At 73.2% G+C, this 56,780-nt stretch carries 51 protein-coding genes and 1 other RNA gene (2 of these 52 only partly in view); 27 read left to right on the forward strand and 25 right to left on the reverse strand.

Features of this window, described 5'->3' with window-relative positions; translation table 11 throughout:
* Both BLU82_RS17275 and BLU82_RS17280 read right to left on the reverse strand, forming a co-directional pair.
* Window positions 1-651, reverse strand: partial view of a sugar ABC transporter substrate-binding protein gene (locus BLU82_RS17275; RefSeq protein ID WP_092622390.1) — the 5' portion only. 711 nt of this gene lie to the left of the window's left edge; only the first 651 of its 1,362 coding nucleotides appear in the window; the start codon lies at window positions 649-651; its stop codon lies off the left edge, out of view.
* 177 nt (window positions 652-828) lie between these two features.
* Window positions 829-1,992 carry a LacI family DNA-binding transcriptional regulator gene (locus BLU82_RS17280; protein ID WP_197682278.1) on the reverse strand — a complete coding sequence of 388 codons (1,164 nt, stop codon included), beginning with the start codon at window positions 1,990-1,992 and terminating at the stop codon, window positions 829-831.
* On the opposite strand from BLU82_RS17280, the gene BLU82_RS17285 reads away from it, so the two are divergent.
* A complete protein-coding gene (locus BLU82_RS17285) occupies window positions 1,991-5,299 on the forward strand; it encodes a LamG-like jellyroll fold domain-containing protein (protein ID WP_092622392.1) in 3,309 nt (1,102 codons plus the stop codon). The genes BLU82_RS17280 and BLU82_RS17285 overlap by 2 nt on opposite strands.
* Before the next feature lie 63 nt (window positions 5,300-5,362).
* On the opposite strand, the gene BLU82_RS17290 is transcribed toward BLU82_RS17285, so the two are convergent.
* The 8 genes from BLU82_RS17290 to glnA all read right to left on the reverse strand — a co-directional run bounded on the left by BLU82_RS17290 (window position 5,363) and on the right by glnA (window position 12,269).
* Window positions 5,363-5,839 carry a nucleoside deaminase gene (locus BLU82_RS17290; RefSeq protein ID WP_092622393.1) on the reverse strand — a complete coding sequence of 159 codons (477 nt, stop codon included), beginning with the start codon at window positions 5,837-5,839 and terminating at the stop codon, window positions 5,363-5,365.
* The gene (locus BLU82_RS34755; protein WP_171906707.1) at window positions 5,826-5,987 is read right to left on the reverse strand and encodes a hypothetical protein; all 162 of its coding nucleotides are present in this window, start codon (window positions 5,985-5,987) and stop codon (window positions 5,826-5,828) included. The genes BLU82_RS17290 and BLU82_RS34755 overlap by 14 nt, the downstream gene beginning before the upstream one ends.
* Window positions 5,988-6,014: 27 nt before the next feature.
* Window positions 6,015-9,023, reverse strand: coding sequence for a bifunctional [glutamine synthetase] adenylyltransferase/[glutamine synthetase]-adenylyl-L-tyrosine phosphorylase (locus BLU82_RS17300; RefSeq protein WP_092622395.1), 3,009 nt, complete (start codon window positions 9,021-9,023; stop codon window positions 6,015-6,017).
* Between the two features lie 100 nt (window positions 9,024-9,123).
* The gene (gene crcB, locus BLU82_RS17305; RefSeq protein ID WP_092622396.1) at window positions 9,124-9,477 is read right to left on the reverse strand and encodes a fluoride efflux transporter CrcB; all 354 of its coding nucleotides are present in this window, start codon (window positions 9,475-9,477) and stop codon (window positions 9,124-9,126) included.
* Complete coding sequence (locus BLU82_RS17310) at window positions 9,474-9,812, reverse strand: DUF190 domain-containing protein (RefSeq protein WP_092622397.1); 339 nt, start codon at window positions 9,810-9,812, stop codon at window positions 9,474-9,476. The genes crcB (BLU82_RS17305) and BLU82_RS17310 overlap by 4 nt, the downstream gene beginning before the upstream one ends.
* Entirely contained in the window at window positions 9,809-10,219 is a 411-nt protein-coding gene (crcB, locus tag BLU82_RS17315) for a fluoride efflux transporter CrcB (protein WP_197682279.1), read from the reverse strand. The genes BLU82_RS17310 and crcB (BLU82_RS17315) overlap by 4 nt, the downstream gene beginning before the upstream one ends.
* 9 nt (window positions 10,220-10,228) lie before the next feature.
* Entirely contained in the window at window positions 10,229-10,927 is a 699-nt protein-coding gene (locus BLU82_RS17320) for a type 1 glutamine amidotransferase (RefSeq protein WP_197682280.1), read from the reverse strand.
* Between the two features lie 4 nt (window positions 10,928-10,931).
* Window positions 10,932-12,269 (reverse strand): type I glutamate--ammonia ligase, encoded by a 1,338-nt coding sequence (gene glnA / locus BLU82_RS17325; RefSeq protein ID WP_069110783.1) that lies wholly within the window; start codon window positions 12,267-12,269, stop codon window positions 10,932-10,934.
* Window positions 12,270-12,341: 72 nt separating this feature from the next.
* On the opposite strand from glnA, the gene BLU82_RS17330 reads away from it, so the two are divergent.
* Both BLU82_RS17330 and panB read left to right on the forward strand, forming a co-directional pair.
* Window positions 12,342-14,363, forward strand: coding sequence for an NAD+ synthase (locus tag BLU82_RS17330; RefSeq protein ID WP_092622398.1), 2,022 nt, complete (start codon window positions 12,342-12,344; stop codon window positions 14,361-14,363).
* 76 nt (window positions 14,364-14,439) lie between these two features.
* Window positions 14,440-15,276, forward strand: a complete 837-nt coding sequence (gene panB / locus BLU82_RS17335) for a 3-methyl-2-oxobutanoate hydroxymethyltransferase (protein WP_092622399.1) — start codon at window positions 14,440-14,442, stop codon at window positions 15,274-15,276.
* Between the two features lie 15 nt (window positions 15,277-15,291).
* On the opposite strand, the gene BLU82_RS17340 is transcribed toward panB, so the two are convergent.
* The gene (locus tag BLU82_RS17340; RefSeq protein WP_092622400.1) at window positions 15,292-16,218 is read right to left on the reverse strand and encodes an SDR family NAD(P)-dependent oxidoreductase; all 927 of its coding nucleotides are present in this window, start codon (window positions 16,216-16,218) and stop codon (window positions 15,292-15,294) included.
* A gap of 108 nt (window positions 16,219-16,326) precedes the next feature.
* On the opposite strand from BLU82_RS17340, the gene BLU82_RS17345 reads away from it, so the two are divergent.
* A complete protein-coding gene (locus BLU82_RS17345; protein ID WP_092622401.1) occupies window positions 16,327-16,869 on the forward strand; it encodes a PadR family transcriptional regulator in 543 nt (180 codons plus the stop codon).
* Window positions 16,870-17,146: 277 nt separating this feature from the next.
* Here BLU82_RS17345 and BLU82_RS17350 read toward each other — a convergent pair whose 3' ends face one another.
* Entirely contained in the window at window positions 17,147-17,332 is a 186-nt protein-coding gene (locus BLU82_RS17350; protein WP_069110785.1) for a hypothetical protein, read from the reverse strand.
* 49 nt (window positions 17,333-17,381) lie between these two features.
* On the opposite strand from BLU82_RS17350, the gene map reads away from it, so the two are divergent.
* Complete coding sequence (gene map / locus BLU82_RS17355) at window positions 17,382-18,230, forward strand: type I methionyl aminopeptidase (protein WP_092622402.1); 849 nt, start codon at window positions 17,382-17,384, stop codon at window positions 18,228-18,230.
* A 24-nt stretch (window positions 18,231-18,254) separates the two neighbouring features.
* Here the strand turns inward: map and BLU82_RS17360 are convergent, their stop codons facing one another.
* On the reverse strand, window positions 18,255-21,965 hold the full coding sequence (locus tag BLU82_RS17360; protein ID WP_092622403.1) for a S8 family serine peptidase: 3,711 nt from the start codon (window positions 21,963-21,965) through the stop codon (window positions 18,255-18,257).
* A gap of 135 nt (window positions 21,966-22,100) precedes the next feature.
* Here BLU82_RS17360 and ppgK point away from each other — a divergent pair, with 135 nt between their 5' ends.
* The 3 genes from ppgK (at window position 22,101) to BLU82_RS17375 (ending at window position 23,602) form a co-directional block, all read left to right on the forward strand.
* Window positions 22,101-22,856 carry a polyphosphate--glucose phosphotransferase gene (ppgK, locus tag BLU82_RS17365; protein WP_092622404.1) on the forward strand — a complete coding sequence of 252 codons (756 nt, stop codon included), beginning with the start codon at window positions 22,101-22,103 and terminating at the stop codon, window positions 22,854-22,856.
* 22 nt (window positions 22,857-22,878) lie between these two features.
* An RNA gene (rnpB, locus tag BLU82_RS17370) (RNase P RNA component class A) lies at window positions 22,879-23,252 on the forward strand.
* Between the two features lie 68 nt (window positions 23,253-23,320).
* A complete protein-coding gene (locus BLU82_RS17375; RefSeq protein ID WP_092622405.1) occupies window positions 23,321-23,602 on the forward strand; it encodes a hypothetical protein in 282 nt (93 codons plus the stop codon).
* Between the two features lie 49 nt (window positions 23,603-23,651).
* Here BLU82_RS17375 and BLU82_RS17380 read toward each other — a convergent pair whose 3' ends face one another.
* A complete protein-coding gene (locus BLU82_RS17380; RefSeq protein ID WP_092622406.1) occupies window positions 23,652-24,296 on the reverse strand; it encodes a hypothetical protein in 645 nt (214 codons plus the stop codon).
* Window positions 24,297-24,466: 170 nt separating this feature from the next.
* On the opposite strand from BLU82_RS17380, the gene BLU82_RS17385 reads away from it, so the two are divergent.
* A complete protein-coding gene (locus BLU82_RS17385) occupies window positions 24,467-25,099 on the forward strand; it encodes a bifunctional 2-polyprenyl-6-hydroxyphenol methylase/3-demethylubiquinol 3-O-methyltransferase UbiG (protein WP_092622407.1) in 633 nt (210 codons plus the stop codon).
* Window positions 25,100-25,229: 130 nt separating this feature from the next.
* Here the strand turns inward: BLU82_RS17385 and BLU82_RS17390 are convergent, their stop codons facing one another.
* Entirely contained in the window at window positions 25,230-26,291 is a 1,062-nt protein-coding gene (locus tag BLU82_RS17390; protein ID WP_092622408.1) for an iron-siderophore ABC transporter substrate-binding protein, read from the reverse strand.
* A 131-nt stretch (window positions 26,292-26,422) separates the two neighbouring features.
* Between BLU82_RS17390 and BLU82_RS17395 the strand changes: the two genes are divergently transcribed.
* Window positions 26,423-27,202, forward strand: coding sequence for an MBL fold metallo-hydrolase (locus tag BLU82_RS17395; protein ID WP_157741076.1), 780 nt, complete (start codon window positions 26,423-26,425; stop codon window positions 27,200-27,202).
* Window positions 27,203-27,640: 438 nt separating this feature from the next.
* The gene (locus BLU82_RS17400) at window positions 27,641-28,870 is read left to right on the forward strand and encodes an IS256 family transposase (RefSeq protein ID WP_092616377.1); all 1,230 of its coding nucleotides are present in this window, start codon (window positions 27,641-27,643) and stop codon (window positions 28,868-28,870) included.
* Between the two features lie 289 nt (window positions 28,871-29,159).
* Here the strand turns inward: BLU82_RS17400 and BLU82_RS17405 are convergent, their stop codons facing one another.
* From BLU82_RS17405 to BLU82_RS17415, 3 genes are all read right to left on the reverse strand, one after another.
* Complete coding sequence (locus BLU82_RS17405) at window positions 29,160-32,162, reverse strand: glycine--tRNA ligase (RefSeq protein ID WP_092625947.1); 3,003 nt, start codon at window positions 32,160-32,162, stop codon at window positions 29,160-29,162.
* 18 nt (window positions 32,163-32,180) lie between these two features.
* Window positions 32,181-33,005 carry a methyltransferase domain-containing protein gene (locus tag BLU82_RS17410; protein WP_092622410.1) on the reverse strand — a complete coding sequence of 275 codons (825 nt, stop codon included), beginning with the start codon at window positions 33,003-33,005 and terminating at the stop codon, window positions 32,181-32,183.
* 583 nt (window positions 33,006-33,588) lie between these two features.
* Window positions 33,589-35,550 carry a M64 family metallopeptidase gene (locus BLU82_RS17415; protein ID WP_092622411.1) on the reverse strand — a complete coding sequence of 654 codons (1,962 nt, stop codon included), beginning with the start codon at window positions 35,548-35,550 and terminating at the stop codon, window positions 33,589-33,591.
* A gap of 134 nt (window positions 35,551-35,684) precedes the next feature.
* Between BLU82_RS17415 and yaaA the strand changes: the two genes are divergently transcribed.
* From yaaA to BLU82_RS17430, 3 genes are all read left to right on the forward strand, one after another.
* Complete coding sequence (gene yaaA / locus BLU82_RS17420) at window positions 35,685-36,482, forward strand: peroxide stress protein YaaA (protein WP_092622412.1); 798 nt, start codon at window positions 35,685-35,687, stop codon at window positions 36,480-36,482.
* 97 nt (window positions 36,483-36,579) lie between these two features.
* Window positions 36,580-37,326 carry a hypothetical protein gene (locus BLU82_RS17425; RefSeq protein ID WP_092622413.1) on the forward strand — a complete coding sequence of 249 codons (747 nt, stop codon included), beginning with the start codon at window positions 36,580-36,582 and terminating at the stop codon, window positions 37,324-37,326.
* Window positions 37,323-38,456 carry an ImmA/IrrE family metallo-endopeptidase gene (locus BLU82_RS17430; protein WP_092622414.1) on the forward strand — a complete coding sequence of 378 codons (1,134 nt, stop codon included), beginning with the start codon at window positions 37,323-37,325 and terminating at the stop codon, window positions 38,454-38,456. Before BLU82_RS17425 ends, BLU82_RS17430 begins: the two co-directional genes overlap by 4 nt.
* Here BLU82_RS17430 and BLU82_RS17435 read toward each other — a convergent pair whose 3' ends face one another.
* From BLU82_RS17435 to BLU82_RS17445, 3 genes are read right to left on the reverse strand one after another with little or no spacing between them, the layout of a single operon-like run.
* Window positions 38,457-39,524, reverse strand: a complete 1,068-nt coding sequence (locus tag BLU82_RS17435) for a histidine phosphatase family protein (RefSeq protein WP_092622415.1) — start codon at window positions 39,522-39,524, stop codon at window positions 38,457-38,459. It lies immediately after the preceding gene.
* On the reverse strand, window positions 39,521-40,240 hold the full coding sequence (locus tag BLU82_RS17440; protein WP_231947526.1) for a zinc ribbon domain-containing protein: 720 nt from the start codon (window positions 40,238-40,240) through the stop codon (window positions 39,521-39,523). The genes BLU82_RS17435 and BLU82_RS17440 overlap by 4 nt, the downstream gene beginning before the upstream one ends.
* 13 nt (window positions 40,241-40,253) lie before the next feature.
* Window positions 40,254-41,114, reverse strand: coding sequence for a Nif3-like dinuclear metal center hexameric protein (locus BLU82_RS17445; protein ID WP_197682282.1), 861 nt, complete (start codon window positions 41,112-41,114; stop codon window positions 40,254-40,256).
* A gap of 187 nt (window positions 41,115-41,301) precedes the next feature.
* Here BLU82_RS17445 and BLU82_RS34225 point away from each other — a divergent pair, with 187 nt between their 5' ends.
* The 3 genes from BLU82_RS34225 to BLU82_RS17460 all read left to right on the forward strand — a co-directional run bounded on the left by BLU82_RS34225 (window position 41,302) and on the right by BLU82_RS17460 (window position 42,698).
* Window positions 41,302-41,583: a hypothetical protein gene (locus tag BLU82_RS34225; protein WP_157741078.1), complete on the forward strand. Its 282-nt coding sequence runs from the start codon at window positions 41,302-41,304 to the stop codon at window positions 41,581-41,583.
* A 288-nt stretch (window positions 41,584-41,871) separates the two neighbouring features.
* A complete protein-coding gene (locus tag BLU82_RS17455) occupies window positions 41,872-42,426 on the forward strand; it encodes a hypothetical protein (protein WP_092622417.1) in 555 nt (184 codons plus the stop codon).
* Entirely contained in the window at window positions 42,423-42,698 is a 276-nt protein-coding gene (locus tag BLU82_RS17460; RefSeq protein ID WP_092622418.1) for a hypothetical protein, read from the forward strand. Before BLU82_RS17455 ends, BLU82_RS17460 begins: the two co-directional genes overlap by 4 nt.
* 574 nt (window positions 42,699-43,272) lie before the next feature.
* Here the strand turns inward: BLU82_RS17460 and BLU82_RS17465 are convergent.
* Complete coding sequence (locus BLU82_RS17465; protein ID WP_092622419.1) at window positions 43,273-43,578, reverse strand: hypothetical protein; 306 nt, start codon at window positions 43,576-43,578, stop codon at window positions 43,273-43,275.
* A gap of 150 nt (window positions 43,579-43,728) precedes the next feature.
* On the opposite strand from BLU82_RS17465, the gene BLU82_RS17470 reads away from it, so the two are divergent.
* From BLU82_RS17470 to sigJ, 3 genes are all read left to right on the forward strand, one after another.
* A complete protein-coding gene (locus tag BLU82_RS17470; protein WP_092622420.1) occupies window positions 43,729-44,079 on the forward strand; it encodes an MmcQ/YjbR family DNA-binding protein in 351 nt (116 codons plus the stop codon).
* A gap of 83 nt (window positions 44,080-44,162) precedes the next feature.
* On the forward strand, window positions 44,163-44,915 hold the full coding sequence (locus BLU82_RS17475; RefSeq protein WP_092622421.1) for an SDR family oxidoreductase: 753 nt from the start codon (window positions 44,163-44,165) through the stop codon (window positions 44,913-44,915).
* Window positions 44,916-44,934: 19 nt separating this feature from the next.
* Window positions 44,935-45,801: an RNA polymerase sigma factor SigJ gene (gene sigJ, locus BLU82_RS17480; RefSeq protein ID WP_092622422.1), complete on the forward strand. Its 867-nt coding sequence runs from the start codon at window positions 44,935-44,937 to the stop codon at window positions 45,799-45,801.
* Here sigJ and BLU82_RS17485 read toward each other — a convergent pair whose 3' ends face one another.
* Window positions 45,802-46,233 carry a RidA family protein gene (locus tag BLU82_RS17485; protein WP_092622423.1) on the reverse strand — a complete coding sequence of 144 codons (432 nt, stop codon included), beginning with the start codon at window positions 46,231-46,233 and terminating at the stop codon, window positions 45,802-45,804.
* A gap of 83 nt (window positions 46,234-46,316) precedes the next feature.
* Between BLU82_RS17485 and BLU82_RS17490 the strand changes: the two genes are divergently transcribed.
* From BLU82_RS17490 to BLU82_RS17510, 5 genes are read left to right on the forward strand one after another with little or no spacing between them, the layout of a single operon-like run.
* Complete coding sequence (locus tag BLU82_RS17490) at window positions 46,317-46,802, forward strand: cupin domain-containing protein (RefSeq protein WP_092622424.1); 486 nt, start codon at window positions 46,317-46,319, stop codon at window positions 46,800-46,802.
* Window positions 46,799-47,758, forward strand: coding sequence for an acyl-CoA thioesterase II (locus BLU82_RS17495; protein ID WP_092622425.1), 960 nt, complete (start codon window positions 46,799-46,801; stop codon window positions 47,756-47,758). The genes BLU82_RS17490 and BLU82_RS17495 overlap by 4 nt, the downstream gene beginning before the upstream one ends.
* Window positions 47,755-49,392: an AMP-binding protein gene (locus tag BLU82_RS17500; protein ID WP_092622426.1), complete on the forward strand. Its 1,638-nt coding sequence runs from the start codon at window positions 47,755-47,757 to the stop codon at window positions 49,390-49,392. The genes BLU82_RS17495 and BLU82_RS17500 overlap by 4 nt, the downstream gene beginning before the upstream one ends.
* Window positions 49,389-51,773, forward strand: a complete 2,385-nt coding sequence (locus BLU82_RS17505) for a bifunctional salicylyl-CoA 5-hydroxylase/oxidoreductase (protein ID WP_092622427.1) — start codon at window positions 49,389-49,391, stop codon at window positions 51,771-51,773. Before BLU82_RS17500 ends, BLU82_RS17505 begins: the two co-directional genes overlap by 4 nt.
* Window positions 51,770-52,624: a PaaX family transcriptional regulator C-terminal domain-containing protein gene (locus BLU82_RS17510; RefSeq protein ID WP_197682283.1), complete on the forward strand. Its 855-nt coding sequence runs from the start codon at window positions 51,770-51,772 to the stop codon at window positions 52,622-52,624. The genes BLU82_RS17505 and BLU82_RS17510 overlap by 4 nt, the downstream gene beginning before the upstream one ends.
* Here the strand turns inward: BLU82_RS17510 and BLU82_RS17515 are convergent.
* A complete protein-coding gene (locus BLU82_RS17515; protein WP_092622428.1) occupies window positions 52,621-53,556 on the reverse strand; it encodes a DUF4432 family protein in 936 nt (311 codons plus the stop codon). The genes BLU82_RS17510 and BLU82_RS17515 overlap by 4 nt on opposite strands.
* 165 nt (window positions 53,557-53,721) lie before the next feature.
* Between BLU82_RS17515 and BLU82_RS17520 the strand changes: the two genes are divergently transcribed.
* Both BLU82_RS17520 and BLU82_RS17525 read left to right on the forward strand, forming a co-directional pair.
* Window positions 53,722-55,197: a choice-of-anchor M domain-containing protein gene (locus BLU82_RS17520; protein ID WP_092622429.1), complete on the forward strand. Its 1,476-nt coding sequence runs from the start codon at window positions 53,722-53,724 to the stop codon at window positions 55,195-55,197.
* Window positions 55,198-55,283: 86 nt separating this feature from the next.
* Window positions 55,284-56,288: a WxL protein peptidoglycan domain-containing protein gene (locus BLU82_RS17525; protein WP_092622430.1), complete on the forward strand. Its 1,005-nt coding sequence runs from the start codon at window positions 55,284-55,286 to the stop codon at window positions 56,286-56,288.
* On the opposite strand, the gene BLU82_RS17530 is transcribed toward BLU82_RS17525, so the two are convergent.
* Window positions 56,179-56,780: the 3' portion of an anchored repeat-type ABC transporter permease subunit gene (locus BLU82_RS17530; RefSeq protein ID WP_092622431.1), read on the reverse strand. It continues 286 nt past the right edge of the window; 602 of the gene's 888 nt are visible here — the last part of the coding sequence; the start codon falls outside the window, past its right edge — the gene reads right to left on this strand; its stop codon occupies window positions 56,179-56,181. The two genes, BLU82_RS17525 and BLU82_RS17530, sit on opposite strands and share 110 nt — an antisense overlap.

Below are 56,780 nucleotides of genomic sequence, written 5' to 3' on the forward strand. Positions count from 1 at the left end.
GTTGAAGTAGCCGTACTGCTGGATGTCGTCGGGGTCGAAGTCCGGGTCCGTGGCGTTGCGCCCGGCGCCGTCCAGCGTCAGCAGGGCCGCCCATTCCCGAAGGTCGTCGTAGGTGTACGACCCGTCGGCCGGCGGCTCCTCGAGGCCAGCCGCCTGGAACATGTCCTTGTTGAAGAACAGCGACTGGATGTTGTAGCCCATCGGCAGGGCGTACACCTTGTCGTCCGACGGGGACGTGAGCGCGTCGAGCACCGCGGGCGTGAAGTCGTCCCGCGCGACCTCGCCGTCCTCGAAGTACGGCGTGAGGTCGGCCAGGACACCGTCGTGAGCGGCCTCGAAGTAGTTCCAGCTGCCGGTGACGAAGACGTCGGCCATGTTGCCGCCGGCGATCAGGGTCTTGCAGGCGGCGTAGTCGACCGCGCAGTCGCCGGTCTCCCACGCGATCTCGATGTCGGGGTTGGCCTCGATGAAGCCGGCGGCCGCCTCCTGGATGGAGCTGATATCGGCGTCATTGCCCCAGAGCATGACCCGCACGGTCTGCTTGCCCGACGACTGGTCGCCGTCGTCGTTGCTGGTGTTGCTGCATGCCGCCGTCAGGGCGAGCACGCCGGCCGCTGCCGCGGCGAGGGACGGTCTGGTGCGGTGTGCCACGCGATCTCTCCTTCGAGTCCGAACGCCGGCCTGCGTCTGCCACGTGGCAGAACAGGTGTGCCCTGATGTAACACCCCACCTCTGCCACGTGGCAAATGGTGTTATCGGATTGTGACGACGACAAGGGTGTGGCCCCCGGGTCTCGGTCGCGCAGTAGGCGGGCGCGGGAGGCAGACCTTAGGTGGACTCGCGCACGACCAGCCGGTGCGGGATGACCATCTCGGCCGGGTCGACCGCGCCGTCGTCGATCCGCTTCACGACGAGCTCCACGGCAAGCTCCGCGATGCGCCGCTTGTCCGGTGAGATCGTGGTCAGGCTCGGGATCGAGTACCGCCCCTCCTCCAGGTCGTCGAATCCGACCACCGCGAGGTCACCGGGTACGCCGACACCGATGTCGAATGCCTCGCGGAGCGCGCCGAGGGCCAGCAGATCGGTGGCGCAGAAGATGGCGTCCGGGTGTTCGGGGGCGCGCCACAGGCGGCGCAGCGCGTCGCGCCCGTCGTCGCGGTGGTAGGCGGACACCGGCAGCACGAGCGCGTCGTCGACGTCCGCACCGGCCTCGGCGACGGCCCGGCGGTAGCCGGCCTCACGCTCGCGGGCCATCGTCAGCAGGTCGTCGGGATCTGAGCCGATGAAGGCGATCCGGCGCCGACCGCGCGCGATCAGGTGCCGCGTGGCGTCGTAGGCCGCCGCCTCGTCGTCGATGCCGACATGGTCGTAGACGCCGGCTCTGCCGCTCTCGCCGATCAGCACCACCGGTGCGTCCCGCGGGCTCTCGTCGAGCCAGTCGGTCCCGCCTCCGACCGGGCTGAGGATCGTTCCCTCGGCGTACTGAGCGGCGGGGCCGAGGAGGGCGTCCTGCTCGACGGCGTGGTCGCCGAGGGTCTGCCGGACCAGCACGATGTAACCGCGATCCTCGGCGGCCTTCACCACCCTGCGGGCGAGCTCGGCGAAGTACGCCACGTCCAGCTCCGGCACGACCAGCTGAATCACGCCGGTGCGACCGAGACGGAGACTCCGGGCCACCTGGCTGGGCAGGTAGCCGAGCTCGGCGATCGCCTGGTTGACCCGCCGCAGCACGTCGGCGCTGATGTGGGGATAGCCGTTGACGACGTTCGAGACCGTTCGCCGGGAAACCCCGGCCCGCGCTGCAACATCGGCTTGGGTCGCCATCGAACTCCTTCCACGTGGCAAAGACGTTAGCGCACCGACGCGTCCGGCCTCACCCGAGTTGCTCGAGGCACGCCGCCCGACCCGTCGCCCGACCCTGGACGCGGCGTCTGCCACGTGGTAAAAATCCGTCGTCTGCCACGTGGCAGACCCAGCCCAGGAGGACGCCATGGCCAGACTCCCCGACCGCACCTCGCGCCCGCGGCGGGCCCGCTCGGCCCTGCTCGCGACCGCCCTCGCCCTCGCCGCGGCGGGCGCCCCGCTCCCGGTCACCCCGGCCCACGCCGGCACCGCCACCGTGACGGCCGACTTCGGAACGTACGTCGACTACCCCTTGGTGAATTCGAAGTTCGGTGTCTACAACTCCTGCTTGGTGCCCACCGGTCGCTACGACCGCGACATCAACATCATCAACGAATTGGACACCGACTCGCTGCGGATCGACGGCGGCTTCGGCGGGGATCCGAACTGCGGCTACGTCACCGATCCGGTCTCGGGGACGGCCGGCAACCTGATCTACGACTGGACCGATCCCGACCAGTTCGTGCGGAACCTGAACGACCGCGACGTCGCGCCGTACTTCTCCTACGGCTATCAGCCCACTCCCCTGCAGATCGGCGGCGACTGGCGAAGCAAGCCGTCGAGCTATCCGGCCTGGCAGAACCTGTCGCGCGACACCGCTGCCCACTTCGAGCAGACCGGCAACCCGCTCGGCTATCACGAGATCTGGAACGAGCCCGACTTCGGGACGACGTTCTTCACCGGCACCCGCGACGAGTACTTCCAGCTGTACGGCACGGGCGTCACCGGAATCCGCCAGGGCGACCCGGACGCCGTCGTGGGCGGCCTCTCGTCTGCGTTCCGCACCGAGTGGATCAGCCCGTTCCTCGACTACGTCGAGACCAACGACCTGCCGCTGGACTTCATCTCGTTCCACCAGTACCCCGGGAGCGCCGCACAGGAGCCGGCGTTGATGAACAGCTACCTGAACGAGTTCAAGACGAGGCTCGCCACGCGCGCGTTGCACACCGCCGAACTGCACCTCAACGAGTACAACTCCTACCCCATCAACTACCCCCAGGGCGGGACGCAGGACAAGTTCGGTCTGGCCTCCTCCCTGCTGCGCGACTACAAGAACGTCCTGTCGCAGCCGTCGTTCGACAAGATCAGCTGGGCCCAGTTCATGGACAGCGGCCTCGGCAACTTCTCCGGCATGGTGACGATCGACGGCTACCGCAAGGCGGTGTTCAACGCCGCCAAGATCTATGCGATGCTGCCGACCGAGCGCCGGCAGCTCACGATCGCCGGCGGCACCGGCATCGACGGGCTGGCCGCGGCCGACGACCACCGGGCCGGGATGGTCCTGTGGAACAAGACCGGCAGCAGCCACACGATCAACGCCGTCCTCAACGGCATCGCCTTCCCGACCGGCACCCTGCGCGTGTACCGGATCGACGCGAACAACGCCAGCTACGGCGACAACCCCGCGACCGAGGACCTCGCCCCGGTCGAGACCTACGCCAACGTCGCCACCGCCGGGCGAACCTGGTCGGGCAGCATCCCGAGCGACGGGGTCGTCTACCTGGAGTTCACCGACGGGACCGACCTCGCCGCCAACCCCAAGGCCGACAACGGCGAGATCGTTCGCACCCACAGCTACCGGCCGGACCGGTTCAAGACCTCCTACGCCGACTTCGAGCCGAACACCTGGACGGCGCACCTCGGCATGGCCACGGAGACCTGGGCCGACGAGGAGGTCGGCGTCACGGTCGACCAGACACCCGCCCTGCTCAACTTCCGCAACCGCGTCGACGGAACCCTGCAGAACCTCGACGCCAACAGCTGCGCCTGCGTCCGCATCGACTACCAGGTCGGGTCCGGCTACACCAAGAGCGTCTTGTTCCACGGCCCGTACAACGGCAGCGCCGACCTCTACAGCAGCACCAGATCGGCCCCGTTCCCGTGGGGAACCCAGGCGCAGGCGACCCAGATCGTCGCCGTGCCGAACCTGGCCCGGTTCGCCGTCGACACCGCCGCCTACGCACCCGCGAATTGGACCGGCCGCACCCAGATCACCTGGCTCCTCCAGAACGCCGGACCCGGAACGCGGCTCACCTCAGCGGTCGGCAACGGCATCGTCGGCGCCTGGGGATTCGACGAGGCATCCGGAACCACCGCTATCGACGGCTCCGGCGTCGGCAACACAGGCACCATCGCCAACGGAACGCGCGGCGCCGGCGTGACCCGATCGGCACTGACCTTCAACGGCACCTCGTCGTCGGTGAGCGCCGGCACGTCGGGCAGCACCAGCTTCGGCGCCGGGGACTTCACCATCGCCACCTGGTTCAAGTCCTCCGCCGCTGGCTTCACGCGACTGGTCAGCAAGGGCGACTTCGGCAACACCGACGGCTACCTGCTCGCGCTCAACAACGGCACCATCACGCTCGCGGTCGGAGCCGGCGGCAACCAGAGCCAGTCCTTGGGCCTGAACACGCCGAGCGGGTTCAACGACGGAGCCTGGCACCAGGTCACCGCCATCGTCGACCGCGCGAACGGCACCGTCCGGATCCTGATCGACGGGGTTCCGCAAGCCCTGACCGTCGGAGCGGGCTACTGCGGGACCGCGAACGGCTCGACGGTGGACGTCTCGGCCTGCACCGCCGCGACGGCCTCCTCGTCGCAGGCGCTGACACTCGGCAGCTACAACGGCACCGCCGAGTTCTTCACCGGAGCCCTCGACGACGTGCGGCTCTACAACCGGGCGATCGACGACGTGGACGTCCGCGCCCTGGCCGGCCTCGGCAAGCTGCCCGTGGCGCGGTGGACTCTGGACGATGCCGGCGGCACCCGCGCGCTGGACGGATCCGGCGGGCGCAACCACGGTTTCGTCACGGCTCCGACGTGGACGACCGGGTCCCTCGGCGGCGCCCTCGGCCTGAACGGGACCGCCACCACCGTGGGGCTCGGCAATCCGGGCCGGGTCAACTTCGGCACCGGGAGCTTCACCCTGGCCACCCACCTCAGGACCACGGGAACCTCGTTCCAGCGCGTCATCAGCAAGGGGAACTTCGGCAATACCAACGGCTACCTACTCGCGACCAACGGCGGCGGCATCACCTTCGCCATGGGCTCCGGCGGAAACCAGGCCCAGTCGTTGGGGATGAACACGCCCGCAGGCTTCAACGACGGGAACTGGCACCACGTCGCGGTGGTCGTGAACGGCACGGCCAAGACGGTGCAGATCTACGTCGACGGTGTGGCACGACCACTGGCCGTGGGCACCGGCTACTGCGGCACGGCGAGCGGCACCACCGTCACCTACACCGGCTGCAGCCCGAAGGCGACCAGCAAGGATCGGCTCCAGCTGGGCAGCTACAACGGCACGACCGAGTTCTTCGCCGGAGCCCTCGACGACGTCCGGCTCTACAACCGGGCGATCGCCTCCAGCGAGCTCACGGGAATCCGAGCCGGCAACTGACCCTGCCGCTGGACGGGAGCCGCCGGCCGCCTGCCTCGAGGCGCGGCCGGCGGTTCTCCCGTTCTACCCCCGCACCGCCCGCTCGTGGATGGCCCGCATCTGCTCGTCGAACGGCGGCACGGGCCCGATGACCTCGACGCCGGGCGCGACCTCGGCGATAGGGAGGGCTCTGACGGGCGCGGCCGGGAGCCCCCATTCGGCCCGCCAGGCGACTAGCTGGGCGCTCGACGCGGCGTAGACGATGCGGCCGAGGCCGACCCACCCGTGCGCGGCGGCGCACATCGGGCAGTGCTCGCCGGACGTGTAGACGGTGGCGGCGGCCCGCTCCGGCGCCGTCAGGTTCCGGCCGGCCCACTGCGCCAGCGCCAGCTCCGGATGCGCGGTCTCGTCGCCCCGCGACGTCTCGTGGTTGTGGTCCTCCGCCAGCACCGCGCCGTCGGCGCTCACCAGCACCGACCCGAACGGCCCGTCGCCGGCGGCCAGCGCGGCCTCGGCCAGCTCGACGCACCGTTCGAGGTACGCGGAGTCAGCGAGCGTCATCGCTGTTCCGTTTGATCCAACCCCATGCCGACGTGGCCAGGAACAGGACCACGCCGATGAAGAAGAGCCAGAGCAGGCCCTTGATGACCAGGCCCAGGACCGAGATGACGAGCCAGGCCACGAGCAGGAGCAGAATGATTCCCCACATGACGCCATTATCGCGGCCGGGCACCCCTCAGCGGGCGTCGTCGTAGAAGAGGCGTTCGACGACGGAGCGGGCCTTGCGGGCGCAGCGGTGGTAGTCGTCGACGAAGAGGGTGGACTCGCCGGCGCCGTAGCCGAGGACCTGCGAGACCGCGGCCAGCGTCTTGGGGTCCTTGGGCAGCATGTCCGACGGGCGGCCGGTGACGAGGACGGTGGCGTTGCGGATGCGGGCCGCCAGCCGCCAGGAGTCCTCCAGGACCGAGCGGTCGTCCGCCGCCAGCAACCCGGCCGAGACGGCGGCGGCCAGCGCACCGGGCGTCGAGGTCGTGCGCAGGGCGGGCACGGACGACGCGTGGCGCAGCTGCAGGAGCTGGGCCGTCCACTCGACATCCGCCAGGCCGCCGGGCCCCAGCTTGAGGTGCATGGACGGGTCGGCGCCGCGGGGCAGCCGCTCGGACTCGACGCGCGCCTTGATGCGGCGCACGTCGCGGATCTGCCCGTCGGTGAGACCGGCGGTCGGCCAGCGCAGGGGGTCGATCAGGGCGGAGAACCGGCGCAGCAGCTCGGGATCGCCGCAGCACGGGGCCGCCCGCAGCAGCGCCTGCCGCTCCCACACCTCGCCCCACCGGTCGTAGTACGCGGCGTACGACGCGAGCGTCCGCACCAGCGGCCCCTGTTTCCCCTCGGGCCGCAGCGCCGCGTCGACGGTGAGGGACGGCTCGGGCGAGGGCAGCGACAGCAGCCGGGTCAGCTCGTTGGCGACGGCGAGCGCTGCCGTCGCCGCCTCGGTCTCGTCCTCGTCGGGATACGGCGTGTGGACGAACAGGACGTCGGCGTCGGACGCGTACCCCATCTCGCGACCGCCGAGCCGGCCCATCGCGACGACGGCCAGCCGGGTCGGCAGCGGCCCGCCGCGCGACGCCTCGACGGCGCGGGTGGCGGCGGCCAGCGCGCCGGACAGCGTGGCCTCCGCGATGGCCGTCAACGCCTCCCCGACGGCCTCGACGGGGGCCGCGGCGGCGAGGTCGGCGACGGTGACGCGGAACAGCTCGCGCCGCCGCATGGCTCGCACGACGCCGATGGCGGCGACGGGGTCGTCATGGCGCTGGACTCCGGCCAGCACCTCCTTCTCCAGCGGCCCGCGCTCGCGCAGGCGCAGGGCGTCGTCGTCGCCGAGCATGGCGACCGACTCGGGCGCGCGCAGCAGCAGCTCGGTGGCGTACCGGCCGGACGCCAGCACCCGCGCCATGCGCTCGGCCGCCGCGCCGTCGTCGCGCAGCAGCCGCAGGTACCAGGGCGTCGTGCCCAGCGCCTCGCTGACCTTGCGGAACCCGGCCAGCCCGGTGTCGGGCTCGGGCGCGTCGGCGAACCAGCCGAGCAGCACCGGCAGCAGCGTCCGCTGGATCGCCGCCCGCCGCGAGACCCCCGTCGTCAGCGCCTCGAGATGCCGCAGCGCGCCCGCGGGGTCGGCGTAGCCGAGCGCCCGCAGCCGGGCCAGCGCCGCCTCGGGGCTGAGCCGGACGCCGTCGCCGGGCAGCCGCGCGACGGCGGACAGCAGCGGCCGGTAGAACAGCTTCTCGTGCAGCCGTCGCACCTCGCGCGCCTGCTGGTGCCAGACGTCGTCCAGCTCCGCGGGCTGGCGCAGCGCCAGCGACCGCGCGAGGACCCGCAGCAGCTCGTCGGAGTCGGGGACGACGTGCGTGCGGCGCAGCCCGCGCAGCTGGATGCGGTGCTCGAACGTGCGCAGGAACCGGTACGCGGCGTCGAGCACGGCGCCGTCGTCGCGCCCGACGTACCCGCCGGCGGTCAGCGCCGCGAGCGCGCCCAGCGTGTTGCCGTCGTGCAGGCTGACGTCGGCCCGGCCGTGCACGAGCTGCAGCAGCTGGACGGCGAACTCGACGTCGCGCAGGCCGCCGGGGCCGAGCTTGAGCTGACGGTCGGCCTCGGCCGGGCGGATGTGGTCCTCGACCCGCCGCCGCATGGCGTGCACGTCGTCGACGAAGTGGTCGCGGCCGGCCGCGGTCCACACCATCGGCATGACGGCGTCGACGTACTGCTGGCCGAGCTCGTGGTCGCCGGCCACCGGACGGGCCTTGAGCAGCGCCTGGAACTCCCACGTCTTCGCCCAGTCGCGGTAGTAGGCGGCGTGGCTGGCGACGGTGCGCACCAGCGGCCCCTGCTTGCCCTCGGGCCGCAGCGCCGCGTCGACCGGCCAGATGGTGCCCTCACCGGTGTAGACCGAGCAGGCCCGCATGAGCGCCGTGGCCAGCGTCGTCGCGGTGGTCAGCCAGCCGGTCGCGTCGTCGGGCGCGTCGGCGGGCGGCTCGGCGACGAACACGACGTCGACGTCGGAGGCGTAGTTCAGCTCGCGGCCGCCGGCCTTGCCCATGGCGATGACGGCGAGCCGGCAGCCGGGCGCGCCCGGCGGCAGCCCGGCCCGGGCGACGGCGAGCGCGGCCTCCAGCGTGGCGCCGGCGAGGTCGGCCAGGTCGGCGGCGACGGCGGCGACGTCGAGGCGGTCGGCGAGGTCGAGCGCCGCCAGCGCCGTGACGTGCCGCCGGTACGCCACCCGCAACGCGTCGAGCAACTCGGGCTGCTCCCCCGAGGCGACGGGCACGGCGGCGGCGGGGTCGGCCCCGACGGCGGTCAGCAGCGCGGCCCGGACGGCGTCGGCGCCGGGCCGGTCGTCGGGGTCCAGCGCGCCGAGGTCGCGCCAGTGGTCCGGATGCCGGCAGAGGTGGTCGGCCAGCGCCGAGCTGAACCCGAGGACGGCCAGCAGCCGGCGCCGGTGCGGCGAGTCGTCGGCCAGCAGCGCCCGCAGCTCCGCGCGTCGCGGCTCGGTCTCGAGCGCCGCCATCAGCCGGCCCACGCCGCGCAGCCCGAGATCGGGGTCGGCGACGGCGGCCAGCGCGGCCACGAGGTCGGTGCCGTCGAGGCCGTCGAGCAGCGGGTCGTCGAGTTCGCGCTGCGCCGCGGCGGTGTCGGCGAACCCGGCCTTGGCCAGCGACGCGACGCGGCCCTCCGTCCGGTTCACAGACATGCGACCAACCTACCGCCGCCGGCTCCGCCGCCCTGCCCGCCCCGGCGCCGACCGCGCGGCGGCGGCATCGCCGCAGGCCCGGGCGTTCGAACGTCAGCCGTCACGCCACGAGGGTCCAGCCGAGGGCCGCGGCGCCCAGCCCGGCGCCCATGCTGACCAGCACGTTCGCCACACCGCGGGACCACGCGCCGTCCTCCAGCAGCCGCAGCGTCTCGTAGCCGAACGTGCTGTACGTCGTCAGCGCGCCGCAGAAGCCGGTCGCGAGCAGCGCCCGCAGCTCGGGCCCGGCCGACGGCGACCCCAGCACGAGCCCGAGGATGAACGACCCCACGACGTTGACCACCAGCGTGCCCCACGGGAGCGCGCCGTCCAGCCGCAGCTGCACCCAGCGGTCGACGACGTAGCGCAGCGGCGCGCCGACCGCCGCGCCGGCGGCCACCAGCAGCAGAGTCACGAGCCGCGGCCCACGTACCGGACGACCTCGACGTCGGCCAGCGTGATGAGGCCCTCCTCGACCAGCGGGGCGACCTCGTCGACGAACCGGTGCACGGGCTCGGCGCGGTCGACGATCACGATGGCCACTGGGAGGTCCTCGGACAGGCTGAGGATGCGCGTGGTGTGGATGTGGTTCGACGCGCCGAACCCCTCGATGCCGCGGAACACGCTGGCGCCGGCCAGTCCGGCGGCGTGCGCCCGGTGCACGATCTCGGTGTACAGCGGCCGGCCGTGCCAGGTGTCGTTCTCGCCGACGACGATGGTCAGCCGCCGGGCTGGTCCCTCCAGCGTCATGCGCGTCTCCCTCCTCGCAGGGCCCGGGTGGCCGCGGTCCCGATCCAGACCGCCAGCAGCGCCAGCACCGGCGTCACCAGGTAGTACGTCAGCGCGGCGGCGGCCCGGCCGTCGGCCAGCAGCCGCTGGGTGTCCACCGCGTAGGTGGAGAACGTGGTGTACCCGCCCAGCACGCCGATGCCGAGGAACGGCCGCAGCAGCCGGTGCGGCGCGGTGAGGTCGAGCAGCACCGCCATGAGCACGCCGATCAGCAGGCAGCCGGTCACGTTGACGACGAGGATCGCCCACGGCCAGCCGGTGCCGGCGTCGGTCTGCAGCGACGCCACGCCGTGGCGGGCCAGTGCGCCGAGCACGCCGCCCGCGGCGATGACCGCGAGCACGGGGAGCTGACGGCGCAGCCTGGACACCGTCCGAGCCTAGCGAGGCGCCGCCGCTGTCTCGACGATGCGGGCGAACCGGGTGGCCAGCTCCCGACCGGCTGCGACGACCTCGGCGTCGCGACCGGCCAGCTCGCGCACCACCGGTGCCGCGTCGACATCGGGCAGTTCACGAGCCCAGCCGGCGAACGTCGGCTCGGACACCTCCGGGTGGAACTGCACGCCCCACGCGGCCGCGCCGACCCGGAACGCCTGGTGCGGGTACATCGCCGACGACCCGAGCCAGACGGCGCCGGGCGGCAGCTCCGCGACCGCGTCGGCGTGCATGCTCGGGCCGGGGAACGGGTCGGGCAGATCGCCGAGCAGCGGGTCGCCGGCCGCCTCGGGCCGCCAGTGGACGTCGACGACGCCCGACTCGCGGCCCGGCGCCGCGCCGACGGCGACCGTCCCGCCGCACGCGAGCGCCAGCAGCTGCGCGCCCAGGCAGATCCCGAGCGTCGGCGTGCCGTCGGCCGCGGCGGCGCGCAGCAGTACCCGCGTCGCGGGCAGCCACGGCGCGGCGTCGTCGGCGTAGGCGTCGACCTGCCCGCCGAGCACGATCAGCCCGTCGCCCGGCGTCGAGGGGACGGCGTCGCCGGCGTAGGGACGCAGCACCCGCACCTTCGCGCCGGCGTCCTCCAGCCAGCCGCCGAAGCGGTCCAGCGGGCAGCCGGGCTCGTGCTCGACGACGTCGATCAACGCGTCACATCACCGGCAGCATCTTGGCCCGCTCGAACGCGGTGACCTGCAGGCTGTACTCGTTCCACTCGGCCCGCTTGTTGCGCAGGAAGAACTCGAAGACGTGCTCGCCCAGCGTCTCGGCGACCAGCTCGGAGTTCTCCATGGCCTCGATCGCCTCGTCCAGCGAGGCCGGCAGCGGGTCGATGCCCATGGCCCGGCGCTCGCGGTCGGTCAGCGCCCACACGTCGTCCTCGGCGCCCGGCGGCAGCTCGTAGCCCTCCTCGATGCCCTTCAGGCCGGCCGCGAGGATGACGGCGTAGGCGAGGTACGGGTTGCAGGCGGAGTCGAGCGAACGGAACTCGACCCGCGCCGACTGCCCCTTGTCGGGCTTGTACATCGGGACGCGCACCAGCGCCGACCGGTTGTTGTGGCCCCAGCAGACGTAGGCCGGCGCCTCGCCGCCGCCGCGCAGCCGCTTGTAGGAGTTGACCCACTGGTTGGTGACGGCGGTGATCTCGGGCGCGTGCCGGAGCAGCCCGGCGATGAACGACCGCGCCGTCTTGGACAGCTGGTACTCGGCGCCCGGCTCGTGGAAGACGTTGCGGTCGCCCTCGAACAGCGACACGTGGGTGTGCATGCCCGACCCCGGCCACGCGGTGAACGGCTTGGGCATGAACGACGCGTAGAGGTCCTGCGACAGCGCCACCTCGCGGACGACGGCGCGGAACGTCATGAGGTTGTCGGCCGTGGCCAGCGCGTCGGCGTAGCGCAGGTCGATCTCCTGCTGCCCGGGCGCCCCCTCGTGGTGGCTGAACTCGACCGAGATGCCCATGTCCTCGAGCATGGTGATGGTGTCGCGGCGGAAGTCCTGCGCGATGCCGTGCGCGGTGTGGTCGAAGAAGCCGCTGGCGTCGACGGGGGTCGGCTCCTCGCCGCCGGACGGCTGGTTCTTGAAGACGAAGAACTCGACCTCGGGGTGGGTGTAGAAGGTGAACCCCTGCTCCGCGGCCCGGCTGAGCGCGCGCTTGAGCACGTGCCGCGGGTCGGCGTACGACGGCGAGCCGTCGGGCATGAGGATGTCGCAGAACATGCGGGCCGTGCCGTTGGACCCGCCCCGCCACGGCAGCACCTGGAACGTCGACGGGTCGGGCTTGGCCAGCATGTCGGCCTCGTAGACACGGGCGAACCCCTCGATGGCGGAGCCGTCGAAGCCGATGCCCTCGGAGAACGCGTTCTCCAGCTCGGCCGGCGCGACCGCGACCGACTTCAGGAACCCGAGCACGTCGGTGAACCAGAGCCGGACGAACCGGATGTCGCGCTCTTCCAGCGACCGGAGGACGAACTGCTGCTGCTTCTCCACGTCGCCAGTGTGCCCCACCGGTGTGTCCGCCGGGTAGCGGGACGGTGACGGCCGTGGCATTAGGCTCGGACCGTGCCGCAGATCAGAATCGCGCTCGCTCAGGTGAACCCGACCGTCGGTGCGCTCGAGGCCAACGCGGACCTCGTCGTCCGCATGACCAAGCACGCCGCCGCGCAGCACGCCCACCTGGTCGCCTTCCCCGAGATGATGCTCACCGGCTACCCGGTCGAGGACCTCGCGCTGCGGGCGTCCTTCGTCGACGAGTCGCGCGCCACGCTGGAGAAGCTGGCGGCCCGCCTCGACGGCGAGGGTCTCGGCGCCACCGCGGTCGTCGTCGGCTACCTGGGCCGCGACGACGCCACGGCCGGCCAGTTCCAGCTGGGCCGGCCCAAGGGGTCGCCGCAGAACGCCGTCGCCGTCCTCTACGGCGGGCGCGTCGTGGCCCGGCAGGCCAAACACCACCTGATCAACTACGGCGTCTTCGACGAGGTCCGCTACTTCGTCCCCGGCGACCACCTCGGCGTGTTCCGGCTGCACGGCATCGACGTAGCGCTCGCGATCTGCGAGGACATCTGGCAGGACGGCGGGCCGGTCTCCGTCGCGCGCGAGGCGCGGGCCGGGCTGCTGCTTGTCGTCAACGGGTCGCCGTACGAGCGCAACAAGGACGACACCCGCCTCGACCTCGCCCGCCGCCGGGCCGCCGACGCGCAGGCGACGTTGGCGTACGTCAACATGGTCGGCGGCCAGGACGAACTGGTCTTCGACGGCGACTCCCTCGTCGTCCGCCCCGACGGCGAGCTGCTCGCCCGGGCGCCGCAGTTCGAGGAGGGCTGCCTGGTCGTCGACCTCCAGCTGCCCGAGGCGGTCGCGCCGGCGCCCGGCCCGTGGGGCATGACGCAGGAGCGCGTCGCCGGGTTCGCCGTCCACCGCAGCACACTGACCACGGCGCCGCTGCCCGCGTACACGCCCGATCCCGGCGCACTGGCGCCGCGGCTGTCCGACCACGCCGAGGTGTACGCGGCCATCGTCACCGGGCTGCGCGACTACGTGCGCAAGAACGGCTTCACGTCGGTGGTGCTGGGGCTGTCCGGCGGCATCGACTCCGCGCTGGTCGCCGCCATCGCCGTCGACGCGCTCGGGGCCGAGAACGTGCACGGCGTCTCGATGCCCAGCTCGTACTCGTCCGAGCACTCCAGGACCGACGCGCAGCAGCTGGCCGAGCGCACCGGGCTGCGGTACCGGACCATTCCCATCGCGCCGATGGTCCGCGCGTTCCTCGACAACGTCCAGCTCACCGGGCTGGCCGAGGAGAACCTGCAGGCCCGCGTGCGCGGCATGACGCTCATGGCGCTGTCGAACCAGGAAGGGCACCTCGTCCTCGCCACCGGCAACAAGACCGAGCTGGCGGTCGGCTACTCCACCATCTACGGCGACGCCGTCGGCGGCTACGCGCCGATCAAGGACGTCCCGAAGACGCTGACCTGGGAGCTGGCCCGCTGGCGCAACGCCACGGCGGCCGAGCGCGGCGAGACGCCGCCCATCCCTCAGGGCTCCATCGACAAGCCGCCGAGCGCCGAGCTGCGTCCCGGCCAGCTCGACTCCGACTCGCTGCCCGACTACCCGCTGCTCGACGACATCCTGTACCGCCACCTCGAGCAGGACCTCGGCGCCGGCGAGCTGCGCGCCGCCGGGTTCGACGCCGGCCTCGTCGCCAAGGTGCTGCGCATGGTCGACACCGCCGAGTACAAGCGGCGGCAGTACCCGCCCGGCCCGAAGATCACCATGCGCAACTTCGGCCGCGACCGCCGGGTGCCGATCACCAGCGCCTGGCGCGAGGCGGCCCGCGAGGGGTCCGTTCCGGCCGACGCGCCCAAGGACGACGTGCCGGCGGCCGGTCCCGCGGCGAGCGAGCCGGCGCCCGTCGAGGCGCAGGCCGAGGCCGTCCAGCCGGAAGCGCAGGCCGCCGAGCCGCAGCCGGATGCCGTCCAGCCGGAGGCGCCCGGCGACCAGCCGGACGCGGACGCCGTCCAGCCCGAGACCGAGGCGCTGGTGCAGCCGGCCCGGGAGCTGCCGCCACCGCCTCCCCCGCACTGACCCCTCGTTCGTGGGACAATCGGAGGCGTTAGGGGACCCGGACACGGGCCTCGAGACGCACCCAAGGAGTCCTGCGATGACGCACGAGACCGTCCCGCTGTACGGCGGCCAGCTCTCCCGCCGGGTCACCATCCGTGACCTCCGCCTCGCCAAGGAGCGCGGCGAACGCTGGCCCATGCTCACTTCGTACGACATGTACACCGCCGAGATCTTCGACGCCGCCGGCATCCCGGTGCTGCTGGTCGGCGACTCCGCGGGCAACAACGTGTTCGCTCATGCCGACACCGTCCCGGTCACCGTCGACGAGCTTGTCCCGCTGGCCCGCGCGGTCGTGCGGTCCACCAGCCGGGCGCTCGTCGTGTGCGACCTCCCGTTCGGCTCGTACCAGCTGGGCCCCGAGCAGGCGCTGGCCACGTCCATCCGCATCATGAAAGAGACCGGCGCCCAGGCGGTGAAGCTCGAGGGCGGGCTGCCGGTCGTCGAGTCGGTGCGCCGCATCGTCGAGGCCGGCGTGCCGGTCATGGCGCACATCGGGTTCACCCCGCAGAGCGTCAACGCGCTCGGCGGCTACCGTGTGCAGGGCCGCGGGCCCGAGGCCGACAAGCTGATCGAGTCTGCGCTGGCACTCGAGGAGGCCGGCGCGTTCTCCGTCGTCCTCGAGATGGTGACGGCGCAGGTGGCGGCCGAGGTGACGAAGCGGCTGAGCATCCCGACCATCGGCATCGGCGCCGGTCCCGACGTCGACGCGCAGGTGCTGGTCTGGCAGGACATGGCCGGTCTGCGCGAGGGCCGCCTCCCCCGGTTCGTCAAGCAGTACGGCAACCTCCGCGGCGCCCTCGCCGACGCCACCAAGGCCTTCGCCGACGACGTCGTCAGCGGCGCGTTCCCGGCCGAGGAGCACTCCTACCACTGACCGGGGCGCCCGTCGTCAGGCGGCGGCCTCGAGACCCGCCAGCCCGAAGGTCCGCGCGACCAGCCGGTCGCGCAGGCCCGCGGGCAGGTGCGAGACCAGCCGCAGCAGCCTGACCTCGCCGGTCGCGGCGTACCAGCGCCGCGGCCGGCGTGCCTCGACCGCCCTGACGATCGCCGCGGCGGCCTTCTCCGGCGGGCTGGTCCGCTGGTTCGCGGCCGCCTTCTCCACCGCGGCGAGGTGCTGCCGGTAGAGCGCGACGCGGCCCGGGTCGGTGCCGTCCAGGGCAGCGCGGGCGGCGGCCTCGGCCTTGGCGAAGATGAGCGTCTTCGTCGACCCCGGCTCGACCAGGACGACGGGGATGCGCCACGCCGCGAGCTCCCCGCGCAGCGCGTCGGACAGCGACTCCAGCGCCGCCTTGCTGGCGCCGATCGGGCCAAGGAACGGCACCGGCACCCACGCCGTCGGCGCGCTGACGTTGACGACGCGGCCGCGGCCGGCCCGCAGCAGCGGCAGGAACGCCTGCGTGACGTGGGCCGGGCCGAACGTGTTGACCTCGAACTGGCGGCGCAGCTCGTGCGGCGGGACCAGTTCGAGCGGCCCTTGCACGATGACGCCCGCGTTGTTGACGACGGCGCGCAGCCCGGCCGCGCCGACGTCGTGGCCGATCTTCTTCGCCGCGAGCGCGACGGCGACCGGGTCGGTGACGTCCATCTCGACGACGCGGACGCCCTTCACCCCGGCGACGGCGCTCGCGCCGGTGCCGCCGGTGCCGCCGGTGCTGGCGGAGCCGCCGGCGCTGCCGGTGGCGCTGGCGCCGCCGTTCCCGTCGCCGCGGACCGTCGCGAACACCGTCATGCCGCGGTCGGCCAGCGCCCGGACGGCGGCCGCCCCGATGCCGCCGTTGGCGCCCGTCACCAGGACCGCGCCGGTGGTCTCAGCCATGCTCTGCTCCCTCATTAACATGTCCTTAGGGACATGTCCGAGTATTCATGTGGCCGGAGGGACATGTCAAGATGGTCGACCGGGGTCCGGTTCCGAGGAGGAGTGGCGATGTCGCTGCGGCACGGTCTGCTGGGGCTGCTCGCGGAGGGCCCGGCCAGCGGCTACGACCTCGCCGGCCGGTTCCAGGACCTGCTCGGCACGGTGTGGCCGGCCCAGCACCCGAAGATCTACGCCGAGCTGGGCAAACTCGCCGACGAGGGCCTCATCGAGGTCGACTCCGTCGGCGCCCGCGGCCGCAAGGCCTACCGCATCACCCCCGACGGCCTCGCCGAGGTCCGCCGCTGGCTCACCTCCACCGAGGTCGACCACACCATGCGGCTGCAGGCGCTGCTGCGCTCCGTGTTCTTCTGGCTCATGCCACCCGACGACCTCCGGCGGCACCTCGCCGCGGAGGCGACGTACTACCGGCAGACCGCCGACTTCTACCGACAGATCGCCGCCGCCAAGGACCGCGGCGACTACGGCGACAGCCCGCCGACGCAGGCCATCCGGATCGCCGCGGAGGCCGGGATCCGGCTGCACCAGGCCCTTGCCGACTGGGCCGAATGGGCGCAGACCGCGCCCCTCAGCACGGACGACGGCGTGGAGTAGGCGAGCTCGCCGGCCGGCGGCGGTTCCCGTCCCGCCCGGGGCGCCCCAGCGCGAAGCCCCAGCACCCGGGCGCCGACGTTCGCCGACGTTCGCCGACGTTCGCCGAGGTACGGTCCCCGCCCGGCTGGGAGGGCTTCCCACCCTACGGGCGGGCACCGACAGTGTTCGCGCGATCGACGGACGTGACGCCGAGGCGGGCTGTCGCCGCAGCGCACCACGGCCCGCGGACGAAGGCAGTCCGGGCGCTTCTCACCGCGCTCGCGAAAGCCGAGCTCCGTCAGGCGTCGTCGTCCCAGTCGCGGTCGAGGGCGTCCTGCTGCGCCGTGCGCTCGTGCGCCCGTGCCAGCGCGTCCTCGGCTTCCGCACGCGTCTCGTACGGCCCGAGACGCCGGTCGTTGGGGCAGCCGTCGACCGGCTCGACCCGCGAATGGTCGAGGCACCAGTACCAGGGTCCGTCGGCCACGATGACTCCCTTCGCCTGAGAAGCGCACCTCAGCCTAGACTTTCACACCATGTCGCCCGTCGTACCCGGCATCGTGTCGCCCGAGCGCCCCGTCCCGCCGTCCATCGTCCGTCCCGAGTACGTCGGCAAGGCCCGGCCCCAGCCGTTCGAGGGCTCCGAGGTGAAGGACGCCGGCACCATCGAGCGCATCCGCGTCGCCGCCCAGCTGGCCGCGCAGGCGCTGGCCGAGGTCGGCAAGCACGTCGCGCCGGGCATCACCACCGACGAGCTCGACGCCATCGGCCACGACTTCCTGGTCGAGCGTGGCGCGTACCCGTCGACGCTCGGGTACCGGGGATTCCCGAAGTCGCTGTGCACGAGCGTCAACGAGGTCATCTGCCACGGCATCCCCGACTCCACCGTCGTCCGCGACGGCGACATCGTGAACATCGACATCACCGCCTACATCGACGGCGTGCACGGCGACAACAACGCGACCTTCCTGGCCGGCGACGTCGACGAGGAGACGCGGCTGCTGGTCGAGCGCACGCAGGAGGCGCTGAACCGCGCCATCAAGGCGGTGAAGCCGGGCCGCGCCATCAACGTCATCGGGCGGGTCATCGAGTCCTACGCGAAGCGGTTCGGCTACGGCGTCGTGCGCGAGTTCACCGGCCACGGCGTCGGCGAGTCGTTCCACTCCGGGCTGGTGGTGCCGCACTACGACGACCCCGGGTCGACGACCATCATCGAGCCGGGCATGGTGTTCACCATCGAGCCGATGCTCAACCTCGGCACTCACGAGTGGACGATGTGGGACGACGGCTGGACGGTCGTCACCGCCGACGGCCGCCGGTCGGCGCAGTTCGAGCACACGCTGCTGGTCACCGAGACCGGCGCCGAGATCCTCACCCTGCCCTGAGGTCCCGGCGCCGCCCCGGCGCCGTCAGCGCAGCCCGAACGCCCGCACCACCGTCTGCTCCAGCCGGCCGCCGTTGACATCGGTCGCCGTGATCCGCAGGGTCACCGCGCCGCCCGGCTCGCCGCCGGCGTCGACGGTCGCCCGGTAGCGGCCGTCCGCGCCGCGCAGCTGCGCCGGCGTCCACGTCGCGCCGTCGTCCACCGAGACCTCCAGCTCGACGTCGTCGATCTCGGCGCCGGACGACCCGGCCTGGTGCCGCAGGCCGACGTCGATCCGGACCGGCCGATCCGCCGGCACCGTGCCCAGCGCGTCCGCGCCGGGCACGTCGTAGTCGGCGACCAGCAGCGGCAGCCGCTCACCGTCGCCGTCGTCGCCGGCCGAGTGGAACGTCCACGCCGAGCTCACCTGGGTGGAGTAGATCCACCAGGACTGCTCGAACCGACCGTCCAGCTCCAGACGGAAGGTGCCGGGTCCGGCCGGGACGTCGACGAGTCCGCCGCGGTCGGCGACCTCGCCCAGCAGCTCGCCGTCGCGGTAGAGCCGCAGCGCGTACTCCTCCAGCGCGGAGCCGTACATCTGCACGTGGCCGGGGTCGTGGACGAAGCCGCCGAGCAACGCCCAGATGGTGTCGCCGTAGCGTTCGACGACGGCGTCGGGCGACTCGCGGTCGGGCAGCGACTGGGTGGCGACCGGGCTCATCCACTGGACGTCGTCGCGCTGCCTGGGCCGGTACGTCCGCGGGATCTCACTCCAGGACGGCGCGCCGTCGTCGGCGTTGTGCGGCAGGACCTGCTGCCACCAGGTCACCTCGTTCGCGAGGACGTGGTCGGTGCGCTCCGACGGCGCGGTCACGAACGGCAGCATCCAGCCGCCGATGGAGTTGCCGGACGGCGACCGGCCCTGCCGCGTCTCGGACGTGCTGCTGGTCGGCGCGTGCGCGCCGAACCGGACGTCGATCGTCGCGAGGTCGGACCGGCGGAACTGCCACCGCGGCCGCTCCGGGACCTGCTCGCGGGCGGGGACGAGCAGGTCGTAGACGTACGGTGTGACGGCCGAGCCGGTGAGCTCCAGCTCCACCGAGCCGTCGGCCAGCAGCTCGCGCAATCGCGCGGCGGCGGTCCGGCTGGTCCCGATGACCGGGATGTCGACCAGCGGGTACAGCCACTGGGTCCGCACGCCCGCGCGCTGCGGGTCGTAGAACAGCACCGCCCGCGCGCCGGCCCGCTCCAGGTCGGCGGCCTGCTCGCCGTTGTCGCGCTCCGGGTCGCGGACGGCCAGGGCGATCGCGCCGTCGACGGGCGTGTCGCTCAGCTCGGCGGCGGTCGCCGTGCCGACGTCGACGACGGGCAGCCGGAGCGTTCCGTCGATGCGCTGGGAGAACTCGTAGTACGCCGTCTCGATCTCGGCGGACGTCCCCGGCACCTCGGCGCGGATGGGCGGCTCCTCCAGCCGCACGCCGGTGTCGAAGAAGAACGCGCCGGAGGCCACGGGCTCGGTCGGCACGGCGAACAGCTCGTAGTCGGCGCCGATGGCCTCGAGGGACGACGACAGCGCGAGCTCGTCCTGAGCGCGGCCGCGAGCGTAGCCGAGCATGCTCCACCGTGGCGTCGCGTCCTCGGCGCCGCGGACCGTCGTGCGGACCGGTTCGGCGCCCTGGGCGTCCAGCGTGACCTCCGTGGCGCCGGCCACCTCGATCTCCGGGTCGGTGACCAGCGTGTACTCGGGCGCGCGGTCGTCCTCGGCAGCCCGGTAGAGGAAGGAGCCGAACGAATACGTGCCCGGCGGCAGCCGCAGGGTCGCCGTCCCGTCCGGCACCGGCTCGACCGTCCAGGTGCCCTGGTCGACGTCCACCACTTCGATCTCACCGGACGCCGGCGCGCCGGCCCTGTCCACCAGCCGCACCGTGACGTCGTACCTCTCCGCCTCCACGTACCAGCCGGCGGGGATGCGGACCGAGCGCTGCGTCGCCCGGTCGGTGGCGACGACCGCGGCCTCGTAGTGACCGGGGTCGAGGCCGGTGGCGTCGGTGGTGACGGCGGCCGTCGCGGCGCCGCCGGCGGGGATCGTCAGCTCGGACGGCGTGACGGTGATCGCGCCCGCGGGCGGCGGCTCAGCGCCCGTCGCGGTGACGGCGAGGTCCAGCGTCACGGGCGCGTCGGAGACGTTGGTGTAGGTGACCTCGCGGGTGACCAGCTCGACGTCATCGTGCGGCCAGCGGTGGTAGCCGAACTCCAGCTCGCCCACCGACGGCACGACGCTGACGGTCGCGGCCGCGGCGACGTCGACCCGGCCGGCGCCCTGCTCGTAGATGCTGATCGCCGGTGCGGGCGCGGCGGTCGACATCAGGACCGCGCGCAGCTGCGCCGCCGACCAGTCCGGGTGCTGACCCGCGAGGATCGCGGCCGCGCCGGCGACGTGCGGCGCCGCCATGGACGTCCCGTCCATCGTCAGGTACGCCTCATCGCCGCCGTCGTCGATGGTGGTCGACCGCGCCGCGGTGATCTCGACGCCGGGGGCGCTGATCTCCGGCTTGATGGCGCCGTCGGTGAGCCGCGGGCCGCGGCTGGAGAACGGCGCGAGGACGTCCTCGCCGTCCACGGCGCCGACCGCGAGCGCGGCGTCGGCCGTCGCCGGGCTCGCGACGGTCTCGGCGCCGGGGCCCTCGTTCCCCGCCGACGTCACGAACAGCACGCCCGCTTCCTCCGTCAGCCGGTCGACGGCGAGCGCCGCCGGGTCGCGGCCGTCGGTCGGCTCGGACGAGAGGCTGAGATTGACGACGTCCGCGCCCTGCTCGACGGCCCACTCCATGCCGGCGATGACGTCGGACATCTGGCCGAAGCCGTAGTCGTCGAGGACCTTGCCCGAGAGGAGCTTCGCCTCGGGCGCGACGCCCCGGAAGCTCCCGTCCGACGCCGCGCCGGTGCCCGCCGCCGTCGAGGCGACGTGCGTGCCGTGCCCGGCCCGGTCCACCGTGTCGGGCGACGTCGAGAAGTTCTGCTCCGCGACGACCTTCCCGGCGAGGTCCGGATGGGTGGCGTCGACGCCGGTGTCGAGGATCGCGATGACGGCGCCGGCGCCCGCGTGCCCGTCCTCCCACGCCCGCGGGGCGCCGATCTGCGGGACGCTCTCGTCGAGGCTCGCCCGGACCGTGCCGTCGAGCCAGACGTGCGAGATCGCGCCGCCGGCGCCGCGCGCGCCGTCCGCCTGCGAGAACGCCGACCAGAACTGCGCCGCGGCGTCTCTGTCCTGCTCGACGGCGACGGCGTCGATGCTGTCGAGGGTCGTGGTGACGGTCGCGCCCGGCAGCTCGCGCGCGGCCGCCCTCGCGCCGGAGTACTGCACGATCAGCGGCAGCGTCGGCCGGTCCGCGTCGCCGTAGCCCTGGGCGACCAGCCCGGTGACGTCGAACAGGCCGGGGTCGAGTGTGCCCGCCGTGAGGAACGGCTGCGCCGCGGCCGGCACGACGTACGTGCGGTCGGCGGTGCGGCGGATGCGCACCGCGTCGGAAGGGCTGTCCGGTCCGGGCAGCATGGTCACGCTCTCGCGTCCCGGCTCGCCGGCGCCGACCAGCACCCGGTCGCCGGTCACGAGAGTGATCAGCCGGCCTTCGCCGCGGCTGCCCGCGCCGTCGGCCCCGGGTGGGGTGGCCGGTGGTGGCGTGGGCGGTGGTGGCGTGCCAGTGCTCGCGCCCGCCGTCAGCACCAGCGCCAGCGCGGCGCCGAGCGCCGCCCGCATCGATCGTCGTCCGTTCGCCGGCCGTTCGCGTCGTGTCGTCACACTTGCTGGACGCAACGGGCGAAGCGGAGGTTGTCGCGCCGGCCGTAGAAGGTCCGCTGGCCCCGATCGCGTTCATCGGCGAAGCTTGATGACGTGACCTCGACGACGCAGGGCTTCGGCATCGATATCGGCGGCAGCGGCATCAAGGGCGCACCGGTCGACCTCGGCCAGGGCGAGTTCGCCGCCGAGCGCGTCCGCATCGACACCCCCGAGCAGTCCACCCCCGACAACGTCATCGCGGTGGTCCTCGAGGTGCTCCAGCGGTTCGAGTGGGACGGGCCGTTCGGCTGCACGTTCCCCGGCATCGTGAAACGCGGCGTCATCCACTCCGCCGCCAACGTCGACAAGTCGTGGCTCGGGGTCGACCTCGAGAAGGAACTGTCGCAGCGCACCGGGCAGTCCGTCACCATCGTCAACGACGCCGACGCCGCCGGGGTCGCCGAGGACCGCTTCGGCGCCGCCGCCGACGTCGACGGCGTCGTCATCGTCACCACCCTCGGCACCGGCATCGGCAGCGCCGTCCTGCACGACGGCAGGCTGCTGCCGAACACCGAGTTCGGCCACCTCTACCTGCAGCACCACCACGAGGCCGAGAAGTACGCCGCCGCGTCGGTGCGCGAGGAGAAGGACCTGTCGTGGGAGCACTGGGCCGAGCGGCTCCAGCACTTCTACTCCCACCTCGAGTTCATCTTCTCCCCCGACCTCTTCGTCGTCGGCGGCGGCGTCAGCAAGAAGGCCGACAAGTTCCTGCCCCTCCTCGACCTCTCCACCCCGATCGTCCCCGCTGGGCTGCGCAACGACGGCGGCATCATCGGCGCGGCGCTCCTGGCCGCCGAACGCACAGCGTGAGCGGTATCCTGGTCGCGGAGGACGAGCCGGCCGGGCGGCCGCGTCGGGGCCGTCAGGTCCCGCCGAGGAAAGTCCGGACTCCACAGGGCAGGGTGGTGGGTAACGCCCACCCGGGGTGACCCGCGGGACAGTGCCACAGAAAGCAGACCGCCTCCCGCGTTCGCGCGGGCGGTAAGGGTGAAACGGTGGTGTAAGAGACCACCAGCGCCCCAGGTGACTGGGGCGGCTCGGTAAACCCCACCCGGAGCAAGGTCAGACAGGGAGCGTTCGAGGGCGGCCCGCCCGAGCTCCCGGGTAGATCGCTGGAGGCCATCGGCAACGGTGGCCGTAGATGGATGGTCGCCGGTCCCGGTCCGCCGGGAACCACAGAATCCGGCTTACAGGCCGGCTCGTCCCCCGTTCTGTCCGACCCTCCCGCTAGCGTGCGCCGCTTCGCCGCCGATCGTTGTGGAGGGCCGCTGGACATGGCGATGATGCTGGTCAGCTTCGACGCGAACACGCCGGGACACAGCTACGACCACCTGCTCGACGCGCTGGAAGGGTTCGGGGCGTACTGGCACTGTCTCGACTCGACGTGGCTGGTCGAGACCAGGATGAGCATCACCCAGGTCCGCGACTCCCTGTGGCTGCACATGAACCCCGACGACGAGCTGCTGGTCATCGACGTGACGGGGGCGCCCGCGTCGTGGGTCGGGTTCACGCGCGAGTGCGGCGACTGGCTGCGCGACAACCTCGGCCGGCTCTGACGGCAGGTGGTCCGGCGCCGCCGTGGCTGCGCCGGACCACCCGTCGTGGCTACCGCTGAGCCGCCGTCCGGCGGATCATCAGCAGCGCACCGGCGGCCAGGAAGGCGAGAGCCACGAGCCAGTACGGCCCCAGGTCGCCGGAGCCGGTGTTCGGCAGCGCCTCTCCCCCGCCGACGCTGCCGCCGTCGGCGCCGACCGCGCCACCGTCGTCGGGTGCGCCGTCGTCGGTGCTGCCGGCGTCGTCCTCACCGACCTCGCAACCGAGCGCGTCGGAGTCCCGGTCCAGGTGGAACGGGTCCAACTCGGCGTCGAACAGCTCGATCGGCTTGTGGGCATCGTCGATGTCCGGGCAGTCGTAGTCCTCGACGGCGTCGTCGCACCAGGCCGCGGAGTCGGCGTAATGGGCGCACGCACCCGGATCCTCCGCGGGCGGCTCCTCGGCCGGCGGTTCCTCGACGGGCGCATCGCCGCAGCCCCAGCCGTTGTTGTCGGTGCCGTCCAGACCGAACGGATCGACGCCGATCTCGACCAGCTGTACCGGCTTGTCCGCCTCGGGAATGTCGTCGCAGTTGTAGTTCTCGTCGGACGTCGGCTCACACCAGTCGTTGTTGACGTAGGCGGCGCAGTCGGCCGCGTCCTTCGTGTCGGCCCAGGCCGGAGCCGTGGCCCCGAGCAGCAGGGCCAGTCCCGCCATGATCGCTATGGTGACCTTTCGCAAGGTCGCCCCCCTTCGGAATGGATACATAGGCCGTAGGTACGGCCCACCAAAGCCCCGGACGGTAGCGCGATCATGGCGGCGCCGGAAGCACTTTCGGCTGAATCGCCGCAATTCTCATGAAGATCGACGACGTAGCATGACCCATCGTGACCGAACAGCCTGACACCGACCCGAAAGAGATCGTCCGCCGCGGCTACGACGTCCTCTCGCATCGCTACCGCGCCGACGACGCCGACCCGGAGACGTATCGGACGTGGGCCGCCGAGCTGACCGGCCGCCTGCCCGCCGGAGCGGACGTCCTGGACCTCGGTTGCGGCAACGGCATCCCGGTGGCTCGCGACCTCACCGCCGCCGGGTTCGCGGTCACCGGCGTCGACCTCAGCGACGTGCAGATCGCCCGCGCCCGCGCGCTGGTGCCGGGCGCGACGTTCCACACCGCCGACGCGACGGCCGTCGAGTTCGCGGCGCGGAGCTTCGACACCGTGGTGTGCCTGTACGCGCTGATCCACGTCCCGCTGGCCGAGCAGCCGCCACTGCTGGAACGCATCGCCGGCTGGCTGCGCCCGGGCGGCCTGTTCCTCGCCACGACCGGCCACGACGCCCTCACCGGCAGCGACGACGACTGGCTCGGCGGCGGCACGACGATGTGGTGGAGTCAGGCCGACGCCGCGACGTACCGGAAGTGGCTGACGGCCGCCGGGCTCACCGTCGAGCGGCAGGAGTTCGTCCCCGAGGGCGACGGCGGGCACGAGCTGTTCTGGGCCACCCGGCCGCGCTGACGGACGGCTGGCCGCCGCTGCTGTCGACCATGCCCGGCCGCCTGCTCGGACCCGGCCACAACTCCCTCGTCACCGCGCCCGACGGTCGCGACGCGATCGCCTTCCACGCGTGGGACTCCGCCCAGCGCGTTCAGGCTCCGCCACTCACCGTCTCAGCCAGCTGCGGCACCAGCTGCTCCAGCGCGTAGGGCAGGCTGAGCACCGTCGACCACGTCAGCGCGCCGGACACCAGCGGGTCCTCGATGAACAGCACCCGGCCGTCCTGCACCACCCCGAGCTGGTCGTAGAGCGGCTTGGCCTCGACCTGCTCACGCAGTCCCGGCTCGTGGCCGATGTTCCAGACCAGCAGGTCGCGGTCGAGCTGCGTCATCAGCTCGTCGCTGACGGGCGCGCCGTCGAGGTCGCCGGCCAGCGCGGCGAGGTCGTCCGGCAGCACGAAGCCGAGCTGCGTCATGAAGACGGTGCGCGGGTCGGTGGCGCTGCGGACGAACGACGAGCCGGGCTCGAACAGCTCGGCGACGGCCATCTCGACGCCCGCGAAGGCGGGGTTGGCCGCGGCGGCGTCGGCGAACTGCTGGTCGACCTCGGCGATCAGCTCCTCCGCGCGGTCGCCCTGGCCGAGGATCTGGCCGACCATGCGGGTCGTCTCCTGCCACGGCATGCCGTACTCGGGGTAGTCCGGCGACGACGCGACGGTCGGCGCGATGACCGAGAGTGTGTCGTACTCCTCCTGCGTCATGCCGGTGTAGAGGCCGATGATGAGGTCGGGCTCCAGCTCGGCGAGGGTCTCGTAGTCGAAGTCCTGCATGCCGGTGAAGGCACCCTCGTTGAGCACCACAGGCTCGGCGTCGCCCAGTTCGTCCTGCGCCCACGGCCAGGTGGCGTGCGGGTGGTCGCCGTACCAGTCGGTGACGGCGATCGGTGCGACGCCGAAGGCCAGCACGGCGTCCTGGTCGCTGAAGCCGAGCGTGACCACGCGCTCCGGCGCCTCGGTCAGCTCGGTCGTGCCGTAGCGGTGGTCGACGGAGGCGGGGAACTCCCCGGATCCGGCGTCCGGCTCATCTGTCGCGGCGGTGCCGTCGGCGGCGTTCGTGCCGCCGTCGCCGTCGTCGTCACCACCGCAGGCGGCGAGGAGCAGGAGCGGAACGGTCAGGACGACGGCGAGCCGGCGGCCCGCGACACGAAGCGACATGAGGGCAAGGATAGGCTGGCCTTATCGAGCGGGTCGCAGGCGGCCCCTCGGGGGTGTCGTCGGCGCGTGCCGTCGACGCGTGCCGTCGGCGCGTGGCCGGGCTCGCCGCGGCGACCCGCTACCGTCGGCGCATGACCGGCCTCGTCGCGGTGACCCGGAACGTCCTCGTCGCCACGCACGAGTTCTGCACCAGCACGACCACGGTCGTCACCGGCGACGACGGCAGCTGCCTCGTCGTCGACCCGGGGGTCACGCCGGCCGAGCTGGACGACCTCGCCGCCGGCCTCGCTGCCCGCCGGCTGCACGTCGCCGCCGGGTTCGCGACACACCCGCACTGGGATCACGTGCTGTGGAGCCGCTCGCTCGGCGCCGGTGTGCCCCGGTTCGCGACCGCCGCCTGCGTCGTCGCCGCGGCGGCCGGGCGGGACCGCGGCCTTGCGCTCGCCGAGGTGGACGCGCCCGGGACGGACGGCGAGCTGTTCGCCCAGCTCACGCCGCTCCCATCCGGCGGGCCGGGCGTCGTCCCGTGGCAAGGGCCGCGGGTGGATGTCGTCGAGCACCGGGCGCACGCGGCGGGACACGCCGCGCTGCTCGCCGACGGCGTGCTGGTGGCCGGCGATCTGTGCTCGGACCTGGAGGTGCCGCTGCTGGACCTCGATGCCGCCGACCCGCTCGGCGACTACCACCACGCGCTCGACCTGCTCGACGCGCTGGCCCCCGACGTTCGCTTCGTCGTGCCCGGCCACGGCCACGTCGGCGACCGTGCCGAGCTGCGCCGCCGCCTGGCCGCCGACCGCCGCTACCTGACCGACCTCGCCTCCGGCCGCGGTGACGACGACCCGCGGCTCACGCAGGACTGGCTGGTCCGCGATCACCGTGCTCAGCGCGCTGCCGTTGAGCGGCGCGCTTGAACGTGCGCGGTCCCGCCTGCCGCGCGTGATCACGGGCGGCGCCGGTGCCTCGCATGTCACGGGCGGCGGTGCGCCGGCTGACAGCCAGTGGTGCCAGCGCGCCGCATGAACGCATGGTAGGCATGACCCTCCCGGCCCGGGTGGGGCCCACCCTACGGGCGGGCACCGACAACGTCCGCCGAACGCCGACGCCGAGCCTTGCGCCGCGGACGCCACCCGAACCGGCCCGGCGGACGCTACCCGAGCCCGGCGCCGCAGAAATCACCCAAGCTCAGCACCCACAGACGCCACCCGAGCCCAACGCCGGGTGACGTCCCTTGGCGTGGTGGAGTTCCCGGCCCGCTTGAGCGTCGTCGTGTCGACGGTGGCGTAGGGCGGCCATCGTGCGACGGTCAGTGAGACCTGACTAGGGATCTCACGAGAGGACACGAACGCACGATGGCCTTGGACCATGCTGCCCTACTTGAGGTGCTCGAGGCGATGCGGGCCGCTGACGTGGACGATCGGGTTCGCACCGCGGCGCAGGCGATGTATCAGGCGTTGATCGAGGCCGAGGCGACGGCGGTGATCGGCGCCGGTCCGTGGGAACGCAGCGCGGATCGGACCGCGCACCGCAACGGCTCGCGACCGCGGACCCTGTCGACCACGGCCGGGGATCTGGAGTTGCGCATTCCCAAGTTGCGCACCGGGTCGTTCTTCCCCTCCCTGTTGGAGCGGCGCCGCCGAGTCGACCAGGCGTTGTTCGCCGTGATCATGGAGGCCTACCTGCACGGGGTGTCGACCCGCAAGGTCGACGACCTGGTCAAGGCGCTGGGCGCGGACAGCGGGATCTCCAAGTCGGAGGTGTCGCGGATCTGCGCCGACCTCGACGCCGAGGTCTCCAGCTTCCGGGACCGGTCGCTGGCCGATCAGGCCTATCCGTACGTGTTCCTCGACGCCACCTACTGCAAGGCTCGGGTGAACCGCCGCGTGGTGTCCCAGGCGGTGGTCATCGCCACCGGCGTCACCGCCGACGGGCGCCGCGAGGTGCTCGGATTCGACGTCGGTGACAGCGAGGACGGCGCGTTCTGGACCGCGTTCCTGCGCTCGTTGAAGGCCCGCGGGCTGGGCGGTGTCCAGCTGGTCATCTCCGACGCCCACACCGGCCTCAAGCACGCCATCGCCTCGGTGCTGCTCGGGGCGGCCTGGCAGCGCTGCCGGGTGCACTTCCTACGCAACGTGCTCGCCCAGGTCCCCAAGGGCAACGCCGAGATGGTGGCCGCGGCGATCCGCACCATCTTCGCCCAGCCCGACGCCGAGCACGTGCACGAGCAGTTCGACGTCATCGCCACCATGCTCGGCCGGCAACTACCCAAGGTCGAACAGATGCTGCGCGACGCCAGTAACGATCTCCTCGCGTTCGCGGCGTTCCCGATCAGTCACTGGAAGAAGATCTGGTCGACCAACCCGCTGGAACGGCTGAACAAGGAGGTCAAACGCCGCACCGACGTCGTCGGAGTGTTCCCCAACCCCGCCGCCCTGCTCCGCCTGGCCGGCGCTGTCCTGGTGGAGGCCCACGATGAATGGCAGGTCGCCGCCGAACGCCGCTACCTCTCCGAAGCCTCCATGGCGCTACTCACCACACCCACCACCAAGGAGGTGGCCAAACCCGAACTCATGACGGCATGATCTAACCCACTGACCCCGCACAGTGGTCGAAGAACTCCACCTCTCAGCGGGACGTCACCCAACGCCGCGCGACCACGAACGATGCCGGCGGCCGGCCCGCTGCCACCGCGGCGCGAGTTCGCGTGGTAGGTATGACCCGCCCCTCTAGGGAGGGTGCCCACCCTACGGGCGGGCACCGACAACGTCCGCCGACGCCGACGCCGAGCCCGACGCGCCGCCCAGTGGTCCGCGCGACGTCAGCCGAACCCGGTGCCCCGCCCGGACATCAGCGCCGACGTCAATCCGAACGTCAGCCGAGCGCGGTGTCGAGCGCGGCCCAGTCGACGGTGCGGGGGCTGTGGGCGCTGACGGTCGCCAGCAGGCCCAGCCGGGACGAGCGGACCGCGGGGTCCTCGGCCATGACGAGGATGTCGTCGAAGAACGCGTTGACCGGGTCGACCAGCGCGCCGGCGGCGTCGGCGAACTCGGCGACCGGGCGGCCGGACCGGTCGCCCAGAGCCGAGACGGCCTCGACGAGGCGTTGTTCGGCCGCCTCGGTCAGCACGGCCGGGTCGTAGGACGCCTCGGTGCCGGCCGGGACGATGCGGTTGATCCGCTGCAACGCCGCCACCAGGGCGCGGAACGACGAGTCACCCTCGCGCGAGCGCAGCGCCGACAGCGTCGCCACCGCCTGGCCGGGAGCGTCGGCGCCGGGCAGGACAGCGGTGACGAAGTCGGCCGGGACCTCCTCGTCGCGCAGCTGCTGGGCGAACCGGGCGACCACGAACTCGCGCGCCGCCGCCACCGCCGCGTCGGAGACCTCGATGCCCTGAGTGCGCAGCCGGTCGGCCGCGACCGCCAGGCCGCCGTCGACCGTCACACCGGAGAGAGCAGGCGTCTCGCGCAGAATGCGCACGACGCCGAGTGCGGCGCGGCGCAGCCCGAACGGGTCGGAGCTGCCGGTCGGCTTGGCGCCGAGCGCGAACATCGCCATGAGCAGGTCGAACCGGTCGGCCAGCGCGAGGACGGCGCCCGGCGTCGACGACGGCAGCGCATCGGCCGTCGACCGCGGCAGCTCCATCTCGAACAGCGCCTGCCCGACGGCCGGGGTCTCGCCCGCGCGGACGGCGTACTCGCGGGCCATGACGCCGGCCAGGCTGGACAGCTCGACCACCATCTGCGACGACAGGTCGAACTTGGCCAGCGCGGCGGCCCGCTCCAGCGCCTCGGCGTCGTCGGAGGACAGCTCGACGCCCTTGGCGAGGTCGGCGGCGATGGTCTCGATGCGGGCGGCCCGCTCGGCCATCGAGCCCAGCTTCTCTTCGAACGTCAGCTTGGTGAGGCCGGCCTTGAACTGGTCGAGCGGCACCTCGAGGTCGGCCCGCCAGAAGAACGCGGCGTCCTCGTACCGGGCCCGCAGCACCGCCTCGTTGCCCGCCCGCACCGCGTCGGCGTCGCACGCGCCGTTGGCGACCGCGACGAAGTGCGGCAGCAGCGCGCCGTCGCCGGACCGGACCGGCAGGTAGCGCTGGTGCTTGCGCATGACGGTGGTGAGGATCTGCTCGGGCAGCTCGAGGTACCGGGTGTCGAACCCGCCGAGCAGCGCGTTGGGCTCTTCGACCAGGTTGGTGATCTCGTCGATCAGCCCGGCCTCGGCCGCGGTGTCGACGACGCCGCCGACGGTCGCGGCCAGCGCGGACGCGGCGTCGACGACGGCGGCGCGGCGGACCGCGGGGTCGGCGACGATGCCGTGCCCGGCCAGGAACTCGAGGTAACCGGCGGCCGACGGCACCGCGACGACGGGCTCGGCCGCCGTGCGGTGCACCCGGGTGGAACGCCCGCTGACCAGCGCCGACACCCGCACCGGGACGACGGCGTCGCCGAGCAGCGCGGTGAGCCAGCGGATGGGCCGGGTGAAGGACAGCGCGGGGTCGCTCCACCGCATGTTCTTCTCCGAGCGCAGCTCCTGCACAACGTCGGCGAGCAGCGACGACAGCACCTCGACCGCGCCGCGGCCGGTGTCGACGACGCGGACGACGACGTGCTGGTTGCCGCCGAAGTCGGCCGTGGACAGCTCGGAGACGTCGACGTTCTGGCCGCGGGCGAAGCCGAGCAGCGCCTTCGTCGGGTTGCCGTCGGCGTCGTAGGCGGCCTCGACCCGGGGGCCGCGGACGGTGCGGTCGGCGTCGGGCTCGCGCGGCTCGACGGCGGCGACCTCGACGACGATGCGCCGCGGCGTGCCGACGACGTCGACGTCGCCGTGACCCAACCGCGTGGCGCCGAGCTTCGCCGCGACCGCCTCGCGCACCGCGGCCACCGTGTTGGTGACCTCGTGCGGCGGCATCTCCTCGGTGCCGATCTCGAACAGCAGCGGCGCCGGGCCGGCGAGGTCGGCCTGCGGGAGGTCGGGCAGCAGCGGCTCGACGTCGTCGTCGTCGCGACCCGGACGGGACACCAGGCCCAGCGGGTGGCCGAGCTCCTCGCGGCGGGCCGTCCACAGCGACGACACCTCGCGGGCCAGGCCGCGCATGCGCGCGAACGCCTTCGCCCGCTCCGTCGTGCTGATGGCGCCGCGTGCGTCGAGCACGTTGAAGGTGTGCGAGCACTTGAGCACGTAGACGTGCGCCGGGACCGGCAGCCGCTCGGCGATCATCCGCTCGGCCTCGGCCGCGTAGGTGTCGAACAGCGCGCGGTTGGCCTCGATGTCGGCGTCGTCGAGGTAGTAGCGCGACATCTCGTACTCGGCCTGGCCGAACGCCTCGCCGTAGGAGATGCCGGGCGCGTACTCGATGTCCTTGAAGTGGCTGACGCCCTGCAGCGCCATGATGATGCGCTCGATGCCGTAGGTGATCTCGACCGACACGGGGTCGAGGGTCTGCCCGCCGGCCTGCTGGAAGTAGGTGAACTGGGTGATCTCGAGGCCGTCGAGCCAGACCTCCCAGCCCAGCCCCCACGCGCCGAGGGCGGGCGAGGCCCAGTTGTCCTCGACGAAGCGGATGTCGTGGGCGTGGATGTCGATGCCCAGCGCCTCGAGGCTGGCGAGGTAGATCTCCTGCGGGTCGCCCGGGTCGGGCTTGAGGATGACCTGGAACTGGGTGTGCGTCTGCAGGCGGTTCGGGTTCTCGCCGTACCGGGCGTCGTCGGGCCGGACACTGGGCTCGACGTACGCGACGTGCCAGGGCTCCGGACCCAGCACCCGGAGGATGGTGGCGGGGTTCATCGTTCCGGCACCGACCTCGGTGTTGAACGGCTGCACCATGAGGCAGCCACGGTCGGTCCAGTACTTCGTCAGCGCCAGCAGCGCGTCCTGCATCGTGAGCACCGGGAAAGCCTAGTGGTGCGAGGCCGATGGCACGAACTCGAACCCGATGACCCGCGCCAGGATTTCGCCGTGCGGAACGACGAACCAGCCGTCGTCGTGACCGGCCCACTCGCGCCACGCCGCGGCCAGCCGCCCGAGATCCGCCGTCGTCGCCAGGCCGCGGGCGACGGCCTGGTCCGCGAACGCCGACGACGTGACACGGTCGGCCCACAGGCCGCCCCACCACGCGCGGTCCTCGGGCGTGCTGAAGCACCAGACGCTCGCCGTCGCCGTGACGTCGGTCAGCCCGGCCTCGTGCGCCCACGCGAGCAGCCGCCGGCCCGCGTCGGGCTCGCCGCCGTTGCCGAGTGCCAGCGTGCGGTACAGCTCCAGCCACTCGGACAGGCCGGGCAGCCGCGGGTACCAGAACATGCCGGCATAGTCGGAGTCGCGCGCCGCCACGATGCCGCCGGGCCGCGTCGTGCGGGCCAGCTGGCGCAGGACGGCGACCGGGTCGGCCACGTGCTGCAACAACTGGTGCGCGTGGACGACGTCGAAGCTCGCGTCGTCGAACGGCAGCGCGGCGGCGTCGGCGGTGCGGAACTCGACCGCGGCGGCGCCCTCCTGGGCCGCCGCCCGCTCGATGACCTCGTCCGACGCGTCCACCCCGACCACCCGGCCGGGCGCCACCAGCCCCGCCAGCTCCACCGTGATCGTCCCCGGCCCGCACCCCACGTCCAGCACGTCCAGCCCGGGTCGCAGGTGGTCGCGGAGGTACGCCGCGGAGTTGGCGACCGTGCGCCAGGTGTGCGAGCACAGGACGCTCTCGTGGTGGCCGTGCGTGTACGTCGCCATGCCGCCACCGTAAGAAGGTCCGGCCGCCGCTGTCAGCCGTGTTCGCACGATGGACGGCCGGGCGCGGCGCACGGAGGGCACGTTCCGGCGCGGCGGGCGGGGCCCGGCGCGATGGACGGGTTCGGCGGGGGCGGGGCTTCGGCGGGCGGGGTGCGGCGGGGGGATGAACGTTCGGCGCGGCGACGTTGTCGGTGCCCGCCCGTAGGGTGGGCCACCCACCCGAACGGGGAGGGTCATACCTACCACGGCGCGCGGCGCATCACGCCCACTGCACGCCCGCCCCGGCTCCGCACGCATGTTCCGGCACCGCCCACGCGTTCCGGCACCGCACGCATCCCCGCTGGACGCCCCACCGACGCGCCTGTCCGCTGGACGCCCCGCCGGCCCGACTGTCCGCTGGATGCCCGCCGCCGCGGGCGGCCCGCGGGCGGCGCGCCCGCCCCTCCCCCGCTGTCGCGTTGGGGCGGGCGCCATCCTCGACGCCGAAGGTTGAAACGGGCGGGCGCCCCGCACGTCAGGGGCGCCCGCCCGGGCTTGCAGGCGAACACGCGGCCAGACCTCGGCCGAGCGCTCGGCCAGCTACTCAGTCAGGCACGATCGCGCCCGGCGGCAGCTCCACCGCACCGTTCGTGTCGGTGACCGTCACGGTGAAGGTCTTCGGCGTGCTGATGTTGCCGGCGGCGTCGATGGCCCGGTACTGGATCTCGTGGCGGCCGTAGCCGGGCTCGAAGTCCGGGTAGGACTGCTCGAACGGCGCCTTGGTGACACCACCGCTGCCGAGGTTGCCGTACGCGATCTCCTTGATGACGGTGCCGGCCGGGGTGAACCGGTACGGCGTGCCCTCGGGCGCGTCCGGCCAGCCGTGGTAGTTGAACCAGCCGTCGCCGTCGAGCTGGAACTCGATGACGACGTAGCCGTCCTGGTCGTCGGTGGCGGCGAGGCCCATCTCGAACCACTCGCGGAACACGTAGTGCGGCGGGCGGACCCGGGTGCCGGGCACGACGGAGACCGGATCGGACAGCTCGAAGGTCACCGACGGGGCGACGTTGTCGACGGTCCAGGTGCGGGTGTCGGTCGGCGCGCCGGGCACCTCCGGGTCCGTCACCGTCGCCGTCAGCTCGTAGGTGCCGGACGCCAGCCCCAGCGCCCCGAGGTCGAGGTTGCGCAGGTTGTCCGGGTTCGGCACCACCGAGCCGTTCAGCCGCCACGTGACGTCGAGGACGCGGTCGCGCGGGTGGGTGGTCTCGACGTAGACGACGTCCTGGCCGCCGACGGGGCGGGTGGTGTCGGTCGAGGACGTGAACTCGACGTCGGTCGGGGCGGGCGGCTCCTCGACGATCGTCCACTCGCGGGTCTGGGTGAGCGAGCCGCCGTCCGCGACGGCCGGGTCGCGGACGTCCGCGGTGTCGTCGGAGACGGTGACGGAGACGGTGTCGCCGACGCCCACGCCGTGCGCCTCGAGGTCGAAGTTGCGGCTGTTGCCGGTGTCCTCGACGACGGCGCCGTTGACCGACCAGGTGACGGTCAGCTCGTGGTAGAGCGGGTGCATCGTCTCGACCCAGATGACGTCCTCGGGGAACACCGGCTCGTCGGTCGGGGTCGACTCCAGCGCCAGCTGGGCGACGTCGCGGCGGCCGGAGATCTTCTCGATCATCCGCTCGCGGCCGATCTGGTCGAAGTGGTAGCCGATCCAGCGCATGATCGAGTGCTCGCTGGGCCGCCAGATGCCCGACGCACGCGTCTGGCCGCTCTCGTACCGGCCGATGACGCCGCCGGACAGCGACTCCTCGCCCAGCCAGCGGTACCACTTGGCCTGCTGGTCCAGCATCTGCTGCTCGGTCATGATCGTGTGGTGGATCGACGACGGCTCGCCGCCGGTGTACGGCGCGCCGGGCACGTTGCGGGCGCTGTACGGGTACTCGTCCTGCAGGTTGCCCAGCGAGTGGCCCAGCTCGTGCGGGCTGACCAGCGGGCCCTGCGGCGCCTGCCCGGTCGTGGTGGCGTTGCGGCCGCCGATTCCGCCGTACGTGCTGGTGTTGGCGATGGTGAGCGTCTGCCGGTTCTGCGCCGTGACGCCCGGGATCATCGACACGTACTGCTCCAGCGCCTGCTGGCCGCCGGCGCCGAACGTGACGCCGCGGGCGTTCGCGCCGGCCGGGCAGGTGCCGGCGTACTGCAGCTTCAGCGGCGTGTCGCGGCGGACGTTGCCGTCGTCGGGGTCGCAGCTGATGCCGGACTCCCCCGACACGATCTCGATCATGTACACGTTGAAGTAGTCGCGGTAGCTGCGGAACGGCTCGATGCTCCACTGCACGTTCAGGTGCTTGTCGACGTCGTCGCGGAACTGCTGCATCTCCTCGGCGGTGTAGCCGTCGCCCAGGATGATGAGGTTCAGGCGGTCCTCCGGGTCGCCCGTCACCTGCAACGGTACCACCGTCGCCGACCCGACCTCGTCCGACGCCGCGGCCGACGGCACCGCGCCGGTCAGCAACGCGCCCAACAGCCCGGCCGCTCCCACCGCGGCCGCGAACTTCCGTTTCACCATCGCCTGTCACCCCTCGCTCGTCGATCCCCCGCGAGGACGCTAGCCAGGATGGATCCAAAGCTCACCGAGCAGATGACGGACGTTGCGCGACGGTCGTCCGTCGTCTGACGGAACTCGCCGGTTACGCTGCCGGAGTGCTGATCCTGCTGCCGCCGTCGGAGGGCAAGACCGCGCCGCGAGACGGCGCCGCCGCCGTCGATCTCGACGCGTTGTCGTTCCCGGAACTGACCGGCGACCGCGTCGACCTGCTGGCCGCGCTGGTCCGGCTCTGCCGCACGGCTCCGGAGGCCGCGGCGACGGCGCTCGGCCTCGGCCCGACGCAGGCCGCGGACGTCGAGCGCAACGCCGTCCTGCCGCAGGCGCCGGCCGCGCCGGCCCGCGAGGTGTACTCCGGCGTCCTGTACGACGCGCTCGGCCTGCGCACGCTGCGTGGCGGCACGGCCCGCCGGGCCGACGCGTCGGTGCTGATCACCAGCGGTCTGTGGGGACTGCTGCGGCCGTCGGACGTGATCCCGGCGTACCGGCTGGGCGGCGGCGTGAGCCTCCCCGGCGTCGGCCCGCTGGCCGCGTTCTGGCGCCGCCCGCTGGGCAAGAGCCTGCCCGCCGCGGCCGGCGACGAGCTGATCGTCGACCTGCGTTCCAGCACGTACGCCGGGTTCTGGCGCCCGCCCGCCGAGCTCGCCGCGCGCACCGTCGTCGTCCGGGTCCTGCACGAGCACGACGGCCGCCGCACTGTCGTCAGCCACCACAACAAGGCCACGAAGGGCCGCATCGTGCGCCGGCTGCTGCACGACGGCGCCAACGTCGCCACCCCGGCCCGGCTGGTGAAGGTCCTGACGCGGCTGGGCTGGACGGCAGAGTCGACCCCGCCGCCGGGCCCCGGCCGTCCGGCCACCGTCGACGTCGTGGTGACCGAGGTGCCGACGTCCTAGACCTCGGCCCCACTTGATTTCCGCGCAATCGAGACGCGTTCCCACTGCATCGGCGCGCCTGCGCCGGGCGGCCGGCCGGCCCTGCTTGACTCGGCGCATGGCCACCTGGGACCCCCATGCGACGCACCGCCTCGAGTCGATCGGCGCCGAACTGCGCCGCAACGGCCTGGTCGACCTCGTCCGTGAGGCGATCACCGACGTCTGGCGGGCCAACCGGGCGCGGTACGAGCCCGACGAGCTCTTCGACGACTCCTTCACCCTGGGCGTGACGTCCACCAGGAACCTGGCGAACCGGGTCTACGCGTACGTGCGCGACGACGCGCGGTGGCGGGCGACGGGGGCGCACGCCGGTCGCGAGTACGGGACGACCGTCCTGCACGTCGGCGGCCTGGAGCTCCGGCTGGTCAAGACGCGGTCGACCGCGGGCCGTCACCCCGACTTCGTCGCCGACTTCGACTGGCGCGACGGCGAGATGCGCCAGGCCGCGGCCGCGCGCAACCGTGCGGCGTACGGGCCCGCCGCCCGTGACCCGTTCATGGCGCCGCTGTTCGAGGTCGACCAGCCCGACGCGGCCACGGCCGTCCTGGGCTGCCGCGACGTGTTCCTCGCCTGGGGCGCCGACCTCCCGTCGGGGCTCACCGCCGGCTGGCTGGGCCTGCCGACGACGACGGCCAGCCGCTGGCTCGCGGTGACGCCGCTGTGGTGGGACGAGGCGGCCGGGTCCGAGCACACCGGCCGCGGCGACCGGCTCGCGACCGGCGACCGGCCGGCGTTCGGCGACCGGCCCGCTCCGGTGCCGGCCATCGCGCTCAAGCCCGCGGTCCGGGCGGGCCGGACGGCGTGACCTCCGAGCCCACGCTGCGCGCACGCCGGCGCCGGGCCAGCGGCACGGTCGTCGACTTCGACGGCCGGCGGCTCGCGCTCGCCCGGCGGCTGCAGCGCCTGCTGCGCAGCACGCTCGCGGACCGGACCAGCGTCAGCGCGGCCGCCATCACCCAGTTCGAGCGCGGGACGGCGCGTCCCACCAACGCGGTCGTGGCCGAGCTCGCCCTCGCGCTGGGGATGCCGGTCGACTTCTTCCGGCAGGGTCGCTCGGTCGAGCCCGTCCCCGCCAGCGCGGCGCACTTCCGCTCGCTGCGCGCCACCCCGGCGATCTCCCGCGAGCAGGCCCTCGCCTTCGCCGAGATCTCCCTCGTCGTCGTCGACCTCGTCGAGCAGTACGTCGACCTCCCGGCGGTCCCGGCGCTCGCCGAGCCGCTCGACGCCGAACCCGGGCCCGGGCAGCTCCCCCGGCTGGCCGCCGAGACCCGGGCGAGGCTGGGCGTCGGCCCGGGCCCGATCCCGCACATGGTCAGGCTGCTCGAGGCGCACGGCATCGTCGTCCTGCGGCTGCCGCGCGAGGTCGACCACCGGGTCGACGCGTTCTCCACCGAGGCCGGCCACCGGCCGCTCGTCCTGCTGTCGCCCGCCAAGGACGACCGCGCCCGCAGCCGCTTCGACGCCGCGCACGAGCTCGCCCACCTCGTCCTGCACCAGGACGTCGACCCCGGCTCGAAGATCGTCGAGCGGCAGGCCGACACCTTCGCCTCAGAGTTCCTCGCGCCGTCCGAGCAGCTGGAGCCGGACCTCCCCCGCAAGGTCGACTGGGACGTGCTCGCCCAGGCCAAGACGACGTGGGGGCTCAGCCTCGCGGCGCTGGTCTACCGCGCGCACCGGCTCGGTCTGTGGGGCGAGCACGCGTACCGCCGGGCGAACCAGCACCTCGCCGCCGTCGGGTACCCGGAGCCCGGCCCGCTCGGCCCGCCCGAGTCGCCCTACCTGCTCGGCGCGGCGATGGAATTGCTGGCCCAGGCCGGGACGTCCGCGGGCGACCTCGCCGCGGCCAGCCGGCTCCCGGTGCGGCAGATCGAGGAGATCGTCGCCGCCGGCAGCGAGACCAGGCCCAGGGTGTCGCTGCCGACCGAGCCGCGCTGATCAGGGACGGTGGCCGAACGACGGCACGGCGGTGCTGCCGTCGGCGTAGTACTGCAGCTCCGTGACCGAGCCCGGCGACGGCAGCAGCCGGAACAGCGACTCGGGCGGCGCGCCCAGCGCCAGCCGCGTGAGCGTGCGCATGGGGATGGAGTGCGTGACGACGACGACCGGCTGGCCCGGGTAGGCGGCGAGCAGGGCGTCGCGGGCGGCGCCGACCCGCAGTGTGACGTCGTCGAGCGACTCGCCGCCCGGCGGCGACGCCGTGGTCGCGCCGAACCAGTTCGACAGCGCGTCCGGGTGCCGTTCGCCGATCTCGGCCAGCGTCAGGCCCTCCCACTCGCCGAAGTCGGCCTCGCGCCACTCGCCGTCGACGACCGGTGCGACCCCGAGACGGCGGCCGATGACGGCGGCGGTCTCGCGGGTGCGCACCATCGGCGAGGTGACGACGGCGACGGCGCCGCTGCCGCCGAGCAGCTCGGCCGCGCGGGCCGCCTGCTCGCGGCCGGTGTCGTCGAGACTGGGGCCGGGCACGCCGCCGCCGCTGAACCGGCGCGCCGCCGTCAGCGACGTCTGGCCGTGCCGGACGACGTACAGGGTGGTGGGCGGCCCGAGGTCGGGACTCCACGCGGTCAGCTTGACGACGGGCGCGGGGCCCGGCACCGGCTTGCCGTCGAGGGCGAGGTTCACCAGGCGGTCGGCGTGTGCGTTCTCGGCCCGCGGCACCCAGGTGTAGGTGACGCGTCCGGGCGGGAAGACGACGCCGGCCTCGGCGGCCAGCGAGCCCAGCTCGGCGTTCTTGATCTGCCAGCGGCCGGACAGCTGCTCGACGACGAGCTTGGAGTCGAGCCGAGCGGCCACCGCCGCGTCGGGGTCGATGCCGTGGGCGGCGCGCAGCCCGGCCAGCAGCCCGCGGTACTCGGCGACGTTGTTCGTGGCGATGCCGATGGTCTCGGCCACCTCCGCCAGCACCTCACCGGTGGCGGCGTCGCGGACGACGGCGCCGTAGGCGGCGGGCCCCGGGTTGCCCCGCGACCCGCCGTCGGCCTCGACGACGAGCTGCCGCGTCACAGCCCCGACTCGGGCGTGCGGACCAGGATGCGCCGGCACTCCTCGTGCCGGACCACGACGTCGGGGGCGAGCCCGCGGATGCGGCCCAGCTCGGCGGCGTCGAGCTGGATCATGCAGCCCTCGCAGCGGCGCTGGCGCAACGCGGCCGCGCCGATGCCGCCGCGGTCGGCGCGGATCTTCTCGTACAGCGCCAGGAGGTCGTCGGTGATGCCGGCGGCGAGCGTCTGACGTTCGTCGCGCCCGGCGGCGGCGTCGTGGTCGAGCTGCGCCCACGCGGCGTCGCGGGCGGCCTGGACCTCCTGCGCCTTCTTGCCGACGCTCTCGCGCTCGGCGGCCAGCGCGGCGGCCGCGTTCTGCGCCTCCTCGAGCCGCTCCATGATCTCGATCTCGGCGTCCTCGAGCACGCCCTGGCGGCGGTTGAGCGACGCGATCTCGCTCTGCAGGCTCTCGAGCTCCTTCGCCGACGACACCTGGCCGGCGTCGAGCCGCTTCTGGTCGCGGTCCTTGCGCGAGCGGACCTGCTCGACCTCGGCGTCGGCGCGCTTCTGCTCGCGCTCGAGGTCGGCGACCGCGGTGCCGGCGACGACCTCGGCGTCGCGCAGCCGGCTGTGCTCGGCGGCGAGGGTCTCGAGCTCGGCCGCCTCGGGCAGCGTCCTGCGGCGATGGGCCAGCTGGTCGAGCCGCTGGTCGACCGCCTGGACGTCGAGCAGCCGCAACTGGACGGCGGGGTCAGCGTTCAGCGTGAGCTCCTTCGTCGGCGCCGGATTCCCGGGCGATTCGATGCAGTGTCCAGGGATCGGTCGGAGTGGTCGAGACGCGAGTCTCCACCGTAGCGCCTGCGCCCGACAACTCCGCCGTCAGCAGTGCCGCGGCGTCGGGCAGCCACGGCCACTCGCTGGCCCAGTGCGCGACGTCGACGAGCGCCGGGCCGCCGGCCTCGCCCGCCTCGGACGACGGGTGGTGGCGCAGGTCGGCCGTCACGTACGCGTCGGCCCCCGTGGCGCGGACGGCGCCGAGCAGGGAGTCGCCCGCGCCGCCGCACACCGCGACCGTCGCGACGACGGCGTCGGGGTCGCCCATGGCCCGCACGCCGGCCGCCGTCGCCGGGAGCGCCGCGGCGACCCGCCGGACGAACGCCGACAGCGGCTCCGGCCGCGGCAGCCGGCCGACGCGGCCCAGGCCGCGCGCGGGGTCGCCGTCGTCGGCGGGGACCAGCGGGCGGGTGTCGTGCAGGCCGAGCGCCGCCGCGAGGGCGTCGTTCACGCCCGGCGCGGCGCGGTCGGCGTTGGTGTGCGCGGTGTGCAGGGCGACGCCGCCGGTGATGAGCCGGTGCACCAGCCGCCCCTTCGGCGTCGTGGCCGGCACGCCGTGCACCGGGCGCAGGAACAGCGGATGGTGCGTGACGACGAGGTCGGCCCGCCACTCCAGCGCCTCGTCGACGACGGCGGCGACGGGGTCGACGGCGAACAGGACGCGCCGCACCCGCGCGTCGGGGTCGCCGCACACCAGCCCGACCGCGTCCCACGACTCGGCGAGCTCCGGCGGATACAGCCGCTCGAGGGCGGCGACGACAGCGGCGAGACGGACCACGGACCAGACCCTATCGATCACCGCCGGGCCGCCGTCGAAGCGGACCCGATCTCCGGTTGACGGCGCCACGACCCCGGTGTGACGCTCTCTCCCAAGGGGGCACGGCACGCACGAGGAGGCTCGTCCCATCAGCACGCGACACCCCGCCGACGGCCACCCCTGGTGCGTCGAGCACGACCCCAGCGGCGTGTGCCTCGGCGGCCTGCACGAGCTTCCCGGCGGGGGCGCGGCCTGGCTCGAGGGCGCCGTCGGTCGTGTGCCGTCCGAGGCTGCCGGCGCGGGGGTGGACGGCGCGGGCGGCGACGGCGCGGGGGTCGACGGCGCGGGGGTCGGCCGCGGGGCGGGCGTCGTGGTGGCGCTGGCCCGCACCCATCCCGGCCGGCCGCCGCGGTTCACGGCCGCCCAGGCACGCGAGCTGGCCGCCACCCTGACGACGCTCGCCGACGAGTTGGACCCGTTGTCCACATGAGTCGAACGCCCGTTTGACAACCCCCTCCCACCACCACCTAAGATCATTCCCATAGCACCCCACCCCTCCCCAGAGGGCTGGTAGGGCTATCGAGCACGAGGCGCGGCATCCAGGCCGGACTGTCTCGTACCGGCCGCTCAGAGTGGGACGGCACGGCGACCAACGCGCATCTTCATGCCGACCCCTGCCCAGTGGGTCCGGCTGCTGGGCGGCGCCGTCCCCATCCCGTTGGCCACGACGGTTCCCCCGGCCCCCAGTCAGCTTCCGAGCGACTCCATTGGAGGAACCGTGGCCACCACACCAGCCGCGGACCGTCGCGACGTCATCGTGCGGTCCGCCTTCATCAGCGACGAGGTCGGCGAGATCGTCGCCTGGCACGACTCCGAGGGCCCGACCATCGACATCCACCTCGAGCCCGAAGACTCCGGCCAGCGCGCCGATGTCTCCCTCACCCCGTCCGAGGCCCGCGACCTCGCCCGGCAGCTGCGCGAGGTCGCCGACACCGCCCAGCGCGCGGGGTGGACGCCCGCGGTGCTCGCCGACGCCCGCGAGCGGTACCTGCCCGGGCTGTCCGACGAGCAGATCATGCAACGCCTCGACGCCCTCGCCGCACGCCTCGGCGGGCTCGTGCTCGGCTACCGCGGCAAGGTCGACTGGCGCGCCGGACGCATGCTGGTCGCCGAGACCGGCCACCAGCTGCTCGACCGCGCCGCCGGCGCCGTCGAGACCGCCGAGCAGCACCTGGCCGGCTACCAGCAGGCCGTCGACCAGCTCGGCACCGTCAAGGCCGAGCTCGAGCACGTCCGCCACTTCTTCACCCACGAGAGCGAGCTACCGCGATGACCACCACCACGCCACCGCAGGAATGCGTCCTCAAATGGTGCAACGAGGCCGGCGAACACCGCACCCACCGCCAGTACGTCATGTCCCTGATCGCCTGGCACCGCACCTGGCTCGTCGGCATCAACGTCGTCCAGACCGACGACGGACCTCTGCACGTCGAGCTGACCGCCACCACCCGCTGGTCCGCGCCGACCACGGTCACGCTGCAGCCCGACGAGGCCGAGGCGGTCGGGCAGGCGCTCCTCGAGGCCGCCACCCGAGCCGCCCGCTGACCCCGGCGCCCCGGCCGCCGCTCCGCCTCCCGGAGCGGCGGCCTCGGAGCCGCGTGCCTGGAGGCTGCCGTGCCCGGCCGCCGCGCCGGCCGCCGCCGTCCGCCAGCCATCCCGACGCCCGCATGCCAGATCGCCGCCCGCCAGCCCCTTGCACACCGCCAGCGCCCGCCGCGGGTCCGTCCGTCGCACGCCGCGCGCCGCCCGCCAGCCCACCGCCGGTGCCCGCCGCGGGTCCCGTCCGTCGCACGCCGCCCGCCAGCCCGCCGCCCGCCAGCCAGCCCACCGCCAGCGCCCGCCGCGGTCCATCCGTCGCACGCCACCAGCCAGCAGCCCGCCGCCAGCCAGCCAGCCCACCGCCGCCAGCCAACCGGCGCGAAGGCGCCTGCGAGTTCGCCACCAGCCAGCCAGCCTGCGGCGCACCAGTCCACCAGCCCGTCCGCCGGTTGGTGAGCACCGGCCGCCCGCCCGGGTCCGACACCGAGACCGGCCGGGCGGCCCCGGCCCGTCGCGCGTGTCCCCGCGCCACACGCCGGGCGAGGGCGGCTGCGTCAGGCACCGGCCGAGAGGCGCTGCGTCAGGCGCCGGACCAGCCGGTGGCCGCCCGGGGGTGCCGCTGGTTGGGCATCCGCCGCGGCGCCCGCACCGGCGTCGCGGCGCGGCGGACGTCCTGGGCGGCGGCGCAGAGGGGGCCGATCAGGCCGGCCGACAGCTCGTCCACCCACAGCAGCAGGTCGAGGTGGACCGGGCGGGTCGGGTCGCAGGCGAGCGAGTCCTGGTACCAGCGGACCACCGACGGCATCAGGGCGCGCAGCGCCGCGCGCCGGTCGTCCTCTCCCAGTGCCCCGAGTGCGTGGTCGAGCTCGGCGACGAGTTCCCTCATGGCATGCCCCCTTGCGCGGCAACGGCCCCAGCGCCCCGATGCGCCGGACGGCCGGTTCTCCGCCCTGCGGCCCTGGATACCCCACGACGCGGGGTGCAGTCGCCCCGGACCGGACCACCGGGCCGGGCCTGCGCCTGCTTCGATGGGGGCATGGCCGTGCCGATCGCCGACTTCCTCGCCATCGTCAGCCGCCTGCCCGGCGCCGCCGGCACCGACTCCGACCGGTGGACGACGTTCCGGGTGGCGGGGCGGACGTTCGGGTACCTCTGGCCGGCCACGTCGACCGTCGGACTGAAGCAGACCATCGCCGAGCAACTGGCGCTGGTGGCGGAGCGGCCGCAGGTGTTCGAGATCCAGTTCACCGCCGGCGCGTTCGGCTGGGTAGTGGTCCACCTCGACGGCATCGAGCACGACGAGCTGGTGGAGCTGACGTTCGAGGCGTGGCGGCTGACCGCGCCCCAGGACGTCGTCGAGCAGCAGGGCGACCGGCTGCCGCACTAGGGGTGTCACGAATCGGCGGGCCACGCGGTCGTCCTGGTGTCAGGCGGCCGCCCGGGCCGCCACGTCCCGTGAAAGGGCTGCACATGAAGATCGTCGTCATCGGCGGCACCGGCCTCGTCGGCTCGAAGGTCGTCGAGTTGCTCACCGGCCAGGGCCACGACGCCGTGGCCGCGGCGCCGAACACCGGCGTGAACACGCTGACGGGCGAAGGGCTGGCCGAGGCACTCGACGGGGCGGACGTCGTCGTCGACGTGTCGAACTCGCCGTCGTTCGAGGCCGCGGCCGTGCTGGAGTTCTTCCGGACGTCCACCACGAACCTGCTCACCGCGGAGCAGAGGGCCGGCGTCGGGCACCACGTCGCGCTGTCCGTCGTCGGCACCGACCGGCTGGCCGAGAGCGGCTACTTCCGGGCCAAGATCGCCCAGGAGCAGCTCATCACCGAGTCGCCGGTGCCCTACTCGATCGTCCACGCCACCCAGTTCTTCGAGTTCCTGAAGGGCATCACCGACGAGGCCACCCACGACGGCGTCGTCAGCCTGGCGCCGGTGCACATCCAGCCGATGGCCGCGCGGGACGTGTCGGCGGCCGTCGCCGAGGTCGCCGCCGGCCCGCCGCTGAACGGCGTCGTCGAGATCGCCGGGCCGGAGCGGTTCCGGCTGGACGAGCTGGTCCGCACGGCGCTCGCCGCCACGCACGACCCGCGTGAGGTCCGCGCCGACCCCGGCGCGCGCTACTTCGGCGCCGTCCTCGGCGAGGACACCCTGGTCCCGGCCGACGACGCCCGTCGCGGGCCGACCACGCTGGCTGAGTGGCAGGCGGCGCAGCCGAGCCGGTAGCGCCGTATACCGTGGTCCCGTGACCACGGACGGCGTCGCCGAGTTCCTCGACGTTCGGCCGCAGCTGTTCGGCATCGCCTACCGCATGCTGGGCAGCGTCGCGGAGGCCGAGGACATCGTCCAGGACGCGTGGATCCGCTGGCAGCGCACCAACCGCGACGAGGTCCAGAACCCGGCCGCCTTCCTCACCACCACGGCGACCCGGCTGGCGCTGACGGCGGCGACGTCGGCCCGTGCCCGGCGCGAGACCTACCCGGGCGAGTGGCTGCCGGAACCGGTCGACACCAGCGACGATCCCGCGCTGGGCGCCGAGCGGGCCGAGGCGCTCGACCTCGCCGCCATGCTGCTGCTCGAGCGGCTCAGCCCGGCCGAGCGGGCCGTGTACGTCCTGCACGAGGCGTTCGACTACCCGTACCGCCGCATCGGCGAGATCCTGGAGATCTCCGAGCCGCACGCCCGCCAGCTGGCCCGGCGGGCGCGGCTCGCGCTGGAGTCCGGCCGGGCCGAGCCGGCCCCGCCCGGCGTGCGCCGCCGCCTGGTCGAGACGTTCGTCGCGGCCGCCCGCGACGGCGACCTCGAGGCCCTGGAGCGCCTCTTCACCGAGGACGTCACCGCCCGCTCCGACGGCGGTGGCAAGGTGCACGCCTCGCGCGTCGACCTCCAGGGCGTCGAGCGGGTGCTGCTGTTCATCGACAACATCCTGCGCAAGTACTGGAACGAGGCCACCTTCACCGTCGTCGACGCGAACGGCGGCAGCGCCCTGCTGGTCACGAACGCCGACGGCGTCGCACAGGCCGTCCTCGCCCTCGACGTCACCGCCCGCGGCGTCGAGCGGGTGCTCTTCGTGGTGAATCCCGACAAACTGCGCGGCTTCGGCCGGCAATAGTCAGCCGGCCGGGACGACGAGGCGCTCCGGCGGGATCACCGCGACGCCGGCGATCTCGATCATCGCCTCGGGCTGCCAGAGCGCCGTGGTGCCGATGCCCGCCATCGCGGGGTAGACCGGGCCGGCCAACTCGCGCCACACCGCGCCGATCTCCTTGCCGTGCGCCTGATAGTCGGGGATGTCGGTGAGGTAGATCGTGACGTTGACGAGGTCACCGGGCTCGCCGCCGGCGTGGGCCAGGGTGGCGAGCAGGTTGGCGAAGGCCTGGCGGAACTGCACGACGATGCCGCCGGGGACGATGCGCATCGCCGCGTCGAGGGCCGTCTGGCCGCCGAGGTACAGCGTGTTCCCGCTCAGCGTCCCGTGCGAGTAGCCGCGCGGCTCCGGCAGGGACGGAGGGTTCACCGGAACGGCGGTCGCGCTCGTCGCCATGGCTGGGACTCCTGTGACGGGGATCGTGACGGCACCGTAGCAGTCTATTGACAAGCTCTCAACGGTCGTGCAAATTCTGAAATATGGAGCCCGACCTCAGCAAGTACGTCCTCGAGGGCGACGCCTCGATGTACGCGAGCGAGAGCGGCCTGGTCGTGCCGGTCGTCACCCGGGCCGGAACCGAGCCGGCCGACACCGGGCAGTCGGACGGCGCCACCCGGATCTCCGGCGTGAGCATTCAGCACACCCCCGCCACCCGCCTCTGGTTCGGGAAGGTCCGCAACGAGGCCGGCTACCGCTCGGTCCCGCACCACCACGGCGAGGCCGAGACCGGCGGCTACGTGCTCTCCGGCCGCGCCCGCATCTACTTCGGCGAACGGTTCGCGGACTATCTCGACCTCGAGGAGGGCGACTGGGTGTTCGTCCCGCCGTTCCTGCCGCACGTCGAGTGCAACCTCGACCGCAACCGGCCGCTGACCTGGATGACGACGCGGACGCCGGAGAACATCGTGGTCAACCTCCCGCAGGTCGACGACGCGGACCTGCGGCACTGGACGGACCGCCCGTGAACGGGCCGCAACCGGACAGCGGGCCGCAACCGGACGCCGCGCCGCCCACCTCGCGGATCCTGTCGGCGGCCCTGACGCTGAAGCCGGCCCACGCGGAACACTTCGACCTCGCGTTCACCGCGACGACGCAGCCGTGCCCGTGGCCGAAGGCGTATGGCGGCGACCTCGTCGCCCAGGCGGCCGCCGCCGCCATGCGGTCGGTCACCGACGGCAAGACGCTGCACTCGATGCACTCGTATTTCATGCGCCCGGCCGACATCGGCATGGAGGTGCGGTACGAGGTCGAGCTGCTGCGCGACGGCCGCGGCTACTCCACCCGCCAGGTCCGCGCCTTCCAGAACGGCAAGCCGGTCTACGTCTGCGTGGCGAGCTTCGCCGCGGGCGAGCCGGGCGGGACGTTCGCGGCGGCGTACCCGGACGGCGTCGCCCCGCCGGAGCGGGTGCCGAGCTCGGCCGCGTACCTCGACGGCCGCAGCGGCGGCACCATGACCGACGAGTCCAAGCGGTACTGGTCCACCGGCCGCGGCTTCGACCAGCGCCACGTCCCCGGTCCGGTGTACCTCACCGTCGACGGGGAACGGCTGCCGCACCAGGCCGTCTGGGTGCGGCCGTTCGACCCGCTGCGCCAGGTCGACGGGCTCACCGACGCCCAGCGCGACCTCGCGGCGCTCGCGTACGTCTGCGACTACACGATCCTCGAGCCGCTGCTGCGCGTGCTCGGCCTGCCCTGGGCCGCGGAGGGCCTGGTGACGGCCAGCCTCGACCACGCCATGTGGTTCCACCGGGCGCCGGCGACGGACGTGCTCGGCGGCTGGCTGCTCTACGCGCAGCAGGCCGTCGCCGCCGACGCCGGGCGCGGCGTCGGGCTCGGCCACTTCTTCGCCCCCGACCACACGCACCTGGCGACCGTCGTCCAGGAGGGCGTGCTGCGGTACGACGACGGAGGACCGCGATGACGCTCAGCCACTCGGCGTACGCCGACACCTTCGCCCGCGACAACCTGCCACCGGCCGAGCAGTGGCCGACGATGGAGTTCACCACCCCGGACCTCGACTACCCCGAGCGGCTCAACGCGGCCGCCGAGCTCGTCGACCGCGCCGTCGCCACCTACGGCGCGGACCGCCCGGCCGTGCGGACCCCCGCCGGCGAGCTGTGGACGTACGGCGAGCTGCGGGAACGGGCCGACCGCGTCGCCCACGTGCTCGTCGACGACCTCGGCCTGGTGCCCGGCAACCGGGTGCTCATCCGGTCGCCCAACAACCCGTGGACGGTGGCCGCCTGGCTCGGCGTCCTCAAGGCCGGCGGCATCGCCGTCACGACGATGGCCGCGCTCCGCGAGCGCGAGCTGACGCCGATCGTCGAGAAGACCCGGCCGGTCATCGCGCTCGTCGACCACCGCTTCGTCGACGACGTCGTCGCGGTGCGAGCGGCCGCGGCCCCGGACCTGCGCATCGTCGCCTACGGCGGCGACGCCGACGACGACCTCACCAGGAGGGTCGCGACGAAGCCGGCGAGCTTCACCGCCGTCGACACCGCCGCGGACGACGTCGCCCTGCTCGGCCCGACCTCGGGCAGCACGGGGACGCCGAAGATCACGATGCACTTCCACCGCGATGTGCTCTCCATCGACAACACGTTCGGCAAGCACGTGCTGCGGCTGCGGCCCGACGACGTCGTCGCGGCCAGCCCGCCGCTCGGGTTCACCTTCGGCCTCGGCATGCTGGTCGTCTTCACGTTCCGGGCCGGGGCCTGCGCCTTCCTGACCGAGGCGGCGGCGCCGGCCCAGCTGGCCGACCTGATCTCGGCCCACGGGGTCACGGTGCTGGCCACCGCGCCCACCGCCTACCGGCAGATCGTCCGGTGCGGGAAGGGCGACCAGCTGGCCGGCCTGCGGGTCGCCGTCAGCGCCGGCGAGCACCTGCCGAAGTCGACCTGGCAGCAGCTGCACGACGACCACGGCCTCGAGGTCATCGACGGCATCGGCGCGACCGAGCTGCTGCACATCTTCATCTCCGCGGCCGGCGACGACATCCGCCCGGGCGCCACCGGCAAGCCCGTCCCCGGCTTCCGCGCCACCATCCTCGACGCCGACGGCGCGGAGGCCCCGGCGGGCGTCGCGGGCCGGCTGGCCGTCATCGGCCCGGTCGGCTGCCGGTACCTCGACGACCCGCGCCAGGCCGGCTACGTCGTCGGCGGCTGGAACGTCACGGGCGACACGTTCGTGCGCGACGACGACGGCTACTTCTGGTACCGGGCCCGCACCGACGACCTGATCGTGTCGTCGGGCTACAACATCAGCGGTCCCGAGGTCGAGGCCGCGATCGACGCCCACCCCGACGTCGTCGAGTGCGGCGTCGTGGCCGCACCGGACCCCGAGCGCGGCTCGGTCGTCTGCGCGTTCGTCGTGCTGGGCGAAGGGGTGACGGGCGACGACGCGAAGGTGGAGGAGCTGCAGTCGTTCGTCAAGGGCGAGCTGGCCCCGTACAAGTACCCGCGGAAGGTGTTGTTCCTGCCCGCGCTCCCCCGCAACACCAGCGGCAAGCTGCAGCGCTTCAAGCTGCGGCAGCTCCTGGAGACAGAACCGGCATGAGGATCGCGATCGCGGGTGGCGGGCCCGGAGGGCTGTACTTCGCGGCCCTGATGAAGGGCCTCGACCCCGGTCACGACGTGACGGTGTGGGAGCGCAACGCGCCCGACGACACCTTCGGCTTCGGGGTCGTGTTCTCCGACGAGACGCTGGGCGCCATCGAGGGCGCCGACCCCGTCATCCACGACCGCATGGAGCGCGGGTTCGCCCGCTGGACCGACATCGACGTCGAGGTCGACGGCCACGCGTTCACCGTCGGCGGGCAGGGCTTCGCCGCGATGGGCCGCAAGGAGCTGCTGGCGATCCTGCGCGAGCGGGCCGCCGAGCTGGGCGTCACGGTGCACTACCGGACGCCGGCGCCGGGACCGGGCGAGCTGCGGGCGTCGTACGACCTCGTGGTGGCCGCGGACGGGCTCAACTCGACGATCCGCACCAAGTACGCCGACGTCTTCGGGCCGAACCTCGACCGGCGGGCGAACAAGTACATCTGGCTCGGCACCGACCTCGTCTTCGAGGCGTTCCAGTTCTTCGTCAAGCAGACGCCGTGGGGCGTCATGCAGATCCACGGCTACCCCTACTCCGACCAGGGTTCGACGTTCATCGTCGAGATGCACGAGGAGGTGTGGCGCCGGGCCGGCTTCGACGCCACCGAGCACGACGACCTCCCGCCGGGCGCCTCCGACGAGTACGCCGTCGGCCGCATCGCCGAGATCTTCGCGGACGAACTGCGCGGACACCGCGTACTCACCAACAACTCGAAGTGGCTCAATTTCCACACCGTGCGCAACGAGCGCTGGTACGACGGCAACGTCGTGCTGCTCGGCGACGCGGCCCACACGGCGCACTTCTCGATCGGCTCGGGCACGAAGCTGGCCATGGAGGACGCCCTGGCGCTGGCCGCGTGCCTGCACGAGCAGCCCGGCGTCGGCGCGGCGCTGGCGGCGTACCAGGCCGAGCGCAAGCCGGTCGTCGAGTCGACCCAGCGGGCGGCGCAGGCGTCGCTGGAGTGGTTCGAGAACATAGGCATGTACGTCCGCCAGGACCGGGCCCAGTTCGTGTTCAACCTGCTCACGAGGTCGCGCCGCATCACGTTCGGCAACCTCCGGGAACGCGACCCGGAGTTCGCCGCGCGCATGGAGGCCGAGTTCGCGCGGCTCCACTCGGCCCGCTCGGTGGCGCCGGCGATGTTCCAGCCGGTGCGCATCGGCCCGCTGGAGCTGAAGAACCGCGTCGTCGTCTCCCCCATGGACATGTATTGCGCCGAGGACGGCCGGCCGAACGAGTTCCACCTCGTCCACCTGGGCGCGAAGGCGCTCGGCGGCGCCGGACTGGTCATGACCGAGATGGTCTGCGTCTCGCCCGAGGGCCGCATCTCGCCCGGCTGCACAGGCATCTGGACCGACGAGCAGCGCGACGCCTGGCGGCGGGTGACGGACTTCGTCCACACCCGGTCGACCGCCAAGATCGGGCTGCAGCTCGGGCACTCGGGCCGCAAGGGCTCGACCAAGCTGATGTGGGAGGGCATGGACGAGCCGCTCGACGACGGCAACTGGGAGGTCGTCGGCCCGTCGGCGCTGCCGTACGGCGACGGCTGCCACCTGCCGCGCGAGGCGACCCGCGCCGACCTCGACCAGGTCGTGGCCGACTTCGTCGCCGCGGCCGAACGCGGCGTCGCGGCCGGGTTCGACCTGATCGAGCTGCACGCCGCCCACGGCTACCTGCTGAGCTCGTTCCTGTCGCCGGTCGCGAACCGCCGGACCGACGAGTACGGCGGCGCGCTGCCGAACCGGCTGCGCTTCCCGCTCGAGGTGTTCGACGCGGTGCGCCGCGTGGTGCCCGGCGCCATTCCGGTGACGGTCCGCATCTCCGCGACCGACTGGGTGCCCGGCGGCACCACCGAGGAGGACGCCGTCGAGATCGCGCGCGCGTTCGCCGAGCACGGCGCCGCCGCCATCGACGTCTCCACGGGCCAGGTCACCAAGGACGAGAAGCCCGCGTTCGGGCGGTCGTACCAGACGCCGTTCGCCGACCGGATCCGGCACCAGGTCGCCGTCCCCGCGGGCGTCGCCGTCATCGCCGTCGGGGCGATCTCGTCCTACGACGACGTCAACTCGATCCTGCTCGCGGGCCGCGCCGATCTCTGCGCGCTCGGCCGGGCCCACCTCTACGACCCGCAGTGGACGCTGCACGCGGCGGCCGAGCAGGAGTACCGGGGTCCCGGCGCCGACTGGCCGGACCCCTGGGCCGCCGGGCGGCGTCGTCCGCCGACGGCGCGCACCGACAAGGTCCCGCCCCGCCTCTCGCTGCTGCGCGACGGCGCCGCCGGCACCGTCCACCTGCGCTGGACCCCGAACCGGCGCGACCAGGCAGAATGGTCGCGATGATCCCGGCCGACGAGAGCGCCCGCACGCGCCGCACGCGCACCGTCATGGTGAGCTTCCTCGGCGCCGTCGTGCGGCGCATGGGCGACTGGATGCCCATCGCCGGCACCGTCGACCTCATGGAGCAGCTCGGGCTCGACGCCCGGAGCGTCCGCACGGCGGTGTTCCGGCTCAAGCAGCGCGGCTGGCTCGCCGCCGAGAGCCGAGGCGGGAAGCGTGGCTACGCGCTCACGCCGGCGGCGGTGAAGGCGCTGGTCGCGGGCGACGAGATCATCTGGCACGCGCGCCAGCCGGCCAACCTCGACGACGGCTGGTGCATCGTCAACTTCTCCGTGCCCGAGTCCGAGCGCGCGAAGCGGCACCAGCTGCGCGCCCACCTGGCCTCGCTGGGCTTCGGGAACATCTCCACCGCGATGTGGATCGCGCCGGCCCGCATGCGCGGCGCCGCCGAGCAGGCCGTGCGCGAGCTCGGCCTCGACCGCTACGCCGCGATCTTCGTCGGCGCCTACGTGGCCGGTCAGGATCTGCGCACCCTGCTCTACGAGAGCTGGGACCTCGCCGGCATCGACCGCCGCTACCGCGAGTTCGTCGCCCGCTTCCAACCCGAGATCGCCGCCCTCGACGCCAGCGACGCCGTCGCACCCGAGCGCGCCTTCGTCACCTACCTCACCGCCGTCGACCACTGGCGCAAGCTCCCGTTCCGCGACCCCGGCCTGCCGCGCGAGGTGCTCGCCGACGACTGGAGCGGCCCCGACGCGCTGGCCGTGTTCGAGCGCCTCGTCACCCTCCTGGAGGGCCGGGCCCTCGCCCACGCCGCCGGGCACTGGGCGCCCCGGGCGGGGGTGCCGGCTTAGCGGTGCACCGCGAGCCGCAGCCAGGCGTTCCGGCTGGCTCCGGCGTCCAGCGACGGCGCCGCGCCGGCGGCGATCGCCTCGGAGAGGGTGTGGACGGCCGACGCCTGCGGCTCGAGCGCGCAGGCCACGACGTCGGACAGCGCGCCGGACTTGCGGGTGGCCCAGAACCACAAGGCGGGGAAGGCCTCACCGTCCCAGTCGACGCAGACGCCGGTGGCCAGCTCGCCGGACCAGATGCCGCACCGGTGCCGCGCCAGCCGATCGGCGAAGAGCATCGTGCCGAACGGCCGGTCCGGGAACGCCGTCAGGTCGACGACCCCGCCGTCGCGGCCCGGCAGGGCGTGCAGCGGACCGCGCGCGCCCGGCGCGTACAGGGCCGACGGGTCGCCGGCGGCCTCGGCGAACACCTCGGCTTCTCCGAGGTCGACGCGGCTGCCCGGGCCCATCATGACGGCGCCGAACGTGATGTGGTGCCCCCACAGGTAGTGCAGCGGGCGGTCCGCGAGGTTGGTGATGGTCTCGTCGAGGCGCACCTCGCCGCCGCCGGCGAAGGTGACGCTGCGGCGGATGCCGAACGGCAACTCCTCGCTGCGCGTCGCGAGGTCGACGGCCACCTGGTCGGGTCCCGCCGCCCGCACCGACCACGACCAGCGCCGATACTGCACGTCGCCGTGCTCGCTGATGCGCTGCCCGTCGACGACGCACCCCGGCCCAGCGTTGGGGAACAGCTCGTACCAGGCGCCCACCCGGTAGTGACGTGACCCCCGGGGGTCCTCGTACAGCAGGTTGGTCCCGCTGCGGAGGTCGGTGAGCTCGAAGAGGTGTGCACCGTGATCGGCGTTGATCGACACCCTGATCTCGCCGTCCTCGATCACCAGACATCGGTCGCCGTCGATGGTGGTCTCGCGCAGCGAGCACGACGCCCCGGTCAACGCGATGACCCCCGCCTCTCCTGGCTCGATGCCTGCGACGCGAACTTTACCCGGCGGCGGGTTCCGGCCGGGAGAGCAGTGAGAAGGGCGACTTGCCGCACTATTGTGAATAGTAACGGTTCTCATTAGTATCTGGACCACCGCAGTCCACTTGGAAGGATCACGATGAGATCCCTGCTCACACGACGTGCCAGGCAGCTGGCCGTCCCCGTCGTCGCGGGTGCGCTGCTGGCGTCGGGCGCCACCGCCACCGCGACGGCCGGCGAGTTCGCACTGACGCTGGATACCGGCCACATCGACGCGTTCACGCTGCGATGGGTCGACGAGAACCTCGAGGTCGACCTTCAGGAAGACGTCACCGGCCACCACGTGCTGCACGAACCCGAGGACGTGCTGCTGCAGGTCAAGCCCGAGGCGGCGCTCGTGCTGCCGGACCCGGTGCCGCCGAGCCTGGCCTTCCTCGGCGACGCCGGCGACACCGTCCACTACCTGCCGCAGACCCAGGACCCGGCGCTGATCTGGCCGGGCTGGAGCACCGAGCAGATCCCGGCGGGGGTGTTCACCAACCCGCTGAGCATCCAGATCACCGACGTCCAGGGACCCGGCGACGTGTTCCTGTGGCAGACCGGCTCGTTCGGCGAGTCGATCTCCGTCCTCGGCGGCGGCTACCAGCTGCCCGGCACGATCTCGCCGAACGCCAACGTCCACGCGCACGCCAACTGGGCGTTCACCGAGACCGGCCGCTACACGCTGACCGTCCAGGCCGCCGGCACACTGGCGGGCGGCGGCACCGTCACGAGCGCGCCCGCCACGTACACGTTCCAGGTCGGCGACGCCGCGCCGGCGCCCGTCACCACACTGTCCATCGACGGCCTGGCCGGGCACTACCACTCCGGCGACGTCGTCACACTGACCGCGGTGCAGAACCCGCCGACCGAGCTGGACCACTACCACTGGTTCACCCGGGCGCCGGGCGCGAGCGAGTGGGTGATCGTGCCCGACGCCGGCACCGGCGAGTACAGCTTCACCGCCACCCCCGACCACAACGGGCTCGAGGTGCTGGCCCGGCTCTACGACCACGACCACAACGTCGTGGCCGAGTCCACACCGGTCGCCGTCGTCGTCGACGACCACGGCGAACCGGAGCCGCCCGGCGATCTGGAGCAGCGGATCGTGGCGACCCTGCCCGAGGACGAGGGCGCGCTCGTCGCCAGCGTCGACCCCGAGGACAACGTCGTCACCATGAGCGACTTCGAGCTCGGCGGCGCCGCCGACCGCTGGACCTCGGCGGGAGACCTGCGCCCTGTCACCGTCACCGACACCCGCGCGGCCGCACCCGGCTGGGTCGTCTCCGGCCAGGTCGGCGACTTCACCAACGGCGACGACGTCCTCGGCGGCAAGCACCTCGGCTGGACGCCGCTGATCGCCGATCAGCCCGACGGCGGCAACGTGACGGCCGGCGCGGCGGTCGCGCCCGGCCTGGAGTCCGGCGACGGCCTGTCCGTCAGCCGGCCGCTGGCCACCGCGGCGGCCGGTGACGGGACCGGCACCAGCCGGCTCGGCGCCGGTCTGCTGATCGAGGCGCCGACGACGCTCGTCCCCGGCACCTACGAGGCCACGATCACGTTCACCGCGATCTGACACGTCCGCACCGCACCGACCCGGCGTGACCGGCCTCGCCCAGGCCGGTCACGCCGACCCCGGCCACGACCCATCGGAGCCCACCCGTGCGACCCATCGGCCGACTCGCGGCCCTCGCAGTGATCGCCGCCGCCGGCCTCACCCCGCCGGCAGCCGCAGCCGAGCCCGTCACCTGGGGCATCGTGCCGTCCGGCCCGGACGGCCCCGGTGATCGCGCCGCGTTCGAGTACTCCCTCGATCCCGGCACGGCGCTGAGCGACGTCGTCGCCGTCTCGAACTACACCGACGCGCCGCTCACCCTCGACCTCTACGCCAGCGACGCCGTGCGCAACACTCAGGGCGGGTTCGACCTGCTGCCCGCCGCCGACGAGCCCGTCGACGTCGGTGCGTGGGTCGACCTCGGCGAGCCGTCCGTCACCGTCCCGGCCCGGTCTCGCGTCGACGTCCCGTTCCGGATCACCGTTCCGGACGATGCCACGCCCGGCGATCATGCCGGCGGCATCGTGGTCGGCCTGACCTCGCAGGCGTCCGGCGGGGTCACCGTCGACCGGCGGGTCGGCGCCCGCATCTACCTGCGCGTGACCGGCACGCTCCGGCCGGAGCTCGCCGTCGACGACGTCCACCTCGCGTTCGACGGCCTCGCGCTCGGCCAGCCCGGCACAGTCCGCGTCGAGTACACGGTCCGCAACGACGGCAACGTCCGCCTCGCCGGCCGCCCGACGGTCCGCGTCGCCGGGCCGTTCGGGCTGGGCGGGCGCTACTGGACCGGCGACCCGCTGCCCGAGCTGCTGCCGGGCGACTCCGTCAGCGGCTCGGCCTCCGTCAGGGGCGTGTGGCAGCTCGGCCCGATGGACGTCGACGTCGAGATCCGGGCCGAGTCCTCCGGGAGCCAGGCCCTCGAACCCGCCCCGCCGCCCGGCACGTACGCCGCGCGGTTGTGGGTCGTGCCGTGGATCGCGCTCACCGCGCTCGCCGTCGTCGTCAGCGCTGTCCTGCTGCGACGACGTCGCCGGCGACGTCGTGGCGCCGGCGCCGGGCCAGCAGGCCGTGCCGGGGAGCCAGGACGTACGCCGCAAGGAACACCCCGCTGAGCACGAGCACGATGGTGCCGCCGACGGGGAGGTCGTAGCTCCAGGACAGGTAGAGCCCGATGACGGCCGACACCCCGCCGATCACCGGCGCGAGCACCATCATGGCGCCGAGGCGGTCGGTCAGCAGCCGGGCGGCGGCGGCCGGGGTGATCAGCAGCGCGAGGACGAGGATGTTGCCGATCGTCTGCACCGAGATGACGATGGCGACGGTCACCAGCACGTACAGCGCGATGTCCAGCCCGAACACCCGCAGGCCGACCGCCCGGGCCAGCTCGCGGTCCAGGCTCACGGCGACGAACTGGTGGTGCAGCAGCATGACGGCCGCGAGGACGACGACGCCGGTCAGCGCGACCGTGTAGATGTCCTCGTCCGGGACGCCGGTGATCGAGCCGAACAGGAACTGCTGCAGCGAGCCCGCGTATCCGGGCGCCTGCGAGATGATCACGATGCCCAGCGCGAACGAGGCGACGTAGAAGACGCCGATGACGGAGT

This window comes from Jiangella sp. DSM 45060 (genome assembly GCF_900105175.1).
Classification (GTDB): Bacteria; Actinomycetota; Actinomycetes; order Jiangellales; family Jiangellaceae; genus Jiangella.

What these genes read in the sequence shown, in the direction of transcription:
- BLU82_RS17285 (WP_092622392.1), top strand. Translation starts at nt 1,991, where the DNA reads ATGGCCAGACTCCCCGACCGCACCTCGCGCCCGCGGCGGGCCCGCTCG.
- BLU82_RS17280 (WP_197682278.1), bottom strand. Translation starts at nt 1,992, where the DNA reads ATGGCGTCCTCCTGGGCTGGGTCTGCCACGTGGCAGACGACGGATTTT.
- BLU82_RS17290 (WP_092622393.1), bottom strand. Translation starts at nt 5,839, where the DNA reads ATGACGCTCGCTGACTCCGCGTACCTCGAACGGTGCGTCGAGCTGGCC.
- BLU82_RS34755 (WP_171906707.1), bottom strand. Translation starts at nt 5,987, where the DNA reads ATGTGGGGAATCATTCTGCTCCTGCTCGTGGCCTGGCTCGTCATCTCG.
- BLU82_RS17300 (WP_092622395.1), bottom strand. Translation starts at nt 9,023, where the DNA reads ATGTCTGTGAACCGGACGGAGGGCCGCGTCGCGTCGCTGGCCAAGGCC.
- BLU82_RS17310 (WP_092622397.1), bottom strand. Translation starts at nt 9,812, where the DNA reads ATGACGCTGGAGGGACCAGCCCGGCGGCTGACCATCGTCGTCGGCGAG.
- panB (WP_092622399.1), top strand. Translation starts at nt 14,440, where the DNA reads ATGACGCACGAGACCGTCCCGCTGTACGGCGGCCAGCTCTCCCGCCGG.
- BLU82_RS17340 (WP_092622400.1), bottom strand. Translation starts at nt 16,218, where the DNA reads ATGGCTGAGACCACCGGCGCGGTCCTGGTGACGGGCGCCAACGGCGGC.
- BLU82_RS17345 (WP_092622401.1), top strand. Translation starts at nt 16,327, where the DNA reads ATGTCGCTGCGGCACGGTCTGCTGGGGCTGCTCGCGGAGGGCCCGGCC.
- map (WP_092622402.1), top strand. Translation starts at nt 17,382, where the DNA reads ATGTCGCCCGTCGTACCCGGCATCGTGTCGCCCGAGCGCCCCGTCCCG.
- BLU82_RS17360 (WP_092622403.1), bottom strand. Translation starts at nt 21,965, where the DNA reads ATGCGGGCGGCGCTCGGCGCCGCGCTGGCGCTGGTGCTGACGGCGGGC.
- BLU82_RS17375 (WP_092622405.1), top strand. Translation starts at nt 23,321, where the DNA reads ATGGCGATGATGCTGGTCAGCTTCGACGCGAACACGCCGGGACACAGC.
- BLU82_RS17380 (WP_092622406.1), bottom strand. Translation starts at nt 24,296, where the DNA reads ATGGCGGGACTGGCCCTGCTGCTCGGGGCCACGGCTCCGGCCTGGGCC.
- BLU82_RS17390 (WP_092622408.1), bottom strand. Translation starts at nt 26,291, where the DNA reads ATGTCGCTTCGTGTCGCGGGCCGCCGGCTCGCCGTCGTCCTGACCGTT.
- BLU82_RS17395 (WP_157741076.1), top strand. Translation starts at nt 26,423, where the DNA reads ATGACCGGCCTCGTCGCGGTGACCCGGAACGTCCTCGTCGCCACGCAC.
- BLU82_RS17400 (WP_092616377.1), top strand. Translation starts at nt 27,641, where the DNA reads ATGGCCTTGGACCATGCTGCCCTACTTGAGGTGCTCGAGGCGATGCGG.
- BLU82_RS17405 (WP_092625947.1), bottom strand. Translation starts at nt 32,162, where the DNA reads ATGCAGGACGCGCTGCTGGCGCTGACGAAGTACTGGACCGACCGTGGC.
- BLU82_RS17410 (WP_092622410.1), bottom strand. Translation starts at nt 33,005, where the DNA reads ATGGCGACGTACACGCACGGCCACCACGAGAGCGTCCTGTGCTCGCAC.
- BLU82_RS17415 (WP_092622411.1), bottom strand. Translation starts at nt 35,550, where the DNA reads ATGGTGAAACGGAAGTTCGCGGCCGCGGTGGGAGCGGCCGGGCTGTTG.
- BLU82_RS17425 (WP_092622413.1), top strand. Translation starts at nt 36,580, where the DNA reads ATGGCCACCTGGGACCCCCATGCGACGCACCGCCTCGAGTCGATCGGC.
- BLU82_RS17460 (WP_092622418.1), top strand. Translation starts at nt 42,423, where the DNA reads ATGACCACCACCACGCCACCGCAGGAATGCGTCCTCAAATGGTGCAAC.
- BLU82_RS17465 (WP_092622419.1), bottom strand. Translation starts at nt 43,578, where the DNA reads ATGAGGGAACTCGTCGCCGAGCTCGACCACGCACTCGGGGCACTGGGA.
- BLU82_RS17470 (WP_092622420.1), top strand. Translation starts at nt 43,729, where the DNA reads ATGGCCGTGCCGATCGCCGACTTCCTCGCCATCGTCAGCCGCCTGCCC.
- BLU82_RS17475 (WP_092622421.1), top strand. Translation starts at nt 44,163, where the DNA reads ATGAAGATCGTCGTCATCGGCGGCACCGGCCTCGTCGGCTCGAAGGTC.
- BLU82_RS17485 (WP_092622423.1), bottom strand. Translation starts at nt 46,233, where the DNA reads ATGGCGACGAGCGCGACCGCCGTTCCGGTGAACCCTCCGTCCCTGCCG.
- BLU82_RS17490 (WP_092622424.1), top strand. Translation starts at nt 46,317, where the DNA reads ATGGAGCCCGACCTCAGCAAGTACGTCCTCGAGGGCGACGCCTCGATG.
- BLU82_RS17500 (WP_092622426.1), top strand. Translation starts at nt 47,755, where the DNA reads ATGACGCTCAGCCACTCGGCGTACGCCGACACCTTCGCCCGCGACAAC.
- BLU82_RS17505 (WP_092622427.1), top strand. Translation starts at nt 49,389, where the DNA reads ATGAGGATCGCGATCGCGGGTGGCGGGCCCGGAGGGCTGTACTTCGCG.
- BLU82_RS17510 (WP_197682283.1), top strand. Translation starts at nt 51,770, where the DNA reads ATGATCCCGGCCGACGAGAGCGCCCGCACGCGCCGCACGCGCACCGTC.
- BLU82_RS17520 (WP_092622429.1), top strand. Translation starts at nt 53,722, where the DNA reads ATGAGATCCCTGCTCACACGACGTGCCAGGCAGCTGGCCGTCCCCGTC.